58 protein-coding genes (2 of these 58 only partly in view) are annotated in these 57,215 nt (G+C 55.1%); 24 read left to right on the forward strand and 34 right to left on the reverse strand.

The features are described 5' to 3' along the window. The 11 genes from AAC599_RS07815 to folK all read right to left on the reverse strand — a co-directional run. Positions 1-254, reverse strand: the 5' portion of a protein-coding gene (locus AAC599_RS07815) for a hypothetical protein (RefSeq protein ID WP_340149844.1). 16 nt of this gene lie to the left of the window's left edge; 254 of the gene's 270 nt are visible here — the first part of the coding sequence; its start codon is at positions 252-254; its stop codon lies beyond the left edge, outside the window. Positions 255-482: 228 nt separating this feature from the next. Then, positions 483-1,409 (reverse strand): GTPase Era, encoded by a 927-nt coding sequence (gene era / locus AAC599_RS07820; RefSeq protein WP_340149845.1) that lies wholly within the window; start codon positions 1,407-1,409, stop codon positions 483-485. Further along, the gene (rnc, locus tag AAC599_RS07825) at positions 1,402-2,103 is read right to left on the reverse strand and encodes a ribonuclease III (protein WP_340149846.1); all 702 of its coding nucleotides are present in this window, start codon (positions 2,101-2,103) and stop codon (positions 1,402-1,404) included. Before rnc ends, era begins: the two co-directional genes overlap by 8 nt. Continuing rightward, positions 2,103-2,858: a signal peptidase I gene (gene lepB, locus AAC599_RS07830; RefSeq protein ID WP_340149847.1), complete on the reverse strand. Its 756-nt coding sequence runs from the start codon at positions 2,856-2,858 to the stop codon at positions 2,103-2,105. Before lepB ends, rnc begins: the two co-directional genes overlap by 1 nt. A 97-nt stretch (positions 2,859-2,955) precedes the next feature. Further along, positions 2,956-3,366, reverse strand: coding sequence for a holo-ACP synthase (gene acpS / locus AAC599_RS07835; RefSeq protein ID WP_340149848.1), 411 nt, complete (start codon positions 3,364-3,366; stop codon positions 2,956-2,958). A gap of 18 nt (positions 3,367-3,384) precedes the next feature. Further along, positions 3,385-4,125 carry a pyridoxine 5'-phosphate synthase gene (locus AAC599_RS07840; protein WP_340149849.1) on the reverse strand — a complete coding sequence of 247 codons (741 nt, stop codon included), beginning with the start codon at positions 4,123-4,125 and terminating at the stop codon, positions 3,385-3,387. Continuing rightward, on the reverse strand, positions 4,122-4,742 hold the full coding sequence (locus AAC599_RS07845) for a DUF2062 domain-containing protein (RefSeq protein WP_340149850.1): 621 nt from the start codon (positions 4,740-4,742) through the stop codon (positions 4,122-4,124). The genes AAC599_RS07840 and AAC599_RS07845 overlap by 4 nt, the downstream gene beginning before the upstream one ends. Before the next feature lie 27 nt (positions 4,743-4,769). After that, a complete protein-coding gene (pyrE, locus tag AAC599_RS07850) occupies positions 4,770-5,357 on the reverse strand; it encodes an orotate phosphoribosyltransferase (RefSeq protein ID WP_340149851.1) in 588 nt (195 codons plus the stop codon). 29 nt (positions 5,358-5,386) lie between these two features. Further along, complete coding sequence (locus AAC599_RS07855; RefSeq protein ID WP_340149852.1) at positions 5,387-7,537, reverse strand: bifunctional (p)ppGpp synthetase/guanosine-3',5'-bis(diphosphate) 3'-pyrophosphohydrolase; 2,151 nt, start codon at positions 7,535-7,537, stop codon at positions 5,387-5,389. A gap of 153 nt (positions 7,538-7,690) precedes the next feature. Further along, entirely contained in the window at positions 7,691-8,098 is a 408-nt protein-coding gene (rpoZ, locus tag AAC599_RS07860) for a DNA-directed RNA polymerase subunit omega (RefSeq protein ID WP_340149853.1), read from the reverse strand. Positions 8,099-8,226: 128 nt separating this feature from the next. Then, a complete protein-coding gene (folK, locus tag AAC599_RS07865; protein ID WP_340149854.1) occupies positions 8,227-8,745 on the reverse strand; it encodes a 2-amino-4-hydroxy-6-hydroxymethyldihydropteridine diphosphokinase in 519 nt (172 codons plus the stop codon). A gap of 181 nt (positions 8,746-8,926) precedes the next feature. Between folK and AAC599_RS07870 the strand changes: the two genes are divergently transcribed. Beyond that, positions 8,927-9,532, forward strand: coding sequence for an NYN domain-containing protein (locus AAC599_RS07870; protein ID WP_340149855.1), 606 nt, complete (start codon positions 8,927-8,929; stop codon positions 9,530-9,532). 26 nt (positions 9,533-9,558) lie between these two features. Here AAC599_RS07870 and AAC599_RS07875 read toward each other — a convergent pair whose 3' ends face one another. Continuing rightward, positions 9,559-10,218: a hypothetical protein gene (locus tag AAC599_RS07875; protein WP_340149856.1), complete on the reverse strand. Its 660-nt coding sequence runs from the start codon at positions 10,216-10,218 to the stop codon at positions 9,559-9,561. 314 nt (positions 10,219-10,532) lie between these two features. Here AAC599_RS07875 and AAC599_RS07880 point away from each other — a divergent pair, with 314 nt between their 5' ends. Next, the gene (locus tag AAC599_RS07880; protein WP_340149857.1) at positions 10,533-11,891 is read left to right on the forward strand and encodes a DUF2235 domain-containing protein; all 1,359 of its coding nucleotides are present in this window, start codon (positions 10,533-10,535) and stop codon (positions 11,889-11,891) included. Positions 11,892-11,895: 4 nt separating this feature from the next. Here AAC599_RS07880 and smpB read toward each other — a convergent pair whose 3' ends face one another. Together smpB and dapA are read right to left on the reverse strand one after the other, a co-directional pair. Continuing rightward, positions 11,896-12,348 (reverse strand): SsrA-binding protein SmpB, encoded by a 453-nt coding sequence (smpB, locus tag AAC599_RS07885; protein WP_340149858.1) that lies wholly within the window; start codon positions 12,346-12,348, stop codon positions 11,896-11,898. 20 nt (positions 12,349-12,368) lie between these two features. Then, on the reverse strand, positions 12,369-13,247 hold the full coding sequence (gene dapA / locus AAC599_RS07890) for a 4-hydroxy-tetrahydrodipicolinate synthase (protein WP_340149859.1): 879 nt from the start codon (positions 13,245-13,247) through the stop codon (positions 12,369-12,371). Positions 13,248-13,516: 269 nt separating this feature from the next. Here dapA and pepN point away from each other — a divergent pair, with 269 nt between their 5' ends. The 5 genes from pepN to AAC599_RS07915 all read left to right on the forward strand — a co-directional run bounded on the left by pepN (position 13,517) and on the right by AAC599_RS07915 (position 21,037). Continuing rightward, positions 13,517-16,153: an aminopeptidase N gene (pepN, locus tag AAC599_RS07895; protein ID WP_340149860.1), complete on the forward strand. Its 2,637-nt coding sequence runs from the start codon at positions 13,517-13,519 to the stop codon at positions 16,151-16,153. Positions 16,154-16,246: 93 nt separating this feature from the next. After that, complete coding sequence (locus AAC599_RS07900; protein ID WP_340149861.1) at positions 16,247-18,406, forward strand: transglycosylase SLT domain-containing protein; 2,160 nt, start codon at positions 16,247-16,249, stop codon at positions 18,404-18,406. Positions 18,407-18,440: 34 nt separating this feature from the next. Further along, positions 18,441-19,175, forward strand: coding sequence for a haloacid dehalogenase type II (locus AAC599_RS07905; protein ID WP_340149862.1), 735 nt, complete (start codon positions 18,441-18,443; stop codon positions 19,173-19,175). A gap of 22 nt (positions 19,176-19,197) precedes the next feature. Next, positions 19,198-20,058, forward strand: coding sequence for an alpha/beta hydrolase (locus tag AAC599_RS07910; RefSeq protein WP_340149863.1), 861 nt, complete (start codon positions 19,198-19,200; stop codon positions 20,056-20,058). Next, entirely contained in the window at positions 20,042-21,037 is a 996-nt protein-coding gene (locus tag AAC599_RS07915) for a threonine/serine dehydratase (protein WP_340149864.1), read from the forward strand. Before AAC599_RS07910 ends, AAC599_RS07915 begins: the two co-directional genes overlap by 17 nt. On the opposite strand, the gene AAC599_RS07920 is transcribed toward AAC599_RS07915, so the two are convergent. The 7 genes from AAC599_RS07920 to AAC599_RS07950 all read right to left on the reverse strand — a co-directional run bounded on the left by AAC599_RS07920 (position 21,031) and on the right by AAC599_RS07950 (position 29,172). Further along, complete coding sequence (locus AAC599_RS07920) at positions 21,031-24,720, reverse strand: hypothetical protein (protein WP_340149865.1); 3,690 nt, start codon at positions 24,718-24,720, stop codon at positions 21,031-21,033. The two genes, AAC599_RS07915 and AAC599_RS07920, sit on opposite strands and share 7 nt — an antisense overlap. Before the next feature lies 1 nt (position 24,721). After that, entirely contained in the window at positions 24,722-25,444 is a 723-nt protein-coding gene (locus tag AAC599_RS07925; RefSeq protein ID WP_340149866.1) for a flagellar motor protein MotB, read from the reverse strand. Next, positions 25,441-26,157, reverse strand: a complete 717-nt coding sequence (locus AAC599_RS07930; RefSeq protein WP_340149867.1) for a hypothetical protein — start codon at positions 26,155-26,157, stop codon at positions 25,441-25,443. Before AAC599_RS07930 ends, AAC599_RS07925 begins: the two co-directional genes overlap by 4 nt. Before the next feature lie 140 nt (positions 26,158-26,297). Beyond that, positions 26,298-26,993, reverse strand: a complete 696-nt coding sequence (locus AAC599_RS07935) for a hypothetical protein (RefSeq protein ID WP_340149868.1) — start codon at positions 26,991-26,993, stop codon at positions 26,298-26,300. Positions 26,994-27,006: 13 nt separating this feature from the next. Further along, the gene (locus tag AAC599_RS07940; RefSeq protein ID WP_340149869.1) at positions 27,007-27,495 is read right to left on the reverse strand and encodes a DUF6468 domain-containing protein; all 489 of its coding nucleotides are present in this window, start codon (positions 27,493-27,495) and stop codon (positions 27,007-27,009) included. A gap of 4 nt (positions 27,496-27,499) precedes the next feature. Further along, positions 27,500-28,636 carry a flagellar motor switch protein FliM gene (gene fliM, locus AAC599_RS07945; RefSeq protein ID WP_340149870.1) on the reverse strand — a complete coding sequence of 379 codons (1,137 nt, stop codon included), beginning with the start codon at positions 28,634-28,636 and terminating at the stop codon, positions 27,500-27,502. 8 nt (positions 28,637-28,644) lie between these two features. Further along, positions 28,645-29,172, reverse strand: a complete 528-nt coding sequence (locus AAC599_RS07950; protein WP_293959907.1) for a flagellar basal body-associated FliL family protein — start codon at positions 29,170-29,172, stop codon at positions 28,645-28,647. A 311-nt stretch (positions 29,173-29,483) separates the two neighbouring features. On the opposite strand from AAC599_RS07950, the gene flgF reads away from it, so the two are divergent. The 4 genes from flgF to flgH are packed head-to-tail and all read left to right on the forward strand — an operon-like array spanning position 29,484 to position 32,779. Beyond that, positions 29,484-30,206, forward strand: coding sequence for a flagellar basal-body rod protein FlgF (gene flgF / locus AAC599_RS07955; protein WP_340149871.1), 723 nt, complete (start codon positions 29,484-29,486; stop codon positions 30,204-30,206). Between the two features lie 15 nt (positions 30,207-30,221). Continuing rightward, positions 30,222-31,010: a flagellar basal-body rod protein FlgG gene (gene flgG / locus AAC599_RS07960; protein WP_340149872.1), complete on the forward strand. Its 789-nt coding sequence runs from the start codon at positions 30,222-30,224 to the stop codon at positions 31,008-31,010. A gap of 27 nt (positions 31,011-31,037) precedes the next feature. Beyond that, entirely contained in the window at positions 31,038-32,009 is a 972-nt protein-coding gene (flgA, locus tag AAC599_RS07965) for a flagellar basal body P-ring formation chaperone FlgA (RefSeq protein WP_340149873.1), read from the forward strand. Positions 32,010-32,023: 14 nt separating this feature from the next. Beyond that, entirely contained in the window at positions 32,024-32,779 is a 756-nt protein-coding gene (gene flgH / locus AAC599_RS07970) for a flagellar basal body L-ring protein FlgH (RefSeq protein ID WP_340149874.1), read from the forward strand. A gap of 76 nt (positions 32,780-32,855) precedes the next feature. Here the strand turns inward: flgH and dksA are convergent, their stop codons facing one another. Beyond that, on the reverse strand, positions 32,856-33,272 hold the full coding sequence (dksA, locus tag AAC599_RS07975) for an RNA polymerase-binding protein DksA (RefSeq protein WP_293961937.1): 417 nt from the start codon (positions 33,270-33,272) through the stop codon (positions 32,856-32,858). A gap of 187 nt (positions 33,273-33,459) precedes the next feature. Further along, entirely contained in the window at positions 33,460-33,879 is a 420-nt protein-coding gene (locus AAC599_RS07980; RefSeq protein ID WP_340149875.1) for a flagellar assembly protein FliX, read from the reverse strand. A gap of 237 nt (positions 33,880-34,116) precedes the next feature. Here AAC599_RS07980 and AAC599_RS07985 point away from each other — a divergent pair, with 237 nt between their 5' ends. The 3 genes from AAC599_RS07985 to AAC599_RS07995 are packed head-to-tail and all read left to right on the forward strand — an operon-like array spanning position 34,117 to position 36,062. Next, positions 34,117-35,277 carry a flagellar basal body P-ring protein FlgI gene (locus tag AAC599_RS07985; protein WP_340149876.1) on the forward strand — a complete coding sequence of 387 codons (1,161 nt, stop codon included), beginning with the start codon at positions 34,117-34,119 and terminating at the stop codon, positions 35,275-35,277. Continuing rightward, complete coding sequence (locus tag AAC599_RS07990; RefSeq protein ID WP_340149877.1) at positions 35,277-35,588, forward strand: rod-binding protein; 312 nt, start codon at positions 35,277-35,279, stop codon at positions 35,586-35,588. Before AAC599_RS07985 ends, AAC599_RS07990 begins: the two co-directional genes overlap by 1 nt. Next, positions 35,589-36,062 carry a hypothetical protein gene (locus AAC599_RS07995; protein ID WP_340149878.1) on the forward strand — a complete coding sequence of 158 codons (474 nt, stop codon included), beginning with the start codon at positions 35,589-35,591 and terminating at the stop codon, positions 36,060-36,062. 14 nt (positions 36,063-36,076) lie between these two features. Here AAC599_RS07995 and AAC599_RS08000 read toward each other — a convergent pair whose 3' ends face one another. Continuing rightward, entirely contained in the window at positions 36,077-36,433 is a 357-nt protein-coding gene (locus tag AAC599_RS08000; RefSeq protein ID WP_340149879.1) for a flagellar protein FlaG, read from the reverse strand. Between the two features lie 173 nt (positions 36,434-36,606). Then, entirely contained in the window at positions 36,607-37,059 is a 453-nt protein-coding gene (locus AAC599_RS08005) for a winged helix DNA-binding protein (RefSeq protein ID WP_340149880.1), read from the reverse strand. Positions 37,060-37,523: 464 nt separating this feature from the next. Between AAC599_RS08005 and AAC599_RS08010 the strand changes: the two genes are divergently transcribed. From AAC599_RS08010 to AAC599_RS08045, 8 genes are all read left to right on the forward strand, one after another. Next, entirely contained in the window at positions 37,524-38,678 is a 1,155-nt protein-coding gene (locus AAC599_RS08010; RefSeq protein ID WP_340149881.1) for a DUF2336 domain-containing protein, read from the forward strand. An 84-nt stretch (positions 38,679-38,762) separates the two neighbouring features. Continuing rightward, on the forward strand, positions 38,763-40,352 hold the full coding sequence (locus tag AAC599_RS08015; RefSeq protein ID WP_340149882.1) for an ATP-binding protein: 1,590 nt from the start codon (positions 38,763-38,765) through the stop codon (positions 40,350-40,352). Positions 40,353-40,463: 111 nt separating this feature from the next. After that, a complete protein-coding gene (locus AAC599_RS08020) occupies positions 40,464-41,576 on the forward strand; it encodes a DUF2336 domain-containing protein (protein WP_340149883.1) in 1,113 nt (370 codons plus the stop codon). 98 nt (positions 41,577-41,674) lie between these two features. Next, on the forward strand, positions 41,675-42,667 hold the full coding sequence (gene moaA / locus AAC599_RS08025) for a GTP 3',8-cyclase MoaA (protein WP_340149884.1): 993 nt from the start codon (positions 41,675-41,677) through the stop codon (positions 42,665-42,667). A 6-nt stretch (positions 42,668-42,673) separates the two neighbouring features. Beyond that, entirely contained in the window at positions 42,674-43,432 is a 759-nt protein-coding gene (locus AAC599_RS08030) for an NAD kinase (RefSeq protein ID WP_340149885.1), read from the forward strand. 190 nt (positions 43,433-43,622) lie between these two features. Next, a complete protein-coding gene (locus tag AAC599_RS08035) occupies positions 43,623-44,318 on the forward strand; it encodes a ParA family protein (RefSeq protein WP_340149886.1) in 696 nt (231 codons plus the stop codon). Between the two features lie 33 nt (positions 44,319-44,351). Beyond that, positions 44,352-44,999, forward strand: a complete 648-nt coding sequence (locus AAC599_RS08040; RefSeq protein ID WP_340149887.1) for a hypothetical protein — start codon at positions 44,352-44,354, stop codon at positions 44,997-44,999. Positions 45,000-45,015: 16 nt separating this feature from the next. Next, positions 45,016-45,822 (forward strand): hypothetical protein, encoded by an 807-nt coding sequence (locus tag AAC599_RS08045; protein ID WP_340149888.1) that lies wholly within the window; start codon positions 45,016-45,018, stop codon positions 45,820-45,822. Between the two features lie 9 nt (positions 45,823-45,831). On the opposite strand, the gene AAC599_RS08050 is transcribed toward AAC599_RS08045, so the two are convergent. After that, on the reverse strand, positions 45,832-46,182 hold the full coding sequence (locus AAC599_RS08050) for a Spx/MgsR family RNA polymerase-binding regulatory protein (RefSeq protein WP_340149889.1): 351 nt from the start codon (positions 46,180-46,182) through the stop codon (positions 45,832-45,834). Positions 46,183-46,336: 154 nt separating this feature from the next. On the opposite strand from AAC599_RS08050, the gene AAC599_RS08055 reads away from it, so the two are divergent. Next, positions 46,337-47,635 carry a hypothetical protein gene (locus AAC599_RS08055; RefSeq protein WP_340149890.1) on the forward strand — a complete coding sequence of 433 codons (1,299 nt, stop codon included), beginning with the start codon at positions 46,337-46,339 and terminating at the stop codon, positions 47,633-47,635. 300 nt (positions 47,636-47,935) lie between these two features. On the opposite strand, the gene tgt is transcribed toward AAC599_RS08055, so the two are convergent. From tgt to AAC599_RS08085, 6 genes are all read right to left on the reverse strand, one after another. After that, entirely contained in the window at positions 47,936-49,066 is a 1,131-nt protein-coding gene (tgt, locus tag AAC599_RS08060) for a tRNA guanosine(34) transglycosylase Tgt (protein ID WP_340149891.1), read from the reverse strand. Further along, positions 49,063-50,094 (reverse strand): tRNA preQ1(34) S-adenosylmethionine ribosyltransferase-isomerase QueA, encoded by a 1,032-nt coding sequence (gene queA / locus AAC599_RS08065; RefSeq protein ID WP_340149892.1) that lies wholly within the window; start codon positions 50,092-50,094, stop codon positions 49,063-49,065. The genes tgt and queA overlap by 4 nt, the downstream gene beginning before the upstream one ends. Positions 50,095-50,158: 64 nt before the next feature. Next, positions 50,159-50,641, reverse strand: a complete 483-nt coding sequence (locus tag AAC599_RS08070) for a peptidylprolyl isomerase (protein ID WP_293961974.1) — start codon at positions 50,639-50,641, stop codon at positions 50,159-50,161. A 43-nt stretch (positions 50,642-50,684) separates the two neighbouring features. Further along, entirely contained in the window at positions 50,685-51,200 is a 516-nt protein-coding gene (gene coaD / locus AAC599_RS08075) for a pantetheine-phosphate adenylyltransferase (RefSeq protein WP_293961976.1), read from the reverse strand. A 62-nt stretch (positions 51,201-51,262) separates the two neighbouring features. Beyond that, entirely contained in the window at positions 51,263-53,974 is a 2,712-nt protein-coding gene (gene gyrA, locus AAC599_RS08080; protein ID WP_340149893.1) for a DNA gyrase subunit A, read from the reverse strand. A 174-nt stretch (positions 53,975-54,148) separates the two neighbouring features. After that, positions 54,149-54,412, reverse strand: a complete 264-nt coding sequence (locus tag AAC599_RS08085) for a DUF6356 family protein (protein WP_340149894.1) — start codon at positions 54,410-54,412, stop codon at positions 54,149-54,151. A 153-nt stretch (positions 54,413-54,565) separates the two neighbouring features. On the opposite strand from AAC599_RS08085, the gene AAC599_RS08090 reads away from it, so the two are divergent. Continuing rightward, positions 54,566-55,024: an Lrp/AsnC family transcriptional regulator gene (locus AAC599_RS08090; RefSeq protein ID WP_340149895.1), complete on the forward strand. Its 459-nt coding sequence runs from the start codon at positions 54,566-54,568 to the stop codon at positions 55,022-55,024. 9 nt (positions 55,025-55,033) lie between these two features. On the opposite strand, the gene AAC599_RS08095 is transcribed toward AAC599_RS08090, so the two are convergent. Further along, positions 55,034-57,028 carry a hydantoinase/oxoprolinase family protein gene (locus AAC599_RS08095; RefSeq protein ID WP_340149896.1) on the reverse strand — a complete coding sequence of 665 codons (1,995 nt, stop codon included), beginning with the start codon at positions 57,026-57,028 and terminating at the stop codon, positions 55,034-55,036. Between the two features lie 15 nt (positions 57,029-57,043). Beyond that, positions 57,044-57,215, reverse strand: the final stretch of a protein-coding gene (locus AAC599_RS08100; protein WP_340149897.1) for a VOC family protein. Its footprint extends 212 nt past the window's final position; only the last 172 of its 384 coding nucleotides appear in the window; the start codon falls outside the window, past its right edge; it ends in the stop codon at positions 57,044-57,046.

The raw sequence follows: 57,215 nt of genomic DNA on the forward strand, positions 1-57,215 counted from the left end.
CACTCGCGCGCCATTTTCTGGGCTTTGGCAATTTCCTGTGCGGACATATCGAGAGAAATCTCCGCCCGGTTCTCCCGCGCTTCCTCAATACCGTTCATTGCCGCAAGATTGAACCACTTATGTGCTGTCACCAGATCCTGTGAAACCCCGTCTCCGGTTGAAAACAGCAGGCCTGCCCTGAACTGATCATCGGCAACACCTTCATCCGCACTTTGCAGATACTTATTGACATATTTCATATCGAGCTCAGCCATCATTCCATTCCCCAAAATACAATCGACTACCCAAATAAAAAACATTCAGAAAAAGGAAAAACTTCCTTTGTTGGGGATATGATGGAAGGGATTTAGTTAATTTTTTGTTTCACCGATTATTTTTTTAACTATGTTTGTCAATCCTTTAGGGCCGGAAGAACACAAAACCGCAAAAAACAGCGGTTTTCGTCATTAAATCCGGCAAGAAAAAGGGGTTGAGAACAGTGCTCAGGCACTGTCTTTCGGGAAATCCAGGCCCATTTCGCGGTAACGTTCCGGATCATCCAGCCATTTTTCCCGAACCTTTACAAACAGGAACAGATGGACGCGACATCCGAGACTCTCCTCCAGATCCGCACGGGCAAGCTCTCCAACCTTCTTGATCGTCTGGCCGCCCTTGCCAAGGACAATCGGCTTGTGGTTGGCGCGCGAGACATAAACCACCTGCTGGATCTTTACCGATCCGTCTTTGCGCTCTTCCCAGCTTTCCGTCTCGACGGTGAGCGAATAGGGCAGTTCCTGATTAAGCCGCATGAACAGCTTCTCGCGTGTCACCTCGGCCGCCAGTTGCCGCATGGGCGCGAGCGCGAGCTGGTCTTCGGGGTACAACCACGGTCCTTCCGGCATTTCTCTCGCAAGCGCTGTGCGAAGATCATTGACCCCATCACCGGTAAGCGCAGAGATCATATATATCTCGTCAAATATACCTCGCTCCGAAAGAGCTTGCGCAAGGCCTAGCAGACTGTCGCGTTTGACGATATCCACCTTGTTGAGGATCACATGGGCGCGGCGGTGGTTTTTCTCAAGCCCGGCTATAATCCGCTCCACATCCGCCGTAATACCTTTCACGGCATCAATAATGAGAACAATACGGTCCGCATCCTCCGCCCCGCTCCAGGCGGCATCGACCATGGCTTTCTCCAGCCGGCGCGACGGTTTGAAAATGCCGGGCGTGTCGACAAAGATAATCTGGCTGTCGCCTTCGATGGCAATGGCGGTGACGCGGGCGCGGGTCGTCTGCACTTTCGGCGTAACGATTGCGATTTTCGCGCCGACAAGCTGATTGAGCAACGTCGATTTACCGGCATTGGGTGCCCCGACCAGGGCGACATAGCCACAGCGTGTTGGAGATATTTCCGTCTCTTGTTCAGCCAACCTGCAGTTCCTTCAGCAATTTCGCAGCCGCTTTTTGCTCTGCCGCGCGTTTTGACGACCCTGAGCCGGTCGCCGGGGCACAATCGAAAACTTCCACCTTGACCTTGAAATAGCGGTCATGATCGGGGCCCGTCTCCTCAATCACCGAATAGACGGGCAACGGCCTGCCGATCTTGGCCAGCCATTCCTGAAGTGCGGACTTTGCATCTTTTCGGGAGGCATCCTTGTGATCGAACCGCGGCCACCATTTTGACTTGATAAACTTCTTGGCGGCCTTGATACCACCATCCAGATAAATGGCCGCGATCACCGCTTCCATCACGTCCGATAGAATGGCCGGATTGTCGCGCCCCCCTGCCGCCGCCAGATCCGCAGCCATGCGAATATATTCCTGAAGGCCCATTTCCGCGCCAATCTCGGCCAAGGTCTCGCGCCGGACCTGGGCATTGTAGCGCCGCGACAACTGCCCTGCCTCCGCCTCTTCAAACCGGCGAAAAAGTTCCTCACTGATGATAAGGCCGAGAACCCGATCGCCGAGAAATTCCAGGCGATCATAGTCCTCCTGTGCCACTTTGCGTCCCTTGCCCTTGATCAGGGACGAATGGGTCACTGCGGCCGTCAATAGTGAAAGGTCCTTGAATTCATGCCCGATGAGATCCGGCAGGTCCTCAAGGTTTTTTGATGGTGCGGTCATCAGCTTAATGAATCAAAAATCCGGTTCCAACGAATGGCGGTTGGATATTTCCAGATTTCGTACCATTCGGCAGAGCCGTCAAGCGACATGAAAATAACCTCGGCCCGGCCCACCAGATTTTCCACCGGAACATAGCCTACATGACTCAGAAAACGGCTATCCGTAGAATTGTCACGGTTATCCCCCATGGCAAAAACATGTCCTTCAGGCACCGTATAGACGTCCGTATTGTCCATGATCCCCTGCACCTCTTCATCGAGAGTCAGGTAGCTTCGTCCATTCGGCAGCGTCTCGCGATATTGCGCAATGCGCCGCGCATTCCCGAAACGGTCCCTGTCGACAAAATCCTCGACTCGTTCGCGCTTGACCGGCGTGCCATTGATATTGAGCACCCCGTTGATCATCTGCATCCTGTCGCCCGGCAAACCGACAATGCGCTTGATATAGTCGACAGACTCGCCGATTGGCTTCTTGAAGACGGCTACGTCCCCACGCTCGGGCAGATCACCGAACACGCGCCCAGATATGGGCGCCAGGCTGAAGGGAAAGGAATGGCGGCTGTAACCGTAGGAATATTTGGAGACAAACAGGTAATCGCCAATCATCAGGGTCGGCAGCATTGACTCAGACGGAATCTTGAACGGCTCATAAGCAAATGTCCGGATCACGACGGCAATCAGCACAGCATAGATTATTGTGCGGATTGTCTCCCCCACTCCGCCCTTGGCTTTCGCTTTCACCGCTTCTTCCTTCATAAAACTCTTCCAAAAATATATTTAAAAACAATAGACATTCAATTGCACGAACGCGCCCGTCAGGCAAATGTTTTCCCGGTCATATGCCTGTAACTTCCTAATCATCTTCCGGGATGGCCGTAATCAGGACGATCGCCTGCGCCTGCGGTGGCTCATCCGTAATGGTCAGATGAATTTCCGTCCGCATGCCCGGCGGCGTTATTCGTTCAAGCTGCGCCAGTGCCCCGCCCGTCAGCGCGATCGTCGGTTTTCCGGACGGCAGGTTGACCACGCCCATGTCCTTCCAGAACACGCCCCGGCGAAACCCTGTACCCAGCGCCTTGGAACAGGCTTCCTTTGCCGCATATCTCTTGGCGTAGGATTCAACACGGTTCAGCCGCCGCTCCGATTTCGCAATCTCGATTTCCGTATAGATACGCTTGACAAACCGCTCCCCGAAACGATCCAGGGTTTTTTCGATGCGCCGGATATCGATGATATCGTTACCAATGCCGATAATACGAGACATGCTCTGCCCTTTGCTGCCCTACGCCACCGCCTGACGGGCTTCATCCATCAACCGCCGCATCTTGCCGATGGCTGTTTCCAGTCCGGTAAAAATCGCTTCGCCAATCAGAAAATGGCCAATATTGAGTTCGACAATCGTCGGGATCGCCGCAATGGGACCGACGGTGCCGAAAGTCAGGCCATGGCCGGCATGGCATTCAAGGCCGAGATCCTCCGCCATGGCCGCCGCCTTCTGTATTCGATCAAACTCACTTTGCCGTTTCGCCGGATCCTCCGCATCGCAATAGGCACCGGTGTGAATTTCAACGATATCCGCGCCGATTTTCTTTGCCGCTTCAAGCTGGAACGGGTCCGCTTCGATAAACAGTGACACCCGGATGCCCGCATTCTTCAGGCTATCGACATAATGCTTCAGCATATTATGGCCTCCGGCGACATCAAGACCGCCTTCCGTCGTGCGCTCCTCGCGTTTTTCCGGGACGAGACAGCTCGCATGCGGTTTGTGGTCAAGCGCAATCGCGAGCATTTCTTCCGTTGCCGCCATCTCGAAATTGAGCGGAATGGTGAGTTCCCGGGCGAGGCGGGTGATATCGCCATCACTTATATGGCGGCGGTCTTCACGCAAATGGGCCGTAATGCCGTCCGCCCCCGCCGCCTCGGCGATCCGTGCGGCACGTAGCGGATCCGGATGGACCCCGCCACGCGCATTGCGGATGGTTGCTACATGGTCGATATTGACACCCAGTCTCAGCTTTTTCATTTTTCTATGACTCCGATTTTCTTCCCGCGTTTGAACCCCCGGTTTGACTTGCGCTCCATTGCCTTGAGGATCAATTGTGCCCTTTTCTCCTGGAATCTACGGATCAATGCCCGCAATGGGTAGAAAAAAATGATCCAGACAAGGATGGAGATCGGCAGGCTGGCGAGCAACATCGGGTGAATAACCTCGAAAAAGATATGGGACACATTGCTCCAGTTACCCGCCCACAGCCCTTCGAAGAAGGTGGTCAGGCTGGCATCCGGAAAGGCTTTGTGATGCGGATCGTCGCCCAGCATCAAACGCCCGACCTTATAAAGCATCGTCCAGATAAACGGGAAGGTCCATGGATTGCCGACCGCCGTTCCGAGGGCGGATGCCAATATACTCGCCCGGAACATCCAGGCGAACAAAGCAGCCAAAACGAAATGGAATCCAATCAATGGCGTAAAGGAAACCGCCGCGCCAAAGGCAAAACCGGCCGCCAGGCTATAGGGAGAGCCTTTCAGCCGCGCAAGACGGTATCCAACATATTTTGACGATCGCCGAAACCCGGCGGTCGGCCAGAAAAATTCCGACAGCTGGTTTATTCTTGTTGCTTTTTTTCGACGACGAAACATTCCGGCGGCACTTCACTTAAGAAAGGATCACTTCAGGTTACGGCTTCCGGGTTTGATGGCCTCTGTACCGGCAAGTTCAGGTGGCAGCTTGTCCGGTTCATAGACATTAACCTCCAGTTCCATCAGCGAGATCAGGGGCACACCAACATCCGCCTCACCGTTGGACCGGTCAATCAGGCAGGTTGCACAAACAACATCGCCACCGGCCGCCCGGATCGTATCAATGCATTCCCGGCTGGACTTTCCGGTTGTAACAATATCCTCCGACATGATGACGCGCGCGCCCGGTTTCAGAGAGAATCCGCGCCGGAATGTAAACACTCCGTTTTCACGTTCCGTAAAGATGCCCGGCACCCCGAGCTGACGCGCCAGTTCATATCCGACAATGACACCGCCCATCGCCGGGCCAACGACAATATCAACGGCATTCTCGCCAAGGGTGGCCTTCACCTTGTCGGCAAGCGCCCGGCAGAGCGCAGCGGCACGATCCGGATACATCAAAACTTTGGCCGATTGGAGATAACGGTCAGAGTGCAATCCAGAACTTAATAAAAAATGCCCTTCCAGCAATGCGTTTGTCTCCCGGTAATGGGCCAGGATTTCTTCCTCTGTCATACTTACCCTTTCTCTCAAAACCCGCCTGTTTAGCCTGCCGATCTTTCAACGGAACTGATGACTGGATCGGCCCGCAGCGCTGCAATTATATTCGTCAAGTGCCGGACATCCTTTACCTGAATATCGATCAGCATCTCGAAAAAATCCTGACTGCGATTGACGATAGCCAGATTATTTATATTGCCGTTATTGGAGGCAATAGTCGAGGTGACACCTGACAGCGCGCCCGGTTCATTTGCCATGATGATGGAGACCCGGCCCACGGGGTGGGCCGCCTGCTGATTATCCTCATCCCACGAGACATCAAGCCAGCGTTCAGGAACCTCGGCAAACTGTTCAAGTGTGTCACAGTCAATGGTATGGATTGTCACCCCGCGCCCGGTGCTGACGATCCCCACAATCCGATCCCCGGGCAGCGGATGGCAGCATCCGGCAAGATGCATGGCCATGCCGGGAATGAGCCCGCGAATCGGTACGGCATGCGAACTCCTGTTATCGGATTTCGACTTCGCCCTTTTCAGCGAGACAACATTTTCGGCCTCGGCCTGGCGCTTTTCGCCGGGGAAAATAACCTCGATTAACTGCCGTCCGGTGCGGGTGCCGTCTCCCAGCATGGAATAGACATCGTCGATATTTTCCTGATTCCAGACTTTAACAGCTGTCTGTAACGCTTTTTCAGCAAACTGCTTTCCCTCAACCCGAAAGGCTTTCTCGGCAATCGCCCTGCCAAGCTCGATATACTGACCGCGTTGTTTCAAACGGGTGAAGCGGCGAATGGCCGACCGCGCCTTGCCGCTGACAACGAAACTCTCCCAGGTCGGCGACGGCGTCTGGTTTTTCGAACGGAGTATTTCCACCTGATCGCCGTTGCGAAGCGGCGTGCGGAGCGGCACCAGCCGACTATTTATCTTGGCGCCAACGCAGGTGTTGCCGACATCCGTATGGACGGCATAGGCAAAATCAACGGGGCTGCTACCCTGCGGCAGGGAAATCAGGTCACCCTTGGGCGTGAAGCAGAACACCTGATCCTGAAACATGCTGAGTTTCGTATGTTCCAGAAACTCATCCGGATCGACCGTATTTTCAAGGATTTCGAGCAGTTCGCGAAGCCAGCGATACTGCTCGCCCTCTTTCACATTTTCGAGATTTTCCTTGTACTGCCAATGGGCAGCAACACCATATTCATTTGTCTGGTGCATTTCCCTGGTGCGGATCTGAACCTCGATACGCTGCTTTTCGGGGCCGATGATCGTCGTGTGAATGGAGCGGTAATTGTTCCGTTTCGGGATCGAGATATAATCCTTGAACCGCCCCGGCACCATAGAGTATTTCGCATGCAGAACGCCGAGGGCGTGATAGCATTCTTCCACTGAATCGACGATGACGCGGAAGGCGATAATGTCTGCGAGTTGCTCGAAAGAGACGTTGTTCTTCTCCATCTTGCGCCAGATTGAATAGAAACGCTTCTCCCGTCCGTATATTTCGGCCTCAATTCCGGCTTCGGACGCATCTTTCCGCAACTGCTCGACAATCCGTTCGACCAGGTCCTCCCCTTCCGCGCGCAGATATTCCAGTCGGCGCTTGATCGAATTGCGGGCTTCATTGTTCAATTCGATAAAGGCAAGATCCTCCAGATCGTCACGAAAGCCCTGCATTCCGATACGCTCGGCCAGCGGCGCATAAATCTCCATCGTCTCCGTGGCGATGCGTTTGCGTTTCTCCGGGTTTTTTATGAAATGAAGCGTGCGCATGTTATGCAGCCGGTCGGCCAGCTTGACGAGCAGCACGCGGATATCGTTTGACATCGCCAACAGCAGCTTGCGGAAATTCTCCCCCTGCTTGGTCCTGTCCGATTGCAGTTCGATCTGTGAGAGCTTAGTGACCCCGTCGACAAGTGCCGCGATCTCGCTCCCGAATATCTCTTCTATCTGCTCTTTGGTGGCGACGGTATCCTCAATCGTGTCATGGAGGAGCGCCGTCACGATCGTCGCCGTATCCAGTTTGAGCTCGGTCAGGATACCGGCGACTTCAATAGGGTGGGAAAAGTAAGGGTCACCGGAGGCGCGCACCTGGCTACCATGGGCCTTGATCGTAAAGATATAGGCCCGGTTTAGGAGATCCTCGTCAGCCTGAGGGTCATAGCTTAGAACACGATCAACAAGTTCAACCTGGCGCAGCATCAGCAATTACAGGACCGGCGGCCACCAATCCCCTCCCGCTGAAATGATAAATCCGGGTAGAAACAAATACAGGCACTGAAACTCAAACTCGCCGCTCCCGGCATTTCCCTATGTGATATGGGGCTCAAATGCCGGGTTTTACATCCGTTCCGGTCAATTGTCGGCGAACGGGTCATCGGCATCGGTTTCTTCTGCCGCAGTATCCGTTGCTTCAGTGACGCCGATTTCATCGGCGGAAAAAGTCTCAACCTCTGTGTTTTCCTGGATGACACCGGCCCATTCGTTGCTGGCGCTCATCAGGGCGGCCATATTGTCCTCTTCAGGCTCATCAACCTCGACACGGCGTTGTAGTGAATGCACAAGATTGTTCTTGAGTTCATCCAGCTCGATCGTGCCGTCGCCAATCTCACGCAGGGAAACAACGGGGTTCTTGTCGTTGTCGCGATCCACGGTCAACATGGAACCGGCAGCGATTTCCCGTGACCGCCGGGCGGCGAGCAAAACAATCTCGAAACGGTTAGGAACTCTTTCAACGCAATCTTCAACGGTGACGCGTGCCATTTAAAATAACTCCAATTGTCTGTGATTTAGAGTATTACATATAAGTTTGCGCAACGGATAGCAAGTCAAAGTAACATAAAAAGTCCTTGAAAAGGGGCACTTTTCCGGCGTCGCGTCGCATTTCGGCATCAAGTGGGTATATCCTCCGTGTCGATAGTATCAAAAGCCTGTTCTGATGGCAGCCGGGAAAGCAATTCCTGCGCAGTCAAATTGCTGACGGGATGACGCCATTCAGGGGCAATTTCCGCGATTGGCGCCAGCACAAAGGCGCGTTCCTGCATCTGCGGATGCGGAAGGACAATCCCCGCCCCCTGTTCCCTGTTTTCCGTCACCAGATCATGAAAGACGAGCAGGTCGAGATCGAGCACGCGGGCCTCCCATTTCTGGCGGCGGACCCGTCCGAAATCTTCCTCAATTCCGTGTAATGTCGCCAGCAGGTCATCGGGCTGCATATCCGTCTCCACCGAGATGACCGCATTGGCAAACCAGGTCTGGTCGGATGCCGGCACCGGTGCGGTCCGGTACCAGCTTGATTGTCCCGTAAGGGAGACGGTATTCACAATGTCACGCACCGCCGCCGCCAGTGTATTCACCGGATCACCATGTTCCGGATGTGGCATATTTGCCCCTAATGCAATCAATATCACTTATAAAACTTTCCGAAAAACACTAAAAATCCCCGATTTCTCCACTTTTCTAACATATTCACAGAGACCGCATGCAATTCTTGTCTAGAGAAGTGTAAATTATTTTGCTATTGATTGATAATTAGGGAGCGAAAGCAAACAAACTAAATAATTATTTGTAATATTGAATGCGGAAACGGTAATGCCTTTTTACTCCGAGGAACGTATAGCTTTATTCATTGATGGCTCAAATTTATACGCTGCCGCAAGGGCCCTTGGTTTTGACATCGATTACAAAAGACTGTTGAGCGAATTCGCCTCGCAAGGAAGACTTGTCCGGGCATTCTATTACACCGCTCTCATCGAAGATCAGGAATATTCCCCGATCCGCCCGCTCGTCGACTGGCTCGACTATAACGGTTATACGATGGTCACGAAACCGACCAAGGAGTTTACCGACTCAACCGGACGGCGGAAATACAAAGGCAATATGGATATCGAGCTTGCTATCGACATGATGGAACTCGCAAAACATATCGATCATGCGGTGCTGTTCTCCGGCGATGGTGATTTCCGCCGCCTCGTTGAATCTATCCAGCGTCAGGGTGTGCGTGTAACGGTCGTCAGCACAGTAAAATCCCAGCCCCCCATGATTGCCGACGAACTCCGCCGGCAGGCCGATTTCTTCATTGAGCTCAAGGACATGGAAAATAAGGTCGGACGTGCTGTCAGTCAGAAAAGCGACGAGGATTTCGACGACTATCCCGGGGAGTTCGACTCCTATGAGGATGCCGAGGAAATCGCCTGAACCACGGCTATCCCCGGCATTACCCTTTATTGCTTGCTCTTCAGCTCCCCAGTTACTTTCACTGTCAACTCCCTAATTCCAGTGACCGCACTCTTTTGCCAGTCGCTGTCAAAAACAGCTGCGTGTTTTCCGACTGTTTCATTAAAAACAGTCAATCCTTCTGCCAACGGCCCTTCTGAAGACGATATCGATACTTCCGCCTTGTTATGAAGCCCCAGCTCCCAGAATCCCCAATCAATCCACGACCAGAACTGCAGGACCTTCACATCTATCGGCATAGCATTGTCAAATGCGGGGTCGCCGGGCTCAAGAACCCGGTATCCCGCAGCACGAAACGCATTTTCAAGAGCGGGCTTCATGATTCCGGCAACGGTCTGATTTTCCGGCAGAACCACATCACCCAAGGCCTTGCCGTATGAATTTCGCTTTCTGGCAAAGGCTCGTGCTTTTATGGAATCATTGTTAATCTCATCTTCTGAAAGAGAGGGAATATCGGGCGTTGCCGGTCTGAACTCGAACAGTCGGTTATCAGTAACGGATACCAGCTTGACATCCACTCCATTTACGGGATTTGCGATACTCTCCAGCGGATCAACGGAGACTGTGCTGCGATCTACCGCGCAAGCAGACAACCCCGCTAAAAAAGTAAGCACCAGAAGTATTTTTACGCCTCGAATAAAAGTCATCCGCTATTCACCTCATTTACTTTAATGTGAAACAGATCAGTTAATTTCTCGCAAAGGATGTTATAAATCTCTCAGAAAGGCCTTTAGAACAAGTAAAAAGCCCTCATAATCATATTGACCTGACAAATTCCAAAAATTATTACGAATTTTTCATAAGACGGCGCGACCTAAAGGCGCTACAATAATTTTGGTGCTCTTGCTAAGAATGCTCCCAACAGATCAAAAAAGTCCCTTGTTTCGTATAAAATTTCAGTTTCGTTGATGTCTTCTGTACTCGGCTTACTATAATAGCCAGAATTGAAGAGGGGGAAGTTATGACCCGAAGACTTGTGGTCCTGAGTGACGGCAGCTGGATTGCCCCGCAGTTCAGAAGCAAGAACAGACGCGTTCCAGGAAACGCCACGCTCGCCTATCATTGTATCGGCGAGCAGGATTCAAATGGTCTGGCCCAGCTCCGCTACCAGCATGATATTGCGGCGAAACCGTCCCTTTACCGGCGTTTGATGCAACGCACTTTCGGTCTCGGCATGAGAACGGAGATATTCGAGTGTTATTCTTTCCTGTCAGAGAACTACCGTGATGATAAGGACGAGATTTTTATGTTTGGCGCAGGCCTCGGCGCCTTCAACATCCGGCGCCTTGCGGATCTGATCGACAAGGTCGGACTGCTTCCCCCGGAGAAGCTGAACCTTTTGCCGGAAGCCTATGAATACAGTCAGATTCCGGTAGAGGCCCTTGAGACACCGGGTGCGAAAAGCCTCGCCGATCATCTCCCGGCCCGGTCTGTCCGTATCCGGTTTCTCGGCTGCTGGGACACCGTTGGCAGTCACGGTCTGCCGCTGCCCGGCCTGAACCGCATCTCGCAAAGCTGGATGATGTATCATGACCATAAGGTCAACGCGAACGTCGAAGCTGCCTATCAGGCCCTCGCTCTTGATGAGCGCCGCAGCCGGTTCAAGCCTGGCCTCTGGACAGGTGTCCATTCGCAAGAATTAAAAGCTATCGAACAGGTTTGGTTTCCCGGATCCCATGAAAATGTCGTCGGTGGGCGCCGCGACAGCCGCCTGTCCGATATTGCCCTCCGCTGGATGCTGGACCGCGCCGCAGAACATGGGCTCAGCATCGATTCCGAGCGGCTGGAGGAATTATCAGCGCCTGATATTCTTGGAAAAATTGCCATGAACCGGCGCAAGCTGCTTGGGGTTCCCTTGCCCTTCAAGAAACTCTTCAACCGTCCTGTCGGGCAATCCATACGGAATTTTCCGCCGGAAATGGGACTGGAGCCAGAGAAGCTTCATGAATCCGTCCTGCAACGGCGGGAACTGGACCCGAAATATCGGCCGCGCCAGCTCGCCAGCCTGAACGACGGCGAATTTCCCCTGTATCGCGAACGCATGGACGAGGCCCAGAACAAGCGCCGCCATCCGCGTCAGAAAATAGACTGGCCGGGATTCATTATCACCAATGATTCCAGAATGAATGTGAGCCTGGTGGATTACAGCCGGACAGGCGCAAAGGTCTGGTTTCAGGGAAAGCTGCCCGCCGGAACGTCGCTCGTCCTGCAGTCATCCCGCGCCTTTTCGGATGGCCTGAAAAGCCGGGTTGTCTGGGCCAAGGACAATTTCCTCGGTCTGGAATTCATCAGCCCGCTACCGCAGGAGGCCGTGAGCTAACGTCTCAGGCGTGATCTTTCAACAGCCGCTGCTTTTCGCGGTTCCAGTCGCGTTCGCGCTCTGTCGCCCGCTTGTCATGCTGCTTCTTGCCCGACGCCAGCCCCACCTTGACTTTGACGATACCGCGGTCATTGAAATACATCGACAGCGGCACAAGGGTCTTGCCGGCCTTCTGTATCTGCCCGGCAATCTTCTTGATTTCCTTTTTATGCATCAGAAGCTGCCGCGGGCGCAGAGGTTCATGGTTATTGCGGTTGCCATGACCATATTCGGCGATATGGGCGTTGATCAGATACAGGCCATCGTTTTCAAAAGACGCATAGGCGTCCTGAATGTTCGCCCGACCGGCCCGCAGGCTTTTCACCTCCGTGCCGAGCAGGATCAGGCCCGCCTCGAACTCCTCATGAATGAAGTAGTTGTAGCGGGCCTTCCGGTTTTCCGCAATATTCCGGCCCATTACCTTATCCGTCCCGATCTTTAGTTTAGCAGGCCCGCATAGCGCATAGCTTCCTTGATCTCCCGCCGGGATTCTTCCTTGAAGACGGGAATGATCGGCATGCGGACATCCGGCTTGCATTTACCCAAGAGTGATAAGGCATATTTAGTCGGTGCCGGGCTGGATTCAACAAACAATGCCTTATGCAGCCAGATCAGCCGGTCCTGAATCTCGATAGCCGTTTTATAATCACCGGCAAGGCTGGCCTCCTGCATCTTGGACACCATTTCCGGCGCGACATTCGATGTCACGGATATACAGCCATTGCCGCCTTGCGCATTGTAGCCAAGGGCGATGGGATCATCCCCGCAAAGCTGATTGAAATCATGCCCGCAATGCAGACGCTGCAAAGCCGCACGGCCGACATCACCGGTTGCATCCTTGACCCCAACGATATTTTCAAGCTTGGCGAGACGGCCCATGGTCTCTGGCGTCATATCAACGATGGATCGGCCCGGAATATTATAGATATAGATCGGGATATCGACGGCATCATTGATCGCCTTGTAATGGACATACATGCCTTCCTGCGTCGGCTTGTTGTAATAGGGCATGGCAACCAGAACCGCATCGGCCCCGGCCTCCTTCGCATGCTTGGACAGCCGAATGGCCTCCACCGTATTGTTCGACCCTGTGCCTGCCATGACCGGCACCCGGCCTTTCGCCACTTCGACACAGAGCTCCACCACACGGTCATGCTCGGGATGGCTGAGGGTCGGGGATTCGCCTGTGGTCCCGACAGGGACAAGCGCCTTCGTTCCGGATTTTATTTGCCAGTCACAGAGGGATTGAAACGATTTTTCATCCACGCGCTCTCCATCGAAGGGAGTGACAAGCGCTGTGATCGATCCTCTAAACATGACAATGTCCTTAAATTCTGTTGTTGTTTTCTATGCTATATTCGTGAACGGGAGAGCTTTTTCTGCTTCTGGTCTTCGCTTCCCGGTCTCCGAACGCCTGATTTATAGGCATGATGCCCGGCAAGGCAAGAGGTAACTGCGATTTCCGCCCGTTATCGTTGCAATTTAGGGCTTTTTTGCAGAAATATTCATTTTCAGCAGGCCTTGATCGCGGCAACAATCCGGTTATCTTTAGAGGAATTGTTCCTTCTTCAGTAAAGGTATGCCCCTTGTCAACGACCACAGCCCAGCCCGCAACCATTCACCTGAAAGACTATAAAGAGCCCGATTTCCGGATCGAGACGGTTCATCTGACCGTTGAACTGGGGGAAGAAACAACCCTCATTACTTCCCGGCTGACGCTCAAGAGAAACAATGCACAGGCGGAAAAGCTGACTCTGAACGGGGAGCATCTGAAGCTCCTCTCCGTTGCGATGAATGACAAGCCACTCACACCCGATAAATATGAGCTTTCGGACAAGCTGCTCAGCCTCCCCGTGCCGCCAAGCCAGAAAGAGCTGACCCTCGATATCGTCACGGAAACCCGCCCGCAGGATAACACCGCGCTTGAGGGGCTTTACAAATCGAGCGGAAACTTCTGCACCCAATGCGAGGCGCAGGGATTCCGGCGGATTACCTATTTCCTCGACCGACCCGATGTCATGGCTGTCTATACGACCATAATCATCGGTGATGGATCGCGCTATCCGGTCATGCTCTCAAACGGCAACCTGACGGAGAAGGTAACGCTGGATGACGGGCGCCAATCGGTGACATGGCATGATCCGCATCCGAAACCCGCCTATCTCTTCGCCCTTGTCGCCGGCGACCTCGCCTGTGTCGAGGACAGCTTCAAAACCCGGTCCGGCCGGGATGTCAAACTGCAGATCTTCGTTGAAAAAGGAAATGAAGATAAATGCGAACACGCCATGCTCTCCCTCAAGAAGGCGATGAAATGGGACGAAGAGAAGTATGGCCGGGAATATGATCTCGATATTTTCATGATCGTCGCCGTCAGCGATTTCAACATGGGCGCAATGGAAAACAAGGGCCTCAACGTCTTCAACTCCAAATATGTTCTGGCGTCGCCCGAGACCGCGACAGATGCGGATTTCGACGGTATCGAGAGTGTCATCGCCCATGAGTATTTCCATAACTGGACGGGCAACCGCATCACTTGCCGCGACTGGTTCCAGCTCACATTGAAGGAAGGATTGACGGTCTTTCGCGATCAGCAGTTCTCCGCCGACATGAACTCAGCCGCCGTGCAGCGCATCGGCGATGTCCAGCGCCTACGGGCCGCCCAGTTCCCGGAGGATGCCGGCCCCCTCGCCCATCCGATCCAGCCACAAAGCTATGTCGAGATCAACAACTTCTATACCGCCACCGTTTATGAGAAGGGCGCGGAAGTCATCCGCATGATCCACACCCTGCTCGGCGAAGAGAAGTTCCGCAAGGGAATGGACCTTTATTTCGAGAGGCATGACGGACAGGCCGTCACCACGGAGGAATTTGTCTCGGCGCTTGAAGACGGCTCCGGCGTTAATCTCACCCAGTTCCGGCGCTGGTATATTACCCCCGGCACTCCCGAGATTACAGTGAGCGAGAGTTTTGACGAAAAAAGAAATACTTACAGTCTTTCTTTCACGCAAAAAAACACCAAGGCAGGCGATGATTTCAAGCCTCTGCATATTCCCCTGAAGCTCGGCCTTCTGGATGATGAAGGAAAATCCATCGCCTTTCCCGATGGCCCCTTCAAGGGCGAGACCGAAGCTGTTTTCAGCCTGACGGAAGAGACCCAGGATATTACCTTCTCCGGCCTTGCCAGCCGCCCGCAAAGCTCGCTCTTTCGCGGCTTTTCCGCGCCTGTCAAAATCAGGCAGGAAATGGATGACGGCGGCCTCGCCTTCCTGTTCGCAAAAGACGAGGATCTTTTCAACCGCTGGGACGCCGGACAGCGTCTTGCCAGCAACATTCTACTCAAACAGATCGAGAACGGCACGACAGCCGAGGACGCCGACCTGCCGTCCCCTTTCCTTAGCGCTTTCACGAATATACTGGACGACAAGAACCTCGATCGCGCGTTCACGGCCTCGGCGCTCACCCTGCCGGGCGAACAGGATATTGCGCAGAAAATGCAAGTCGTCGAGGTGGACGCCATCCATGCGGCAAGAGACGCCGCCCGACGAAAACTCGGCCTTACCTTTGAGGAGAAATGGCGTCAGGTCTATGAAGATTGCGCCAACGCCCCCTCTCCCAACAACCAGCCGGAAAGCAGCAGCCGCAGGCTTAAGAACACGGCGCTGCATTACCTGATCGCAACGGGCCGGGAGGATTATTATACGCTCGCCAAAACGCAGTATCTGGGGAGTGATAATATGACGGACCGGGTCGCCGCGCTATCGGGCTTAAGCGACATTACCCACGCCATCCGCGATGAAATGTTTGCCGATTATTATCAGAAATGGCAGCAAGACCCGCTGATCGTCGATAAATGGTTCTCGCTTCAGGCGATGGCAACGCGGCCAACGGCTATTGCCGATGTGAAGGCCCTGATGCAGCATCCGGCGTTCACCCTGAAGAATCCGAACCGTCTGCGGTCCCTGATCGGGGCCTTTGCGTCCGGCAATCCGGTCTATTTCCACGACAAGAGCGGTGACGGCTATCGTATCCTGTCGGATGTGATTGCGGAGCTGAACAAGACGAACCCGCAAATTGCCGCCCGTCTTGTCGCGCCGCTCGGGCAATGGCGCCGCTATGACACCGATCGGCAGGAGCTGATGAAAGGCGAGCTCGAAAAAATCCTGAATTTGTCCGAATTGTCTGACCATGTTTACGAAATGGCAAACAAAAGTCTGCATAATTAACGAAATTAACCATGTGATCTGATATTATGCATAATCTGCGACAACAGAATGGGAGCAGTTTTAACATCGTCGTTTAAAAGATCGGTTTGAGTAATGGTAAAAGAGTCCGCCTTTGTGGCGCTGATAACCTGTATATTGCTGAACGCAACGCCGCTTCTGGCGGCCGGAAATGCCCGCCTGGACAATCACCGACCTGCGCCGAACGGAACCACGATCACTGAGGATGTGCCGCTGCCAAAGGCCAAGCCGGAAGTCGGCGCGCTCGCCTTTTTGCATGCGGATTTGCCGCCGCTCCCGCTGAAACGCCCGATTGGCATTCAATTACCCCCGCATCCCCTGGCGACAGGCCTGATGGATGCCCGGGACCTCAAGATTTACAAGGAAGCCTTCGCCGCCGCTGACCTTCGGCAATGGAACAAAGCGCGGGAAATAGCCGCGCGGGCGAAATACAGACTCCCGGCGAAAATCATCGACTGGCGCTATATGTCCGCCTATCGCAATTTTGCGACATTCGATCAGATCGCCGCCTTTATCGACAGCAATCCCGACTGGCCACTTCAGCAGACCCTGCGCCGCCGGGCCGAAGAAGCTCTGGGCGAGCCGATCAGCACCCGGCGTACCCTTGACTGGTTCAGCGATCATACGCCGCTGACCGGAATCGGCATGTATCGTTATGGTGAAGCGCTGCTGGCCTCCGGCAGGACGGAGGAAGCGATCGCCTGGATCCGCCAGGCCTGGCATATCGGGGACCTGCCCGCCGCGCTTGAAAAGCAGATTGTCAGGCGTCACAGCGATATCTTGCGCAAAACCGATCACGAACAACGTCTCGATCATCTGCTCTGGGAGCGCGAAGCAACCGCCGCCAAGCGCATGTTCCCTTATGTCAGTGACGGGATGAAAAAGCTTGCGATTGCCCGGATCAGCCTGATGCGAAGAACGGGAAATGTCGATAAGGCGGTACGGGAGGTACCGGCGGAACTAAGCAATCATCCGGGACTGGTGTTCGAGCGGACGAAATGGCGCCGCCGCAAGGCGCTGGACGAGGAATCCCGCGAGCTCCTGCTGGATGTGGACGAGAGCGCCCCGCGCGCCGACATCTGGTGGCAGGAACGTCATATACAGGCCCGCAACCTGCTGTCAAAAGGCCATATTACCGAAGCTTACAACCTCGCCAGCCAGCACGGTCTTCAGGATGGCGCAGATTTCGCCGCCGCCGAGTTTCTGGCAGGCTGGATTTCCCTTCGCTTCCTTGGAGATGGCGAGGTCGCGCTTCAGCATTTCATCAAGCTTTACGAGAATGTCAGCTACCCCATCAGCCGGTCGCGCGGCGCCTACTGGATCGGCCGCGCCAAGGCATCGCTCGGCGATACGGTCATGGCGAAATACTGGTATGATGTCGCTGCCAGAAACTACACAACCTATTACGGCCAGATGGCCCTGCATGAGCTGGGACAGCGCAAACTGCCACCGATTCCTGTCATCGCGCCTGTGCAAATCCCGGCGAATCCCGCCAATGGCGAGGATGAGCAGATCCTGATCGTCCATCACCTAGCCGAGCTTGGCATGCCGCAATGGGCACGCCCCTTCCTGCTCGAAATGGCGGAAAAAGCGAAGAACGAGGAAGAATATGTGACAGTCGCATCCCTTGCAGAGAGGATCGGCCGCCCCGATTTCGCCATTGCCATTGCCAAGCGCGCGTCCCAGCTCGGCACGGAGCTGACCGAGATTAACTGGCCCACACCGCAGCTTGCGATCAGCAATCCGCCGATCGAGCCCGCGCTAATGCTGGCGATCACCCGACAGGAGAGCGCCTTTGCCTCAGATGCCATATCCTGGGCCGGCGCGCGCGGCCTGATGCAGCTGATGCCCGGCACCGCGAGAGCCGTTTCCCGACAGTTGAAAGTCAACTATTCCGAGCCGCGCCTGACCGCCGATCCCACCTATAACGCCTTGCTCGGCAGTTCCTATCTTGCAGGGCTGATAGAGGATTTCAACGGCTCCTACGTGCTGGCGATCGCCGCCTATAATGCGGGCCCATCCAATGTGCGGCGCTGGCTGAAGGAATGGGGTGACCCGCGCGCCGGCGATATCGATATGGTCGACTGGATCGAATTTATTCCCTTCTCGGAAACCCGTAACTACGTCCAACGGGTCATCGAGAACCTTCAGGTATATCGCGAGCGGCTGGCCCGCGACGAAGGCAGCATCCTCAGAATCAGCGAAGACATCAACCGCGGCATTGCCTCGCATTAGTCCTGCTCATTCTTCTCTTGCATTGGCGGGCTAATTGTCCAACATTCAGGATGGCGCGCTGCTGACAGAAAGCCGGTTCATCATGCCCCTGAAACTCGATCATATCAAAGCCTGCGTCTTCGATGCCTATGGCACATTGTTTGATGTCAATGCCGCCGCCCGCGCGGAGCAGGCAGCCCTCGGTGACAAATGGCAGGAAATCGCCGATATCTGGCGTCTGAAACAGCTTCAGTATAGCTGGCTTCGCAGCCTGCAACAGCGTCATACGGATTTCTGGGAGGTAACGGGCGATGCCCTTGATTTTGCCCTCGCCAGCGTAAAACTCGACGATTCTGCCCTTCGCAACCGACTGATGAACCTCTACCTCACCCTCTCGGCCTATCCGGAAGTGCAGGAGACGTTGCAAAAGCTTCAGGCGGCCGGGATCAGATGCGCCATTCTCTCGAACGGCTCTCCGAAGATGTTGGCTGCGGCGGTTGAAAACGCCGGCATCGGCCCGTTCCTGGATGGGATTTATTCAATTGAGGAGGTCGGCGTCTACAAGCCCGATCCACGAACATATCAGTTGGCCGTGGACAGGTTGGGCATCGGGCCTTCGGAAATATGCTTTCAATCTTCCAACGGATGGGACGCCTATGGCGCGAAGGCATTCGGTTTCAATGTGCTCTGGTGTAACCGCTTCGATCAGGCGGCGGAAAGGCTGCCCGGCACCCCGGATGGACAAATAAAATCCCTCGCTGAATTACCCGCGATCATCGGCGTCGAATAGAGACAAGGAAGAATTATAATTGATGTCTTTTGCAGAAAAATATTATCAGTCCCAGGATGGCCTTAATTTATATTACAGGGAATATGGTTCAGAAGGAGACGCCTGTCCCCTCCTCTGCCTGTCCGGCCTGACCCGCAATTCCGCCGATTTCCATAATTTCGCGGAGCGATACTCAAAAAACCGCAAGGTATATGCGCTTGACTATCGCGGGCGTGGAAAGTCGGACCGCGATACCGATTACAAAAACTATAACCCGCAAGTTTATCTGGGCGACATACACGGCTTTCTGACAACCCTCGGAATAGAGCGGGCTTTGTTCGTCGGCACCTCTCTCGGCGGTCTTATGACCATGGTCATGGCCGGATTCGCGAAGAATTTTGTTGCCGGCGCCATCCTCAATGACGTGGGCCCGGAAGTGGATAAGTCAGGCGGCGCCCGCATTCTTGGCTATGTCGGCAAGGACGTGCGCTATGCAAGCCTGGAGGAAGCGGCAAAAAAGCAGAAGGAACAATATGTCGGGGCCTATCCGGACCTCTCCGATGAGGATTGGCTCGGACAGGCGAATACGACCTTCACCTACGACGAGGCGGCAAAGAATTACTGCCTGAATTACGACCTCAATCTTAGCAAGGCTCTGGCGGACCAGCTGAATTCGGACGAGCCGGTCGATCTCTGGCCGTTCTTCAAGGCCCTCGGCGATATCCCGACACTCGCCATTCGGGGCGCGCTGTCCGATGTACTGAGCGACACGGTGTTTATGCGCATGAAATCCGAAAACCCGAACATGGAGACGGTGGTCTTGAAAAACCGGGGGCATGTTCCCCTGCTCAACGAGCCCGAACTCCTGCCTGTACTGGATAAGTTCATTGATCGAATTCGATAAAACCCCGTCCTATCAATCGGTGCGCGATGCGGCAACGCGGCTTCGCGGCATTGCCCTTCGCACTCCGCTTCTGGAATCCCGCGCCCTCAATGAAAAACTGGGCGGGCGCCTGTTCCTGAAATGCGAAACCCTGCAACATACTGGATCGTTCAAGTTTCGCGGGGCCTATAACACATTAAGCCGGCTGAACGCCGCACAGAAAGCCGCCGGTGTGATTGCCTATTCCAGCGGGAACCACGCCCAAGGGGTTGCCTTGTCCGCGAAAATGCTCGGTATTCCGGCAACCATTCTCATGCCCGCGGATTCCCCAAAGATCAAGCTGGCGAACACCCGCGAATATGGCGCGACTGTTGTCACCTACGACCGCACGGGTGAGTCACGAGAGGAAATCGGCGAGAAAATAGCCCGGGATCAGAATCTGACTCTGATCAAACCCTATGACAATTATTTCGTTATCTCGGGACAGGGAACCGTCGGGGTCGAGATCGCGGAGCAACTTGAGGCAAGGAAACTCCACGCCGATATCTGCGTCGCTCCGGCGGGCGGCGGCGGCCTTATCGCGGGCACATCCCTCGCCCTCCGGGAATTGAGCCGGACAACGAAGGCTTACTCGGCTGAGCCCGCATTCTTTGACGATACGGCCAGGTCGCTGACACTTGGCAAACCCGTCTCCAACGATGCGGGACATAAGAGCATCTGCGATGCGATCGTGACACCGACTCCCGGCAAGATCACCTTCGGGATTAATCGCCTGACGCTTTCTGGCGGCCTTGTGGTGAGTGATGAGGAAACGAAGGCGGCCATGCGCGCCGCCTTTCACTATTTCAAATGCGTGATAGAGCCGGGCGGCGCAGTCGCCCTTGCCGCACTTCTCTCCGGCAAGCTGGATGTCCAGGGGAAAATCGCAGTTGCCGTCGCTTCCGGGGGCAATGTCGATCCGTCACTGTACAGCGACATCCTGAAGGAAGGCGATCAGTAGGTCGCCCAGAACTGACCGTTCTCAAGCTTTTCCCGATACCCGGCCATGAAGGATTCAAGCTGTCCGACCTGCGCAATGACGGTCGCCCGCTCGCGGAAATCCGTCTCGGTAGGATCATTCTGCTCCGTAATCAGGTCAAAGGCCGCCTGATCCGGCGTTCCTTCCATCCGGCCCAGATATTTTGCCCGCATTCTCTGGATGCCCGGCCGGTCATCTGACAGGTTGCGGGCAACGGCAAGCTGCATGATCCGTTGCCGGTCCAGCCGCTCAAAATCAGTCTGCGTGCTGCTGCCACCATTGCCGATTAGTTTCTCGATAGCCGGAATAGCCGCCGCCCAGTTTTTCGATTTCCAGTAGATTTCGGCGCGCAATTCGTCGGCCTCAAGGCTGCGATCCGATGCGATCAGTGCCAGGGCTTCCTTATAATGCTGCAATCCGGCCTGTGCCCGCGCCTCGATATAAAGGCGTTCCTTCTTGGCTGCCGGGGAAAGCTGGCGCCAGCGGGTATCATAGAGAACGCGCAGGGCCTCTTCGGGCATATTGTTCCAGAGGTGGACGATGGCGAGCTTGGTGCCCGCATTGGCTTTTTCCAGTCCTTTCAGGCGGAAATTGACCTGATGCTCCAGAAGCTGGGCCGCCTGTTCCAGCAGATCGACGCGGGTAAGCCGGTCCGCCAGTATCTGGATCATCTGATCGCCGCGATCACCGACAGGCGTCAATTCACGATACTGGTAATAGATCGCCAGCGCCTGAATGGGCGGCAGTTCATCCGCCCCGCCATCGAGGAAGAGATCCGCAAAAAGTTCATTCATCTTCCGTCCCAGATCCCGCGAATAGGGCGATTCCGGGAAATGACGGACAATGCGTTTGTAAGTTTCCAGCCCGTTGCCAATCTGGCCGGTCGCCACATAGAGATCGCCAAGACGTTTCTGAATATCGACTTCAAGATCATTCCCGCGCCAGGCGAAATCGAGCTTTTCAAGCTCCGCAATGGCCTGTTCCGGCGTGATCAGCTTCGCCACCAGCTCGACATTGATTTTTTCAAACCGGGCCTTCTCGGTAATCGGGCGATATCCGGCTTTCATAGCGTCACTAAATTTGGCAGCGGCTGTCGGAAAATCGCTAATCTGAAAGGCAAGAACCCCTTCAAGATAAGCCTTTTCCGCTTTCTGTTCCTTCAATTTCGGCTCCTTCACCTGCTGAAGGACCTGCTTTCCAAGGTTTACATCGACATTTTCGAGCGCGACACGGGCCCGCAGCAGCCGAAAGTGGTCGACCCACTCTTTTTCGAACACGTCAAAGGCCGGCGCGGAGTAATTCAGCTCCTGTGCGGCGCGCTCCCAATTCCCAAGACCGACGGAAACTGCACCGCGCCACGGCGCGACCTCCACATCGCCCTCGAAATCATCATGATACAGGTTGATGGACGCCGCGTCATAGCGATGCAGCCCAAGCTCAGCTAGCCCGTGCAGCAGGCGATACTCCCGGTCTTTCTCTATCTTCGGGTAATGGCGATAAAGTTCCGCAAGGACACCAAGCGCTTCGGCATAGTATTTATGGCCGATGAAATATTTGGCGAGCGTCATGTTCGCATCGCGCTTTTCTTTTTTCTCGGCCGTTGCTGCCGCAATCTGCAGTTCCTGCTTGCGCTTGTTGAACAGCAACGGATTGACCTGTTTCCATTCCGTCAGTTTCACGAATTGCGCCTTTTCAATCTCCGGGGTCGGGTAGATTTCCTCGCCGGGCTTTTTCGAAACGTCGCGCGGTTCATTCTTCGCGGCCGCGAACTCATTGGAGATTGCCGTGATGGCGAGGCCGTTCTGCTCCTGCCCGATGCGGATATCCGCAGCGGTCGATTTGAGCGCAACGCCCTGCATTGTTGGCAGGATCGTGATGCTGTTGAAAACCCGAGCCGACGGTATGCCCCAGCCCGCCGCATTCAGCGGCATCGCCACGAGGTCATCCCCGGAGGTCGGGTCGGTAAAGCGAATTTCCCGGCCATTGTCCACGGCGGGAATGAAGGCCCTGAATTCCGAAGCGGAAATTCCCTGGGTCTGGATGCTGAGCGGATGTGTCACGCTGGATTGCGTATCCAGCTGAAAGTCCACCTGCCATTCGTCATTGGCCTTGTTGACAATCGGCTCATAGCCCTCGCGGAAATTAAAGCGGAGAAGCGTCGCCGTTTCCTCTTCCATCTGCCGGGCACTGGTGACAAGGAATTTATACGGGCCGGAGAGATTTCTGAAATCCACCTCGATCGGCTGGTCAAAAATCACCCAATGCGCCCCGCCGCTTTCAAACATGGCCATGGCCGTCGGTGTCTCCCACGGGAAGATCAGCCGGAAGCCATCTTTCAGATTGGCAATCTCGACCTTGAGCCTGGGTTTCTGCACCGCCTGTGCAGGCTTGGTGACGACTGGCTCCACCTCGATTACCTTGGGCTCGCTCGTCATTTCCGGACGAACCGCCGTCTCTTCCTTTGGCGGCTCCGCCACAACTGGCTTTTCCTTCGCCGGAGGGTCCAGAACCACGGTCGGGCCAATCGGCGCAATGGCCGATCCGGACGCCAGCGAGGTAAACGTCCGAGGCTGGGCCTCAATCTCTACTGAGGCTTTTACCACACCTGTGCTCTGAATAGGCTGGGGCGCAGCAAGTTCGGTAGTGCGGGTATCAACTGGCGCCGGTTTCGGCTCTGACAGCGGCGCCATTGCGACCGTTTCTTTTTCTGGCGCGCGCTCGATGACGGGTTGCGGCTGCGCCTTCGGCTTATCCAATGTCATCGCATTGGCACTGGTCGTCGTTTTCTCCTCGACCACTTCTTCGGACACGATCTCCGGCTTTTCCTCAACCGGCTTTTCTACCTCTTTCTCAGCTTTCGGCGTCGCGGCAGGTTCAGCCGGTTTCACCTCTACGGTCTGGACCGGCACAGGCTCTTTCACGGCCGGAGAGGCGACTTCTTTCCCTTTTCGAATATCGAAGACAATGCTTTTTTCGTTGCGGAAGCTGCTTGCGCTGCTATTCGGCGGTAGATCAATCGTGATCTCTGTCTTGCCGCCGGAAGTCGTCATTATGGCCGCTTTAGCGAAGGCCAGCGGATCATTATTGAGGACACCGAGATTAATCTTTGCGAGACCATCGAAGGTGATCATCAGCTTGTCGCCCGCCGTCCGGCTGCTGTAACCGACATTGGCGCTTGGCCAGTCAAACACAATCCGGCTGAAATCCGGATGATCGCCCGCTCTCAGGCGCACGGATACTGCATTCGGCGCAGAAGCTTCGGATTTATAGGCTCCCGTTTTCCGGAGTTCAAGTATGACTGCCGTACCCTTTTTTTGCGATGCAAAAATGATATCGCCCTTCAGGGGAAAACGGACGGACTGCATGCCTTCCAGAAACTCGCCCGGGCCGACAAATCGTTCCAGCGCGCTCGAGGCCGCCGTGAGATCGGTATCGAACGGCGTCGTGAAGCGGATATAGAGATAGCCGTCCTCAACCTCGACGCTGAATTCCGGCGCGCTTTCCCAGTTGAAGACGAGCCGCCCGATGCCGTCCTTATCCACCGCTGTCACCGTAACCGGCGCTGCGGCCAAGGCCTCGCCCACCAGGAACGTCAACACCAGAGCGCAGAGCAGGATAAACTGCCGCACGGATTTCCCGACCATATATGTTGATGCAATACTCATCTTACTGTCCTCGACCCTCTGCTTCCTGCACGACGATGTCCACGCGCCGTGCCAGCACATATTTTCTGTCCTTATCGTCCACCAGCGCCAGTTCGCTGAAACGGGAATCCGCCATTCCATAAACCCGGATCGGATAGCTGTATCCGGCATACTCAAGCTCCTTCGCGACGGAGAGAGCCCGGGCCAGGGAAAGCGCCCAGTTATTCGGATATTTTGCTGTTGGCGAAGTGATGGGATCCGGGTCCGTATGTCCGTAAACCTCAATCCGGTTGTTGATGTGACGAAGCGTGCCCCCGATCATGTCAATGACCTCGGCGACGCTGTTGCTTTCCTTCTCGGTCCCCGGCTGGAAGAAATCCTGACCGGCCAGCGAGATCACCAGCCGTTCACTGGCCCGGAATATCTCGACATTGGCGAGCAGCGTGTTTTGCTGCATCTTGCCGTTAAGAATATGTTCCAGATAGGAAAGATCGATGGCTTTTGGCTCATTGATCATCGCCATATTCTTTTCTGCTTCCCCCGTCTTGGTGACAAGGTCGGTGATATCGCTCATCTTGTTGCCGAAGGTCTCCGTCAGGGTCTGCCATCTGTCGACCTTGATCTCGCTCATGGAGAACAACAGCACGAAAAACGCGAGCAATAATGCCAGCAGATCGGCAAGCGAGGTCATCCAGGCGTTGCTGTAGTCACGATCCTTGTTATTCCCCGGAAAAAGAAAATTCATTTCTTCGATACCTCCGGACGGAACTGATATTCAAGCGACGGCCGCAGGAAGAAACTGAAATGCACTAGACCGGCATCACCCGCTGCCATACCGATTGACAGATTTCGCGACGGTACGCCCCTCTCCATCAGGGTTGCCGCAAGATAGCTTGCGCGGAGTGCCGCAATATCGTCGGCCACATCCTCAACCGACGGCAAGGCCATTCCGGTACCGATCAGGATTTCGAGGTCCGTTGCCGCGTTGCCGTTGCGGGAAATGAGAGTGGCGGCGACTTCATTCATAAAACTGTCAAGGGTCTCGCGAAGCTCCAGGCTGCGATAGGCAAATAGCTGCCGCAAGGGCACGGAGAACTGAAGCCGCGTGCCATCCCGGCTCGTATGCGCCTCGACAAGCGGCACAGCCGTCTCGAAAACATTCTTGAGTTTGGCATAAAATTCCTGGGTCCCCTGTTCTTCACCGGAGAGTTTTCTCTGCCGGTCGGCAGGCGTGTCCCGGGACAGTCCGTTAAAGGCGACCTGCACACTGCCGAGAACTGTCCGCATGCGGTCTTCCTGGATAACGGATATGGAATGCAGGAAAATGAAGAACGCCAGCAGCAAAAGGTAAAGCGAGACGAAAATGACGGAATTGGCGGGTTTCACCGCCGCCGGATCCGTCATTGGCTCGATCATGTCGATCACTGCCGATTCTTTATTGCTCGCCTCAGTATTCAAGCTCTTCGCCCATCTTTTCATCCGCGCCATATGTCGGCGCTTCGAGATAGGCAAATTTTACCTGCCAATGGTTAATCAGCCGTAAAAGGAGCTTGTTAAAAACACAATATCGGCAAAAGATTTAACGCTTGCGGGCGGCCTTATCCCTTCTCGTCTTCCGTCCCCGGAAGCTGCCGCCGTGTGGCCAGTTCAACAGTCAGTTTATTGGCGCGGTCGCTGCTCATTGAAGCAAGGATCGGAGCCATCTTGGATTCCTTGATGTTACTTGCCACATCGATCAGGATATCCATTTCAAGATTATTGAAAATCCGCGCGGCGTCCTTGGGTTTCATCTTCTCGTATATCTTGACGAGACTTTCCATCTGCGCCTTTTCCTGATCGTCATGCAGTTTCAGAAGGTCTTTGAGAGTGCCTTCCATTTCCTTCAGTTTCGCGATCTTTTCGTCAATACGTGTTTCCGTAGCCTTGAGCAGGTTATCCCGCATTTCCAGCTCTTCCTGCTGGCGGTCAAGTTCCGCGCGGCGATCAACCAGACGTTCAAGAACCGCAACCTCGGCCTGAGAGAACTGCCGCGTTCCCGTCGCATCAACGGCGGCAATGGTGGTTTCAGACGCTTCCTTTACGTCGGAGACGGCGCCATCCTTGGTTTCTGTGACCTTGGCTTGCTCCGCGCTTTCCGGTTCGGCTTCTTCCGATGGCTCGCTCGCCTGCACTTCGGCGACCTTCACATCGAAGAAAACGCCTTGGGCATCCGTCCAGACGGCGCTCAGCTTAAGACCAAAGATCAGGATGAGCGCAACAACAGTTACGGGTAAAATACGAATATGTTTCATCATGGACTGCTCTGCCTCACGTCGACTTGGTCAACATGTCTAAAAGTTCTTTTTCCGCATCCGTGCGGAATTTTCTCGGTTCTTCCTGCGCGGCGCCGAGGACGACTTCCTCCTCTTCATCATCGAACAGGCCGGCGGGATCATCAACATAGGCCCCTGTATTCTCGCGCTTTGACGTTGCCGCGACATTCACCTGCAGCCGGTCCGCAATACGGGTGCTGGAGGCGTTGATCAGTTGCAGCTCCTCAATCAGTTCCTTTGCCTGGTTGATCTCCTCACGAAACTGCTTGCCGGTTGTCTGGGCCAGTGTTTTGAGTTCATCCACCCCGACTTTCGATCGAACGAGCGCCTTGTCGAATTCTTCCGTCAGGCGGCGCAATTCCGCATGGGCGTCGCGCATGTTCGTAAGGCGCTTGTTCAGCATTGCGCAATAGCCGATGGTTGCCAGCAGCAGGGCAATGAGAAACAGATTCAGTAAGAAATCGAGCGGTAAAGCATCCAGCATCATTCTAACCCAATGTTCGTAGTAATTTATCGACCTTCACGGCGATATTCTGGCCCGATCGGCCCATTTTGCCTGACACCATGGAAATCCCTCCACAGCGTAGTGTCGTCGGGCTCTGCGGGGAGGCGTTAAACATCACGGTATCCCCTATTCCAAGCTTCAGAACGTCATTCAGGGACATCTGCTTTTCATCCAGAACCGCCTGAATATCAACTTCCGTCGACCACAGTTCGGTCGCCAGATGGTTTTCCCAGATGCTGTCACGGCCGAATTTCTCACCCATGAACATCTGCAGGAGCAGTTCCCGGACAGGTTCCAGTGTCGCATAGGGCAGCAGCATTTCAATGCGACCGCCCCGGTCTTCCATATCGATCCGCAGCTTGATCAGGATCGCCGCGTTCGCCGGACGGGCAATCGTCGCGAACCGCGGATTTGTCTCGATACGCTCATGGCGGAAGTTGACCGGGCTCAACGGTTCGAAGGCGCCGGTCATGTCGTTTAGGATAACGGACACCATGCGTTCCACCAGATTGCGCTCGATCGTCGTGTAAGGACGCCCCTCAATGCGCATCGCAGCCGTTCCCCGGCGTCCGCCGAGCAGGACATCGACGATGGAATAAATCAGGGAGCTTTCGACCATGATCAGGCCATAGTTGTCCCATTCCTCCGCCCGGAACACGCTGAGGATCGCCGGTAGCGGAATTGAATTCAGATAATCGCCGAAGCGGATCGAGGTGATATTATCGAGACTGACTTCCACATTGTCCGATGTGAAATTACGCAGCGATGTCGTCATCATCCGGACCAGCCGGTCAAAGACAACTTCCAGCATGGGAAGCCGCTCATAATTGACCAGCGCGGAATTGATAATCGCCTTGATGCCGGAATTTTCGCTGTCCCCGTTTCCGTCCATGTCGAAACCGAGAAGGCTGTCGATTTCATCCTGGTTCAGGACCCGGGTGCTATGGCCGCTCATCGAGGCCGCGGAGGCGCCTTCCTCATCGCCATCGCCCGCCATTGCCGCAGCCATATCGTCATCACCGCCATCCTCGGCAGCCATGGCGGCGGCCATGTCCATCTCGTCGTCGCCTTCGGCCGCCATCGCAGCGGCCATGTCCATTTCATCGTCCTGATCAGACATCAAATTTCCTACTGTACCAGCAATTCTTTAAACAAAACGTCGCTCACCTTCACCGGGCTTGCGGAGTTATTGATCCGCATCAGCAACTCTTCCTTGAGCCGGTAAACCCCTTGCGAGCCGTTCAAATCTTCTTTACGGAGTTCACGTAAATATACTTGGAAGTTGTCCATGATCCGGGGGATCAGCAGTTCCAGGTCCGCAACAACGGATTCATCTTCCAGTTCCAGCGAAACGCCAAGCTTCAGGAAGCTGCTCGACGAAGTTGTCGAGTTGAGATTGACCAGCATTTCAGGCAGGTCATAAAACACGACCTTCTTGTTCATCTCCGCCGCCTCTGCCGCGATTTCCTCTTCCGTAGGCTCCGGCGCGTCAAACACCCCGGCGAAATAAGCACCGCCAGCGCCACCCCCTATTATGAGCATCGGCAGCAGGATAAAAAGAACCAGAACCTTACCGCTCAGCTTCTTCTTTTTCTTCGGTCCGCCGTCTTCACCTTCGTCGGCGTCCAGCGCCTCTTCATCTGTCTCGTCAACCATTGTTTCTTTCGTACCTTCGACGATCTCGATCTGGATAATGCCTTACAGAGTAGGCGGCTTTGGTTAACAAGAGGTTGAGATTGTTAAGAACTTTGGCATAAATGAGCGTTTTTTTCCGACCATCCTTTCCGGGCCGACAAATCGCGGTGGATTGATGGGAAAAAATTGCCGGACGCGGCGATATTTTCGCCCCGTTATCTTCCGTGTTCATCCCTCAGATATTTATAAGATATTGTTTTTATTGATATTTTTTTCTGGCATGGGGCCTGCATATAAAAGGGCAGGTTACTTTGTGCCAGAAAGGCAGAAAAATGGAAAACGCAGTATTTATTGGTTTATCGCAACAGATGGCGCTGAAACGGCGCATGGATATTACCGCGAACAACCTTGCAAACGTCAATACAACCGCCTTCAAGGCCGAGCACCCGCTATTTGAGGAGTTTCTGGTGAAACGCCTGAATGAGGACGATGTCTCATTCGTGCAGGATTACGGCAGCTATCGCGATTTGCGCGAGGGCGAGTTCACCCATACCGGTCGGCCACTTGACATTGCGATCAGTGGCGACGGCTATTTCTCGATAGAAGCAGCGGAAGGCGTTCGCTACACGCGGAACGGCAGCTTCCGTCTTGACACAGACGGAACCATCGTGACCATCAACAATCAGCCGTTGCTCGATGAGAACGGCCGGACCATCGTGATCGACATGCAGTTTCAGGACGTTACCATTGCCCCGGACGGCACGATAACGACAGGCCCCGGCCAGACACAGAAAATTGATATCGTCAATTTTGCCAACCCGCAGATCCTGAAACAGGTCGGCAACGGCCTTTATGACGCGGAAGAGTATGCGCCCATCCCGGTCAGCAACGTCCAGATCATGCAGCGCACTCTGGAAAAGTCGAACGTCCAGCCCATCCTCGAGATGACGGCGATGATCGACATCATGCGCGCTTATCACTCGGCTCAGAAACTGCTGGATTCAGAACATGACATGCAGATGAAAGCCATCGAAGAAATGCCAACGGTACAGTAGAGAAGGAATTAGACTATGCGAGCACTCGGTATTGCCGCCACAGGTATGTTGGCCCAGCAGCTTAACGTTGATGTTATCTCCAACAACATCGCAAATATGACGACCACCGGCTTCAAGCGCCAGCGTGCGGAATTTCAGGACCTGCTCTATCAGGATATGGAACGCGCCGGTGCGGCCTCATCCGATGCGGGAACAATCGTTCCGGCCGGTATCCAGATCGGTGTCGGTGTGAAGACCGCCTCCGTCTACCGGATCACGGAACAGGGTGGCCTGGAATCCACAGGCAACACATATGACATGGCCATTCAGGGCGATGGCTACTTCCGGGTCCTTCTGCCAAGCGGGGAAGAAGCCTATACCCGCGCGGGCTCCATGCAGCTCAGCCCGACCGGGGAAATCGTGACACAGGACGGCTTTACGGTCATTCCGAGCATCACCATCCCGCAGGACGCCACCAGTGTGACGATCAACCCGAGCGGGGAAGTCGAAGTTCAGATCGACGGTCAGGTCAGCCTTCAGACGGTGGGCCAGCTTGATCTCGCTATCTTCTTCAACGAAGGCGGATTGCAGCCTCTCGGTGAAAGTCTTTACAAGGAGAGTACCGCCTCCGGCGCACCGACAATCGGGGTTCCCGGATCCACGGGCTTCGGCACCCTGCGTCAAGGCTATCTTGAAATGTCCAACGTGAACGCGGTGCAGGAAATCACCCAGTTGATCAGCGCCCAGCGGGCTTATGAGATGAACTCCAAAACCATCACGGCCGCAGATGAAATGATGTCCGTCACCAACCAGCTCGGACGATAAAACCTTTCTAGAAAGAAAGAGATTGCTATGAAATATATTGCACTCGTTATAACCCTGATGGTCGCCGTTAGCGCGCCTACCATCGCCTTTGCCAACGACAGCATCACCCTGCGCCGCGACATTACCGTCGAAGGCGAGCAGATCACCCTCGGGGATATCTTCTCCGGCGCCGGTGACAAGGCAGGCAATGTAATCGCGCCATCACCTGCTCCCGGCAAATCGACTGTCTTCAAGGCGATTTCCGTTGCCCGCTATGTGCAGTCCCAAGGGCTGGATTGGCGTCCGGCTACACCGGTTCGGCGCATTACCGTGCGCCGTCTGGGCGCGAATATCTCGCAGCAGGTTGTCGTTGACCAGCTTCGCGCCGCGCTGGAATATGAGACGGACCTAGACCTGTTTGAAATGAGCCTGTCGACGCAGAACCTGAATATCAAGGTTGCCGCCGACGAGCCACAGACGGTTTCCGTCGAAAACCTCTATTACAACGAGAACAACGGCCAGTTCTTCGCGGAAATTCTCGCCCCGGCGAATGCAGAGAATGGACAGCGGATCCGGCTTTCCGGCCAGATTCATGAACAGGTTCTGGTCCCTGTTCTGCGTCAGTTCAAATCCGCCGGGCAGGAAATCCGTGAGAGCGATATCGATTACAAGCCGGAACGGGCCAGCAAGGTCAGCCACCGGGTTATCACCGATGCTTCCATGTTGATCGGCAAAAGCCCGCGCCGGGGTGTTCGTTCAGGCGTTCCGATCAATATGAGCAATCTCGGCGATCCGGTGATGATCGAAAAAGGCAAGCTGGTCGCTGTTATTCTGGAGCAGGGTGGCATGTATCTGTCGATTACCGGACGTACGTTGGAACCTGGCGGAGAGGATGATATAATCCGCGTTGAGAACGTCAACAGCCGCAAGGTTATCCAGGCTCAGGTGATCAGCGAACAGGAAGTCCGCATCATCACCCGTCAGCCCCAGCTGGCCTCCGCCAGCGTCACTGCAAACTAAAGGAGCAGCGAAAGATGACCCAGTTTAAATCCATGTATCGGCTGCTTCTGATTGTCGGTCTTGCCGTTGGCCTGTCGGGCTGTAACTTCTTTACCCGTCTTGCCAATATCGGATCGGAACCACCGCTCTCGAAAATCGAGAATCCGGTCGCCCAGCAAGGGTACCAGCCCGTCTCCATGCCGATGCCGCGCCCGGAACCCGTGCTGCAGCAGGCCAATTCCCTCTGGCGGCCCGGCTCGAAGGCCTTCTTCAAGGATCAGCGCGCCAACCAGGTTGGCGATATCGTGACGGTCATGGTGGAGATCGAGGACAAGGCGACCCTCAACAATTCGACCGATACGACGCGGGCAAGCTCGGAATCTGCCGGATTTGCCGGACTGTTCGGTCTTGAAACGCAGGTCACAAAAGTGCTGCCGGAAGGCACTTCCTCCGCGGATCTTATCGATCTTGGCAGTGACCATAGCGTTAGCGGGTCCGGCGCCGTCAACCGCAACGAAACCATTAATATGGAAATTGCGGCCATCGTCACCCAGATTCTGCCGAACGGGAATATGGTGATTGTCGGACGTCAGGAAGTCCGGGTCAATTTCGAAAGCCGGGACCTGTCGGTCACCGGTGTCGTCCGGCCCGAGGATATTACCTCCGCCAACACCATTGAATCCTCGAAGATCGCCGAAGCCCGCATCGCCTATGGCGGCCGGGGTCACCTGACCGATGTCCAGCAGGGACGCTATGGTCAGCAGCTCTTCGACATCATCTTCCCCTTCTAAGGGCAAGCAACAACCAAAGAAAAAGCCGGTCCCTCTGGGCCGGCTTTTTTATGATCTCAATCGCTGTCTTTCACGCTCAGTCGTCGCGATAGCTGCGTTCGCGCCGTTCGTGGCGTTCCTGAGCTTCCAGGCTGAGGGTGGCCACCGGACGCGCTTCAAGCCGTTTGAGTGAAATCGGCTCTCCGGTCTCGACGCAATAGCCATACTGACCTTCATCAATCCGGCGAAGCGCCGCATCAATCTTGCCGATAAGCTTGCGCTGACGGTCGCGGGTCCGCAGCTCCAATGTCCGCTCTGACTCCGTTGACGCCCGATCAGCAATATCCGGCTCTTTCACCGTTTCTTCCTGCAGGCTCAAAATTGTCTGACTGGCATCCGCCAGGATTTCATTCCGCCATTTTTTCAATTTGGCCCGGAAATATTCCTGCTGCCGCGAATTCATAAATGGCTCGTCTTCGGACGGCACATAATCTTCAGGAATTTGAACGTTCATTTAAGCAACTCCAGTTCCCACATCTCAAGTACACCGGTAATGGCACTCAAAAAATTAACGGCCATAATTATAAGATCGTGCGGTGTTTAGCAACAATCTATTCGATGATGACGTGATATTTATGAAGGCTGAATGAAATTCAACGGCTTACGCTAAAAAAACAAACCGGAAAAACAGCTTTATCCGATCAGTAACCGAATTTCGCCAGCTCGACAGCCGCGCGGACTTCAATTTCGTCGATAATCTGCTTGAGTTCCGGGTCCGCCCCGTCCGTCTTATAGCTGGACAGCGTCTCCTGAAGCTGCTTGAGCTTGTCCGCCGTCAGGTTTCCGCTGAGCATTCCGTCACGCAGCGTTTCGAGCTTGGTGAGGAGGTCCTCTCCCTTCGCAATCGCACGTTTGTTGCTCCGGGGTTCGTCCCCGTCAATCCCCTGCAACGCGACCAGAGCCTCGATCGAGCTGATGGGAGAAGAGGACGCGACACCACCCGCAGATGCCGTTTCTACCGGTTCGCTCTCGACTGAAAATTTTGCGCCGGACTTCTGCGCAGCCTTGCCACCCTTGCTGCTCGCTGTCGAACTTGCCCGACCTGGTCCGCCTACTTTCATGTTGATAACAGTTACCCCGTTTCAAATTTTCGTTGGCATTTTTTGCCACTCCCCATTCTCAAGGGACATTCTTTCCCGGTCAAGGGGGAAGATATTGCCGCTTTTTCAAAGAGAATCAGGCGAAAATCAGTATTTTCATTACAAAACAATACCTTACACTACCCCGAACTTGGCACGCTTTTCGCTTATCTAATATCGAAATTAGAAAATTTTGGATTCTAGGAACGGAATTGACAGATGGCTTTTAAGTTAGTCCAGCAAATCGCAACCTTCATGCAGGCGAAATCCCGCCCGTTGATGGCGTTGTTCGTTGCGCTCAGCTGCTTTTTCTGGTCGTTCGATGCGGCAAATGCCGCCTCGCGCGTCAAGGATATTGCGGAGTTTGAAGGTATTCGCGACAACATTCTCGTCGGCTATGGCCTGGTTGTCGGGCTGAACGGCACGGGCGACTCGCTGGCGAACTCCCCCTTTACCGAGCAGAGCCTCACCTCGATGCTGGAACGCCTCGGCGTGAACACCAGCGGGGAAACGCTGAAGACAAAGAATGTCGCCGCTGTCGTCGTCACCGCCACCCTGCCCCCGTTTCAACGCCAGGGCACCAAGATTGACATCGTTGTCAGTTCCCTCGGGGACGCCACCAACCTGATGGGCGGTACTCTTGTTGTCACCCCTCTGATGGCGGCAGACGGTGAGGTCTATGCTGTCGCGCAAGGAACGCTGACCGTTGCTGGCTTTGCCGTCGGCGGCGCGGCCGAATCCATTACGCGCGGTGTGCCGACAACCGCCCGGATCGTCAACGGTGCAATTGTCGAGCGCGAACTGGGCTTCGACCTCGCCACCCTGACCAGCCTCCGTATTTCCCTGCGCAATCCAGACCTGACGACATCCCGCCGCATCGCCGCGGCGATCAATGACTATATCGGCAAAGGCGTTGCCGAACCGACCGACCCGTCAACCGTTGTCCTTAATCTTGAAGGCAGCGACCGGGCGAACATGGTCGATCTGCTCGCAGATATCGAACAGCTTCAGGTCAATCCCGATCAGACGGCCCGCGTCGTCATCGACGAACAATCCGGCATTATCGTGATCGGGAGCGAGGTCAAGGTGGACACGGTAGCCATTGCCCAGGGAAATCTGACCGTCCGGATTACCGAGACACCCCAGGTTTCCCAGCCCGCCCCCTTCTCGGAAAACGGCGAAACCGTTGTTGTCCCGCGCACCGACGTTCAGGTCGATGATGACAGCGACAAGAAGCTGACCATCCTGAAAGAAGGGGTTCGACTCCAGGACCTGGTAGACGGGCTCAACGCCCTTGGTATCGGGCCACGGGACATGATTTCCATCCTTCAGGCAATCAAGGCCGCAGGCGCACTGCAGGCAGACATAGAGTTAATGTAATGACTGATATTCAAACAGCTGCCCCCAAATTCCTGGTCGAACAGGGCGCGACCAACAAAAAAGATGCGATCCGCGACGATGAGCAGATCCGGCAGACTGCCCGGGAGTTCGAAGCCTTCTTCCTGAGCCAGGTGCTGAATTCCATGTCATCCGGACTGGAAACCGACAGCATGTTCGGCGGCGGTGAGTCCGAGAAGATGTTCCGCGGCATGCTCAACGACGAATATTCCAAAGCCATGAGCCGGAATAACAGCGTCGGGATCGCCGACGCCGTGTACCGCGAAATGCTGGCACTGCAGGAGGTGAAGTAGATGAACGCGCAAACTCAGAGTAACGGTCCGAAGCTGATGAGCCCGGACACCCTGACAAAAATGATCGCGCGTCTCGGCGACATACTGGAAGAAGAAAACCGGTTGCTGGAAAGCCATAAACCCGACGGGTTCAAGGCAACACTGGATGAAAAGACGCGTTTGGTTGCCACCTATAACCAGCAGATGTCACTGATTAAAGCCGACCCGAAGGTCTATAAGGCATTCCCCAAAGCGGATATCGACCGTCTGAAGCAGACCAGCGAGGCGTTCTACACGGTTTTGGACAAGCATTTCAGGAAACTGTCAACCGCCCGCACCGTGACGGAAGGGCTGGTCAAGTCAGTGGCGGATGAAATTGCGAAAAAGAAAGCACCGCCCAGCGCCTACACCTCGCGGGCATCGGTTGCAGATCCCCTGTCCAACCGGAACACCCGCGCCGTCAATGGCGCGATTGCGATCAACCAGGTTATCTAGTTTGAAATGTGATGTCAGACTTCGTTGTTGACAGCCAGGCCCTGCAATTCGCGGTAAAAAGCGACACGGCGCAGAACATAGTCACCGGGAAACTGCTTCAACACCTCGTCGGTTTCCCGATCGACCAGCCGATAGACATAGCGGCCGCTGTCCTCATCCTGATCGATGGAAAATCGCCCAGAAGGAAAACGCTCATCTTCGAAAAAGGCACCGATGGCCGCCTCTGCCCGCTTGATTGGATCTCCAGCGACGGGACCTGCATCGGCAGCAGTATCATTCGCAACCTTGTCCATATCATCACGCTCCTCACGCGCGCCGGATTTCGGCGTGGACATCATGGGGTTAAATTTTGAAAACGGGGTCACGTTCATAACGCAACTCCTCTCCTTCGTCACAAAGATCGAACCAAAAACAACGTGCGGAATTCCGCGATTGAAAAGGTTATAAAAAAATCATTAACAAAGCGTTAACGCGCGCGGCAGGGAACATCACCGGCCCGTTCAAGTGATGACTAAGAGGGGTTTTAAGGTGAGAAAGCCGGGTCTTACTGTGTTCCGTACTGGATATAATCCGTCCAGATTCGCTCGATCTGACGGAGATGCTTGCGGGTTTCCGCAACGTCCGGCGCCGGGTTTGAGCGGGCCAGCAGGTCTGCCTGCTTTTCCTCCAATGCCGTCAGCTTTTCAACCATATCCAGCCCCTTCTCGGAAAGACGAATCATGGTTGCGCGGCGATCCCGTTCGGATTTTTCCTGCAACAGATATCCCATCTCGACAAGTTTCTTGAGGTTATAGGACGCATTGGACCCCTGGTAATATCCCCGGGACATCAATTCGCGGACATTGATCTCTTCCTCGCCGATATTCGCAAGCAGCAAAGCCTGCACAGCGTTGATATCCGTGATCTCCATCAGCGTAAGTTCTGTTCTCAAAACATCCAGAAAGCGACGGTGAAGTCGCTCGATCAGTCTGGTCAGTTCATGATAATCTTCAGTCACAGCTATTCCCCAACGTTACCGGTTACCCACGCTACTTGAAAAAATAATATCCATGGCAATTCGGTCCATTTTGACCGGACAGTATTAACGAATTGTAAAATGTTGAAAATTCTTCACGAAGATAATGCGATATCGTCTTAAATCCTCTGAAAACTGTCTGCTTTTTTCGATAAAGCCCGATTTTACGGCTTTCATCTCAGTCTTATCCTAGTAAAATGCGGCGTTATTTTAACAACTGCAGAGTAAAGCGCGTAATTTCGCGGCAGTAATCTGGCGGTCCGGCAAGTTAATTAAAGCGTATCGCCGGACAATTAACCGGAATTTAATGTCAAGGTTTCATGGTAGGGCGTTAGGATTAACTTGCGCCGGTAAGAGTTATTGTCTGGACCGGTCCCCTCAGGCCTGCCTGAAGGGATAACGATCCGCGCAAAGACCGGCCGGGATATGGCAGGAACGGATAGGGTATGACAGAAGGTCAGGATGAAGAGCTTGCGCGGTTGATTGCGCTGTCGAAAGACAGCAGCAAGCGCGGCCGCCGTCAGCTTTTTACCAATATCAGCGAACTGTTCCTGCACGACAAGGAGCGGCTGAGCGAACAGGAGCAGGCCCTCATTATCGGCATCATGACAAAGCTGCTGACCGAGATCGAGACAACAATCCGTCAGAACCTCGCCGAAGAACTTGCCGACCTGGAAGATGTCCCGCATGGCCTGATCACCTTGCTTGCCAATGATGAAATTGACGTGGCGCGGCCGATCCTGTTCAAGAGTCACCTGCTTGCCGAGCCCGATCTCGTTGAAATCATTCAGAACCGCAGCAAGGAGCATCTGCTGGCGATTGCCGACCGCGACGACCTCAATGCCGCGGTCAGCGAGCTTCTGATCAGCCATGGCGACGAAGACGTGATCTCGCATCTGATTGAAAATGGCGATGCCAAGATTTCCCGCCAGAGCATGGAGTATCTGGTAGAGGAGTCTCGCCGTATTGATCGCTTTCAGGAACCTCTCATCGCCCGTCACGATATCCCTGCCGATCTTGCGCATAAGATGTTCTGGTGGGTTTCGGCCGCCCTGCGGCGGCATATCCTCGAACATTTCGAGATCGACGAGCTGGAGCTGAACGAGAAAATGGTGGCAGCGGCCAAGACGGAATACCGCTTCGACGTCGCCGACAACAGTTCGAACGCAGACAAACTGGTGGCGGAACTTTCCAAACGCAAGGAGCTGAACGAAAAATTCCTGGTTCAGGCGCTGCGCGGCCGACAAATCCGCCTTTTCCTGATCGGCCTTGCCGAGCTTTCCGGGCTCGGCTACCGGAAAATCAGCCGCTTTATCTATGATCCCAATGCAGAAGCGCTGATTGTCGTGCTCAAGGCGCTGGAATTCAGCCGTAGCGGGTTTTCAACTGTTTACCTACTGACCCGTAACATTTCCGTCAGCGCAAAAGCGCAAAATACGACAAAACCGGAAGAAGTAGAGATTATTATGAAATTTTATGATAAACTTTCTACAAAGAATGCGCAGTTGACCTTGCGCTTCTGGCAGTTGGAACGTGATTATCTGGAAGTCATTGATAAGCTCGACGAGGATCTTGACGACGATGACCGGATATATCTCTGATTTCCGCGGTGGCTTAAAATAGTACCAGGGGACATGTTTGTTGCATGTTATGAGTAAATGACGGAACGGGGGCAAGGAAGCGTGGTGTCGCTTCATTCGGATATGAAGAAACCCGACGGATCGGATTTCCCGGTCATGCAGGGTGTCATCAGCCGTGAATTTTTCGACGCCGTGTTTGAGCAGGCCCCGCCGATGTATATGGCCCGCCCGGACGGTACCGTCATCTATGCCAACCAGGGATATAAGGAACATTTCCGCCCCGGCGCCGCCCAGCGGGTGGAAGACCAAATCCTCCCGACCCTACCCCAGGATCACCTCGACATCGTCAAGCGCATTGCGGAAACGGCCGAAACGGAGACCCGTCAGCTTTCGCTCCGCAATGGCAAGGATGTGCAATATTTCCTCTCCCGCCATTTTCCGATTTTCGATGATGACGAACAGCTTATTGCCATCTGCGGCAGTTTCATCAATTCAACACGGCAGGTGAATGCGGAAGCCAAGCTGAAGGAAGAGAAGCGGCGGTTTCTGGATATTACCCGCGCCGCATCCGATTGGATCTGGGAAACCGATGCAGACGGTCGGCTGACATTTGTCTCTGACCGGGTTGTTCAGGCGGTCGGCCTGCCGCCAATGCTGCTGAAGAACAAGAAGCTCGCCGACCTCGGTGTTTTCAAACCGGAAGCGGACGGTGGCAACAAGGCGGAAGATGCCATGGAAAAGCATGTTCCCTTCCGCTCTGTCCCGCTCGAAATTCAGGACACCAGCGGCGAATACAAGATTTTCAATATGTCCGGCGTTCCCGTTTTCAATGAAAAGGGCCGCTATATCGGATATCGCGGCACCAGCGATGACATCACGGCGCGGCTGCTCGCGGAAGACGAGGCCCTGTCCTCGAAAGCCGATCTGGAACGGGCCATCAATGAAATCACCAAGAAGAACATCCAGCTTGAAATTACTGCGAAGAAAGCACTGGAATCGGCAAAGGCGAAGGATAACTTCCTCGCGAATATGAGCCATGAACTGCGCACGCCTCTTAATGCCGTCATTGGTTTCGCCGAGATAATCGGACTCGAAACCTTCGGCCCTATCAACGACAAATACCGCGAATATGTCGGCGATATCCTGAATTCCGGCAAACATCTCTTAAGCCTGATCGAGGATATTCTCGATATCGCCCGGATCGAGAGTGATAAAATCCCGATCGAGATTGTCAGTACCCCCCTCGCCGGAATGGTCGGGGATGCCTATGTGCTGGTGCAAAACCATGCGCGGGAGAAGAACCTCGAGATCATTGGCGCCCGGATTACGGATGACATCAATCTGGCCGTTGATCCGACAAGATGCCTGCAAATTCTCGTCAATATCCTTGGCAACGCGGTCAAGTTCACCCCGCGCGGCGGAACGATCGGCATTGAGTATGAAATCATTGACGATACCTTCGTCGACATCACGGTTTGGGATACCGGACCCGGCATCGCCGAAGAGGATCAGGAGAAAATTTTCGAGGCCTTCAAGCAGGCCCATGAGGGTGTGTACAATCGTGGCACGGACGGCGTCGGGCTGGGCCTCACCCTCTCCCTGAAGCTCGCAAAGCTGATGGGCGGTAATATCACGGTGAAGAGCAGCCTGTCGGATGGCAGCCGGTTCAAGATCCGCCTGCCGCTTGCGAATTGAGGTTGCCCGCGCGTTTTGAAGTATGGCGCATTGGCTCCCCGTTTAAGCTTTCCTTAACAATAAACCACTACGCTGCCCAAAAGACATGAAAATTCCTTGGGCATCTCGGTAATGAAAACGGCCAGTCGCGACAATATAGATGAAATAAAGGTCCTCGTCGGTCTCGCCGAATCCAAAACTTCTGAACAACGGGAGTTCCTGTACGAGCGGATCGGCGAATTTCTGATCGCGGACCATACGACCTTTTCCGATTCCGAAAAGGAAATCATGGCGGATATCATCTACCGGATTACCGCCGATGTGGAAAAATCAATCCGCGCGAATTTTGCCAAAAAACTGGCCCAAAAACAGGATATTCCCAAAAACCTGATGGTCTTCCTCGCCAATGATGAAATCGAAGTGGCGCTGCCGATCCTGCGGGATTGCGGCCTGCTGGCGGAGAATGATCTTCTGGAAATCATCATGCACCGCTCGAAACAACATCGCCTCGCGGTTGCCGCGCGGGATAACATCAGCGAGCAGGTCTGCGCCGCCCTTTGCAATCTGAACGACCCCGAAATTACGGTCACGGTGATACAGAACGAAACGGCACAGGTTTCCACCGATCTTCTAACCCAGATTTGCGCGCAATCCGAATTCATGACCGAATACCAGCGCCCGCTTCTCGAGCGTCCGTTTCTGCCTAAACCCATTGCCGAGAAAATGTACCGCTGGGTCTCCATGTCGCTCCGCCAGTATATCTGCGAAAATTTTGATGTTGATCCCCGTCTGCTCGAAGTCGATATACAGGACCGCGAGCAAACGATTGACCGCATTTCGGATGACAGCGACCCCTCCTTCCGCCTGGTCGAAAAACTTCATAAATCCGGTGAACTATCCACCCGCTTCCTGATCAAATCCCTCAATCAGGGGGAGATCGACCTGTTCGAATTTGCCTTTGCAAAGCTACTGGACATGGATATCGAAAAGGTACGTTATTTTATCTATGCGGAAAACCCGGAGATTATCGCCGTCGCCTGCCGCAGCCTGAATATCGACCGGGTTATCTTCAAGTCGATTTACGACCTGACATCCTCCATACGGGATAAAAATGCCTCCATCCTGTCGCCTGCTGTTTCCGCACCAATGGACCTCTATGACCTCCTGACCGAAGAGTCGGCGATATCTGCCCTTCGCAATGATGATTTCACAACCGGAAAGGTCAGATACGCGGCCGCTTGCTAGACATCCGCCATTCATTTCCGTCATTGCTTGCAAATCACGTTCAACAATATACTTTTAAAGGAGAAGTATGGTCGTTCCTCTTTTCTGGAATAAAAGTCGTGATTGATCCATTTGGCAGAACAATTGATTACCTCAGGGTATCCGTAACGGACCGGTGTGATTTCCGCTGCAAATACTGCATGTCGGAAAATATGACCTTCCTGCCCAAAAAGGACGTTCTCAGCCTGGAAGAGCTTGAAATGGTGTCGGCGGCCTTTATCCGCAAAGGCGTCCGCAAGATCCGCGTCACCGGCGGCGAACCGCTGGTCCGCAAGGGCATCATGGAGCTCTTCCGGAACCTTGGCCTCTATATCAAGAGCGGGGAACTGGACGAGCTGACCCTGACCACGAACGGCAGCCAGCTCGGTAAATATGCGCATGAGCTGTATGACGCGGGTGTGCGGCGGCTCAATGTCTCGCTCGATACACTCAACCCCTATCAGTTTCAGGATATCACCCGCTGGGGCAATTTCGAGAAAGTCATGGCCAGCCTGAAGACGGCGAAAGAGGCTGGGCTCAGGATCAAGATAAACACGGTCGCGCTCAAAGGCTTTAATGACCATGAATTCAATGACTTGATACAATGGACCGGCGATGAAGGCATGGATATCACCTTCATCGAAACCATGCCCATGGGCCTGATCGACGGGCAGCGTTCGGACCAGTATCTACCGCTATCCGAGGTCAAGGCGCAGCTTGCCCAGCGCTGGACCTTGACGCCTTCTGCCTACCGGACCGGCGGACCGTCGGACTATTTCGATGTGGCCGAGACCCGCGGACGGATCGGCTTTATCACCCCCCTCACCCATAACTTCTGCGAAAGCTGTAACCGCGTGCGGTTGACCTGCACGGGCATGCTCTATATGTGCCTGGGCCAGGAAGACAAGGCCGACCTCAAATCCGTCTTGCGGGGCGAAAATGGTCTTGCTGCCCTCGATACTGCGATTGATGAGGCCATTGGCCGCAAGCCCAAGGGTCATGATTTTGTCATCGACCGGAATTCCGATGACAGGCCGGCGGTCCCCCGCCATATGAGCGTGACGGGCGGTTAGCGGCGGATGAAGATTTATTTTACGGCCAGCGAATCGGAAGATGCGCAAGCGGCAAAAGAAACCCTGATCGCACGCTATGGCCATGTTCCCGCAGAAGAAGCTGATGTGATTGTCGCTCTTGGTGGCGATGGATTTATGCTGGAAACCATGCATTCCTTCATGAGTTCCCGCACGCCCATCTATGGTATGAACAAGGGCACGATCGGATTCCTGCTCAACAAATATGAGGAAGCCAACCTGATTGAACGGCTGGAGGCCGGCCAGACTACCGAGCTTCACCCGCTCAGCATGGTAGCGGTGGACATGCATGGACAAAAGGTCGAAGCCCTTGCCATTAATGAGGTTTCCCTGCTTCGCGAAAGTCGACAGACGGCAAAGATACAGATATCGATCGATGGGCATGTCAAGGTCGCAGAGCTCACATGTGATGGCGTTCTGGTCGCGACCCCCGCTGGCAGCACCGCCTATAACTATTCCGCCCACGGTCCGATCCTGCCGGTAAACGCCGGTGTTCTTGCCCTGACACCCATCAGTGCCTTTCGTCCCCGGCGTTGGCGTGGCGCCATTCTGCCGCGCGAGGCGCGGATAGAACTGACCGTGCGCGAAGCCGCCAAGCGGCCGGTCAGCGCCGTTGCCGACGCGGTCGAGGTCCGGGATGTGTCAACCGTGACAATCGAGGAAAAGCGGGACATTACGATCCGGCTGCTATTCGATCCGGAGCATAATCTGGAAAAACGCATCCTTGATGAGCAATTCATGCTCTAGGATTTTGATAATGCAGAATAAACGCCGGTAAAATTTTACTAATTTTTGGCTAATATTCGACTTAATTCGTAATTCTCTTTTAAGTTTTCATCGCTAATTTTGCTCCATGGAACAATAGCTGGAGTGATCAGACCTGCCCGAATTAGGGTTTGTCGGCTCCGGCGCCAGAGTACCGAGCAGGAGAGTTCTGATGAAGGTTATCGCAGTTGCATCACAAAAGGGTGGTTCGGGCAAGACGACGCTTGCCGGGCATCTTGCCGTGCAGGCCGAAATGGCCGGACAGGGGCCAGTGGCGCTTGTCGATACGGACCCGCAGGGCAGCCTGTCCGAATGGTGGAACGAACGCGAGGCGGAAACGCCGTTGTTTGCGCGCACGACGGTTGAGCGGCTAGAGGCCGATATCGGGCGTATGGAGAAGATGGGCATCAAGCTGCTCTTCGTCGATACGCCTCCGGCCATCACCTCGACGATCGCGAATGTCATCAACCTTGCCGACCTGCTGATCATTCCGACCCGGCCCAGCCCGCACGACTTGCGCGCCGTCGGGGCGACGGTGGAACTTGCGGAAGGCCTCAACACGTCGCTCATCTTTGTCGTCAATGGCGCAACGCCACGCGCCCGGATCACCAGCGAGGCCGCTATCGCGCTGTCGCAGCACGGGACTCTCGCCCCGGCGATCATCCATCAGCGCGTCGATTTCGCCTCCAGCATGATCGACGGCCGCACGACAATGGAACTGAACCCCTCCTCCCGCTCCAGTGACGAGATCAGCAAGCTCTGGTCCTATATCGAAGAGAGACTCGCCAGGTTGACCTCCAACCATCCGATGCCGCCGTCGCATCACCTGAGCGCAACACCGGCCAGCAATGGTGCAGCGTATAACTAAGTTCTGACGTCCTTTACAAAAAGAAGATTTGTCATGAAAGCAGCATTCCTAACCAGTTCATTGATTGCCTCCAAAGGCAAAGCCGAACCGGCATCCACCCGGCTGGCGCCCAGCAATCTTCTCGACAAGAGTGCGAACGGCAGCAAGCCCCAGGTCTCCCGTATTTATGATCGGGTGCGCGAATATGCAGAGCCGCACCATGACTCCCATGATATGGAGGAAGCCGCTCTCAAGGCCGCTGAACGGTCGGAATTTGCAAGGATGGCCGAGGAAGAAGACCGTCCGGAGCCCAGCCATATTGACGAGATCAACACAACCGATACAACGGAAGAAGTTGCCCATGGACTTGCAGAATCACTCGATGAGTCTGCCGTAAGTCCGCGGGAATATGCTCCGTCCGTCCATTCCGCGCCCGCGCGCGAACTCCCGCCGCTTGCCGAGGCAAAAGCCAGGGAAATCGCCCATGAAGTCGCCAAGCTCAAGAAAGACGGCCTCGGGCGTATTCGTATTTCCGTTCGCATGTCGCCGAAGGACCACCTTCAACTCAAGTTGATCGCCGCGCATACGCAAATGTCCGCGCAATCCATATTCGAGACCGCACTGGAAGAATATGTCATCAATCACGGCTCAGAGATTCTGCCGCAATCCTGTAATTGTGTCCTGGACAAGTCGTCCCTTTGAGTGGAAGTGACCGAACATGCGTGAAACTGTTGAAGAACATAACGAAATGGACGGCGGTCTCGACGCCGCATCGCTTTCCCGAATCAAGGTAAGGCGCAGTAAAGAAGACAGCAAATCCCTGCGCAAGGTAAAATCAGGAGACATCACCGACCGGCTTCAGGCCCTTGCGGACGAGCTTGAAGCAAGCAAGCCCGCACAGAAAGTCGCGGAACCCACATTCAAGAAAGCGACCGAGGCCCCTGCACCGGCCGCGGCAAAGCCGAAAGCCGTTGCACGACCGGTGAAGAAACCCGCAAGACCCAAGAAGGCGATCGATCCGGCAACGCAGACAGTTTCCGCTGTCCCGCCCCGCCGCTCCAACTGGGCGCGTCCGGCGGCAAAGGCCGGATGGCAGAAAAAGACCGTCGCGCCGGATATCCTCTCCTACTGGCTGGAGATCAGGGGCGGCAAGCGCTATCCCACATGGCAGGATCTGGATACGGCGAAAATCGGCAGATTCTGGCCGAACTGCGCGCTGGTGCATTGTGATCACGCCGTTGGCCGCCTGCAATTGGAGAACGGCTTTGCCAGCGAGCTTCGACAGGCGACGCAGCACGAAAGCCAGCAATCCGGCCACACGGCAGGGATTGACTTCTCACCCATGGTTGTTGACTGGGTCCTCAGCCTTGCCCGGGATGTTGCCAATACCGGCAAACCCACCCATGGAACGGAATATTTTCCGTCAACTTTCGATGAGATTCCGCTTCGGGTCATCGCCCTGCCGCTCAGCGAGAACCAGGTCGATATCGATCATGTCCTCTGCTATGTGCAGAAGCTGGACTAAGTCAGGATCTTAAACCGCCCATTCCCGGAGTGTCGCTTTCTCCGGCTCCTTGAACCCGACCAGATACTGGCCGTCCTTGGCAAATATCGGCCGTTTCAAGAGCGTCGGCGCGGCAAGGAGCTGCTTTGCCGGATTAGCGCCCCCCAGCTCGGCTTTCGCCGCATCGTCCAGTTGGCGATAGGTGGTCCCACGCTTGTTGATCAGGATGTCGCTGTCGATGGCGGCAAGCCAGCGCGCAAGCTCCTCCTCTGATAGACCGTCAGCGCGCAGGTCATGGAACTGACAGTCGATCCCCTCGTCTTTTAGCCACTTGATCGCTTTTTTGCATGTATCACAGTTCTTGATTCCATAGATTTTCAACCGGCTTATCCCTTCTAACTGGACCTGATTTCCCGGCCTTTTTAGCGCGAGCCGGGAACCGACGGCAACCCTTCGCATGTGATTTGGCGGAGAACCGCGAAATATTGATCACAGCTCCGCCTTTTTCCACGTCCCTGAGGAAAAGGAGTGATAAATGGGCATTTTCAGCAGGCAGTCGACATCCGAGACATCCGCCTCCGACGGCAAGGAAACGACGGGGCTCGGAGAAACGATCCTCAGGGCGTCTCTCGCCGACGCGAATCTGCTCATAATGACGGCGGCGGAACGCGGTATCCCGCTGGACGAGGATGTGACGCGCGCCATCTTCGATACCGAAGATGCCATGAACAAAAACATGATGACACCGGCCATCACCAATGGATTCTGGCAGGCCTATGAGAGACTTTCCCATTCCCTGAGCCCGATTACAGTCTCCAGCATCCGCGCCACCCGTGACCTTCGGCAATTAAAGTCAGGGGTATGGGGATATGTGCAAGGCAAGATGCATATTCCCTTTTCCAGAAAATGCGCGTTTCGCTATCAACTGCTGTCGATTCTGACATTGCTGTCGTTGATCACGTTGCAGGTCTTCTGGGCCATCGGCAATACTCTTGTTGCCGATATCCGGGAGCAGTCAAACCGCATTATTGTTTTGAAAACCCAGATCAACAACGCCGACAGCGCATCACACCGAACACCAACGGACGGCTTGCCGCAACGGACGGTAACAGGAACAGAAACCGATGATACCACCACCGACACAAGCAATAATATCCCGGTAACCACTTCTGCCGCACTCTCTGATACGCAAGAATTAAACCGTCAGATTGACGAATATATTTCATGGCGGGAAGCCGAATTTATTGAGCTCAGGAACTGGAACCACCAGTGGGGTACCGTTCTATTCTTTACCGCGCAAACATGGGAAAAACCCGATTATTCAGATCTCACGGACGAAGAAAAAATACATGTCCATTATGTATCCGCGCAATATGTCCTCTACGCCATCTCCGCCTATTTCCTGCCGATCCTGTATGGCCTGCTGGGAGCCTCCTTTTTTGTACTAAGGCAGCTTCCCAAGGACATCGAGGGTCTGACATTTTCGATGAACTCTCATATCGATTACAGCCTCCGGATTACCCAGGGGCCACTCGCCGGAATTATGGCGAGTTTTTTCTTCACGACCACGCCGGCAACCCTTCATACCCTGACGACACAATCTTCTGCCATCGCCACGATCAAGATTGGATCCTCCAGCCTTAGCGATTTCAGCCCTCTCGCCATAGCTTTCCTTGCCGGCTACAGTGTCGAGCTGATTTTCTACGTCATTGACAAGATAATCTCCGCCATCACCACGCGTGCTGCGAGCACGAGCACAAAACTCGCCTCCCAGCCTCAACCCCAGACGAAGGTAGTCACTGCTGCAAAAGCAGGTACGAAACCGGACATGTGACGGCGGATAGCCAGATCAAAGATTCGCCATGCAGCGGTGAAAACCGGAGGGATTTTTGCGCCGTACAGTGAAATAAGCTTCAGAAAGCCGGTGAAACGCCTTCAAACTGCATAAAATTCAGGCAGATAAAACGGCGGCGTCCTCAATTTGCCGGAACACCTAAACATTAACGCAATCTTAAGACTATTCGGCGGATGATAAATTGTCCAAGGTTGATCGAAGCTGTTTTTGCCAATTCTACCCCCTCCCCTCTACGGCAAAGATGGCTTCGATTACCCCTATTTCCCAAAAGAATATTTGTCAGGCAGGCTCGATATCGCCCTGCTCCTGCGCCGCATAGAAGTCGAGTGCAAAGTCGGCAAGGCGTCCGTTTTCAATCGCCTCGCGCATGGCCGCCATGATTTCCTGATAATACTGCAGGTTATGCCAGGTCAGCAGCATGGACCCCAGCATCTCCTTCGCCTTGAACAGGTGATGCAGATAACCGCGGGAATAGTGGCGGCAGGCCGGACAGCCGCACCGCTCATCCAGTGGGCGCTGATCCTCCGCATGGCGAGCATTGCGGATATTCACGGTACCGAAGCGGGTAAAGGCCTGCGCATTGCGTCCCGAGCGTGTCGGCAGCACGCAGTCGAACATATCGACGCCCCGCATCACCCCGCCGACCAGATCATCGGGCTTGCCCACCCCCATCAGGTAGCGTGGTTTGTCGGCCGGGAGCGCGGGTGTCGTGAACTCCAGCGTGCGGAACATTTCCTCTTGCCCTTCACCGACCGCCAGCCCGCCGACCGCGTAACCGTCAAAACCGATGTCGGTCAGCGCCGAGACTGATTCGAGGCGCAACTCCTCAAAAGTCGAACCCTGAACGATGCCGAACAGGCCATATCCGTCCCGCCTCTCATAAGCGTCACAGGACCGCTCAGCCCAGCGCATGGAACGCCGCATGGAGCTTGCCGCCACCTCTTCCGTCGCCGGATAGGGCGTGCATTCATCGAACGCCATGGTAATGGTGGCATCGAGATCGTTCTGGATTTGCATGGACCGTTCCGGCGTCAATTCGAACCGCTTCCCGTCGATATGGGATTTGAAGATCACCCCGTTCTCGTCAATCTTGCGCAGCTCGTTCAGCGACATCACCTGAAAGCCGCCGCTGTCCGTCAGGATCGGTCGCTCCCAGTTCATGAATTTATGTAATCCGCCAAGTTTCTTCACCCGCTCCGATCCCGGCCGCAACATCAGATGGTAGGTGTTGCCGAGCAGGATATCGGCGCCGGTCTCCCGCACCGCCTCCGGCGTCATGCCCTTCACCGTCGCCGCGGTGCCTACGGGCATGAAGGCGGGCGTGCGGATCTCCCCATGGGCAGTTTTGAGTGTTCCGCGCCGTGCCGCGCCGTCGGTCGCCGAGATGCTGAATTCAAATGCGTTTGTCATTGTTTCGGATATAGCAGCGAACAGTCGCCATAGGAATAGAAACGGTATTTTTCCGCGATCGCATGGGCATAGGCCGCCTTCATGGTTTCCAGCCCGGAAAAGGCCGATACAAGCATGAAAAGCGTCGATTTCGGCAGATGGAAATTCGTAATCAGCAGATCGATCGCCTTGAACTTGTATCCCGGTGTGATGAAGATATCCGTCTCGCCGTTGAACGGGTGAATTGTCCCCGAGGCATCCGCTGCGCTTTCCAGAAGACGCAAACTGGTGGTCCCGACGGACACAATACGGCCACCCTTCGCCCGTGCCTCATTAATCGCGTCGGCCGTCGCCTGCGTCAGGATACCGACTTCCGCATGCATGCGGTGATCTTCGGTATCCTCCACTTTCACCGGCAGAAAGGTCCCCGCCCCGACATGAAGGGTGGTCGTCACCATCCCGATGCCCCGCGCCCGGAACTGATCCAGCAACTCCTCCGTGAAATGCAGGCCCGCCGTCGGTGCCGCCACTGCCCCTTCATCTTTCGCGAAGATGGTCTGATAATCGTGGCGATCCTGTTCATCGACGGCACGCAAGCTGCTGATATAGGGCGGCAGAGGAATCTCCCCATAGGTCATCAGCTTTTCCATAAGCTCCGGGCCAGAGGCGGAGAAGGATAGCGCGACTTCTCCACCGTCGAATTTTTCCGTAACCAAAGCTGTAAAATCATCGGAGAAGCGTATGATATCACTGGGTTTCAGCTTTTTGGCAGGTTTCGCAAACGCGTGCCAGCCATCGGCAGAAACATTCTTGTGCAGCGTCACTTCGATCTTTGCGCTCCTCCGTGTACCGCGCAATCGGGCCGGAATGACTTTCGTATCATTGAAGACAAGCAGGTCACCCTCGCGCAGCAGTCCCGGCAGATCGGCAACCGTATGGTCCTCCAGCTTCTCCCCGACCAACAGCAACTTCGCCGCCTCCCGCGGGACCGCCGGCCGGTCGGCGATCAATTCCGGCGGCAGGGTGAAATCGAATGCGTCTACTTTCATGATCTAAAACGCAAACGAACGACTTGGGGGTCCAAGCCGTTCGTTCCCAAAAATATGCAAAACGCTAGTCGACGTCCGCCGCGACCTTCAGGCTGACGATTTTGTCCGGGTCCGTTACGGCGCCGTTGTTCATGGCGCTGCCCTTCTTGATGGCATGCACATGTTCCATGCCGTCAACGACCTGCCCCCAGATCGAATACTGGCTGTCGAGATGGGGGGAGCGTTCAAACATGATGAAGAACTGGCTGTCGGCGCTGTCCGGATGACCAGCGCGGGCCATGGAGCAAGTGCCTTCCAGATGCTGTTCGCCTGAGAACTCCGCCGTCAGGTTTTTCCCTGAACCGCCAGTGCCCGTCCCCTGCGGACAGCCGGTCTGGGCCATGAAGCCATCGATCACCCGGTGGAACACGATCCCGTCATAAAAGCCGTCGCGCGCAAGCTCCTTGATCCGGGCGACATGATTTGGCGCCAGGTCCGGGCGCATTTCGATCGTGACGCGGCCGTCTTTAAGTTCCAGGTAAAGGGTATTTTCTAAATCGCGGGACATAAATCGCTCCTGTCGGGTCCGGATCCTGCCCGGACATTAAATGTTAGTCTGTCGTGTTGTTCTTGATAAGCTTCACACGCTCGATAATTTTCTTCGCTGTCGTCGCCGAGACGAACTTCGTAATATCGCCGTTCAGCAAGGCAATTTCCTTCACCAGGCTGGAGGCAATGAACTGGTGCTGGTCGGACGCCATCAGGAAAACGGTCTCGATCTCGGAATTGAGGCGGCGGTTCATGCCGACCATCTGGAATTCATACTCAAAGTCTGACACCGCACGCAAGCCGCGAATAATGATCGCAGCGCCCACCTGCTCCGCGAAATGCATGAGCAGGTTGTTGAACGGTTTTACCTGGAAATTGGTGCCGGGGAATTCCTCGGTCATTTTGGTCACCATCTCCACCCGTTCTTCCACCGTAAACAGGGGGTTCTTGCCGGGGTTCATGGCGACGCCGATCACCAGCGTATCTACGAGCTTGGAGGCCCGCCGGATAATGTCATAATGCCCGACCGTGATCGGATCAAATGTTCCCGGATAAAGCCCTACGCGATTCTTCACCATGAATAGTCCCTTTCTTCTCTCGCTACTTCTATGTGTTAGCTTGATAATTCAGATTTGCCGTCTTAGCCGTTTTCGTCGTCTCCGGCAAGGTTGTCGCCTTCCGCGCCATCATCGTCGGATTTTTCATCGGCCAGCGCCGTCACCGAGACGACCTGCTCGTCCTTCGCGGTTTTGAACAGGGTTACGCCCTGCGTGTTCCGCCCGGCGATCCGGATATCCGTCACCGGCGTGCGGATCAGCTTGCCACCATTGGTGACCAGCATGATCTGCTCATCATCCGTGATCGGGAAGGTTGCGACCACGTCGCCGTTACGGTTGGAGGTTTCAATATTGATAATGCCTTGACCGCCGCGATTGGTGACGCGGTATTCATAGGCATTCGTCCGCTTGCCATAGCCGTTTTCGGTGATCGCCAGCAGAACTTCTTCCTGCTTGTTCAGACCCTCATACAGCTCCGGCGTAATGCCCTCTGCATATTCCGTGACGCTCCCATTGTCATCGACGGAGCGGCGGGTTTTCAGATAGGCATCCCGCGTCTCGGTATCGACTTCCACATGGTTGAGGATCGACATGCCGATAACGCTGTCGCCCTTGGCAAGCTTCATGCCGCGAACGCCGCTGGAATCCCGGCCCTTGAACAGGCGGACATCCGTCGCCCGGAAGCGAATGCATTTACCGCCCTTCGCAACCAGCAGTACATCGGATGCCTCCGTGCAGATTTTCACGCCGATAAGCTGGTCATCATCATCCAGCTTCATGGCGATCTTGCCGTTGGCCTTCACATTGGAGAAATCGCTGAGCTGATTGCGCCGGACATTGCCCTTCGCGGTGGAGAACATCACTTCCAGCTCTGACCAGCTTTCCTCTTCCTCCGGCAGCGGCATCAGGGTGTAGATCACTTCCCCTTCCTCCAACGGGAGGAGATTGATGATAGCCTTGCCGAGGCTCTGTGGTGATCCGACCGGCAGGCGGTATACCTTCAGCTTGTAGACCCGCCCGAAAGACGAGAAGAACAGAACCGGCGTGTGGGTGTTCACGACGAAGACCTGGGTGACGAAATCCTCATCGCGGGTCTGCATCCCCGCCCGGCCCTTGCCGCCGCGCCGCTGCGGCTTGTAGGTGGAGAGCGGCACGCGCTTGATATAGCCCTTGTGGCTGACTGTCAGAACCATATCCTCACGCTGGATCAGGTCCTCGATATCATGCTCGAACTCGCTTTCCTCGATCTGGGTGCGCCGCGGAACCGCGTATTTTTCCTTCATTTCCAGAAGTTCATCACGAATGATGCCAATTAAGCGCGGACGGCTCGACAGGATATCGAGATAATCGAGGATCTTTGCGCCCAAATCCTTAAGCTCATCGCCGATTTCATTCTGCCCGAGCGCTGTCAACCGTTGCAGGCGCAAATCGAGAATAGCTCGGGCCTGGGCTTCCGACAGACGATAGGAGCCGTCGTCATTAATTGTATATTCCGGATCATCGACCAGCCGGATCAGGGCCTCGACAGAGCTTGCGGGCCAGTCTTTACCCATCAATTCGGCGCGTGCCGTCGCCGGATCGGGCGCTGCCCGGATAAGCTTGATCACCTCGTCGATATTGGCAACCGCAATCGCAAGGCCGATCAAGACATGCGCCCGCTCCCGCGCCTTGCCGAGCAGGAATTTCGTCCGCCGGGAGATAACCTCCTCCCGAAAATCGAGGAAGGCTTCCAGCAGTTCCTTGACGTTGAGAAGTTCGGGCTTGCCGCGATTGAGCGCCAGCATGTTCACGCCGAACGATGTCTGCAGGGAGGTAAAGCGGAACAGCTGGTTCAGCACCACTTCCGGCATGGCGTCGCGTTTGATCTCGATGACGACGCGGACGCCGTGGCGGTCGGATTCATCACGCAGGTCACCAATCCCCTCAACCTTCTTCGCCCGCACAAGATCAGCAATCTGCTCAACCAACCGCGCTTTGTTCACTTGATAGGGAATTTCCGTCACGATTAGGGCCTGACGGTCCTTGCGAATTTCCTCGATATCGACCTTCGCCCGCATGATCACGGAACCGCGCCCGGTTGTCAGACCGCTGATGGAGCCGCTGCGGCCGAGAATGGTACCGCCCGTCGGGAAATCCGGCCCCGGAATATAATCGACCAGCTCTTCCACGGACATTTCCGGTTTTTCGAGCAGTGCCAGGGCGCCGTCGACCACTTCACCGAGGTTATGTGGCGGTATATTCGTCGCCATACCGACGGCAATACCGCCTGCGCCATTGACGAGAAGGTTGGGATAGCGCGCCGGCAAGACCGAGGGTTCCCGCTCGCTATCGTCATAGTTATTGACGAAATCGACAGTTTCCTTGTCGATATCATCGATCAGGCTTTCAGCCGCCTTCTGCAGGCGGGCTTCCGTATACCGCATGGCGGCGGCCTTATCGCCGTCCATGGACCCGAAGTTGCCTTGCCCTTCCACGAGTTTCAGGCTCATGGAGAAATCCTGCGCGAGGCGGACCATGGCGTCATAAATTGCGCTGTCGCCATGGGGATGGTAGCGGCCCATCACGTCACCGACCACACGGGCGGATTTGCGGAACGCCTTGTCCGATGTATAGCCATTTTCATACATGGCATAGATAATACGGCGGTGAACCGGCTTGAGACCGTCGCGCGCATCCGGAAGGGCCCGCGAGACAATCACGCTCATGGCATAGTCGAGGTACGACTTGCGCATTTCGTCTTCAATTGTGATCGGAACGATATGATCGTCAGAGGGCGGTATTGTTACATCATTCAAGGCAGGATTCCTGAAGAAACTTGGGGATGCCGGCCATCATTCCGGCATCTTAAAAACGATAAACTCCCCTCCCCATGACGGGCATCGGAAGGGTTGCCTTGTTCTACAGGATATCCGGGGGGCGTGCAACCTTTAGCGGGCCGGAAAACGCCCTTTCGGCGGGAAATTACCGGCCTAGAGAGCGGCGCTGTCGAGGGCCTGATGCGGGCCCGAAATAGGGGCGGCGTTCCGGATGCGGTTCGTGACCATGCGGTCATGCAGTTTGGTTATGATACGGCTGCCTGTTTTCTCAAAAAGGAATGGAAATACCGCATGCACCAACGCACATAAACCCGCCACCAGCAGCCAGAACGCGAAGGTACCGGACATCTCCATATGCTCGACATAGCTCTCATTTACGGCAGCAGGATGGTCTGTGAAAAGTTTTACGATCGTCATCGGGTCTCTCCGTTTTTTCAGGTACAGCTTCTTGCCTTACCCTTGAAAAACATAGTAACTGAATTTCCGGAAATATTTATCCTTTCTTGACGTTTAAATGCAAAAATGTGAAATATATGTTTCGATATATAATAATAATCGGATTTTTTACCCATGGATAATATTGATCGCAAGATTCTGGCCCGGCTCCAGCAGGACAATTCAATTGCCGTTGCCGATCTCGCCGCCGAGGCCGGTTGTTCCCGTACGGCCTGCTGGCGGCGGGTCAAGTCACTGGAGGAAACCGGCGTCATCCGGGCGCAGGTCAGCCTGCTCGATCGCGGCAAGCTCAATCTCTCGGTCACCGTTTTTGTTGCCATCAAGACCAGCCGCCATGATGTGGAGTGGCTCCGGAAATTCGCCGAAACCGTCGATAACTTCCCGGAAATAATGGAGTTCTACCGGATGAGCGGCGATATCGATTATCTGCTGAAAGTGGTTGTCCCGGATGTGTCCGCCTACGACCGGTTCTATCACCGCCTGATCCAGCGGATCGATCTCTCCGATGTCAGCTCGAACTTCGCGATGGAGGAGATCAAATTCACCACGGCCCTGCCCCTGCAGGGAAATTAGGATCAACCCCTAGCGCGCCACCCGCGGGCGCCCGAAGGCCACAACCTCCACCGTGCTTTCGACGAAGACCTCCAGCCCGGCGATATGAGCGATGTTGTCCTGCCGCTTAAAGCGGGTGCGTACATCCCCGGCGCCAGCCTCGATCGCCTGCGCGCGGGCCTCTGCCGTCAGCAATTTTTCCGCCTCAGAAACAGCCGCGTCCAGCGTTTGAAAATCCAGCGGCTCTCCCATATGGAAAAGCCGGAAGCCATCATTCTCGGTCGGGGAAATACTGGCGCTTACTGTCAGACGGACCTGTCCCACCACCGCGCCGACCGCATTTGCCACCCCCGCGAAATCGGGGATAACGGCTATCGTGCCGAGCTTCTTTGCGACCTCGGGGTAATAAAGATGCGCTGATGCGCCGAGCCCGATCACCGGCAAACGCAGGGCGACCTCCATATTCACGTACGGATGATGACCGGATACCGCCGCGGCCTTCAGAAGTGTTCCGGCATCCCGGCCCGGCAGCGGATCTTTCGCGAGCGCGGCCTCCAGCAATGTCTCGCTCGACCTCATGACCACCGCCTCCATGATGAGGCCGGCGAGGTCCCGCGCGGAGGCGGCAATCGCATGCCCCTTCACGTCGCGGTTTCGCGTAAACAAGGTTGCCGCCTTCTCCGCGGCCTCCCTGTCCCAGGCATCATGAAGGCCAAGAATATGCGCGGCGTCAGACGGTGTCAGCCCGGAGATCATGACAAGCCCCGAAGACACCAGCCGCTCCAGCGCATTATGTTGACGACGGCGCAGAAGCAGTTTTTCAAGCGGCTGCGGACCGTCCTTCAGGGCGTCAAGAAGCTGCTGCTCCATCTCGCCGAAGGTTTCCAGATGCGTGCTGTCCCGCCCGACAGCAAGCGCGAAACAGCCGTAATTTTCCTGCTGCCGGTCTCTGCCGAGTTGCGAATCCAGCACCGAATGCACCAGATCGGGATAATCGGTTGCCAGCAGGCTGACCGGCACCAGGCGCCGCGGCCCAAGTGAGAGCGCCAGCTCCATCCCGCTCTTGACGGCGGCAACCTCGCTATCCCCGCCGAGACCAACGGTATATATGGCGACCGCCTCCACCATCGTCCGCCAGCCGCCGACCGTCGCCCCATCGGGATCGAGGCGCGGGCTGCCGTCTTCCAGAATGGCGACATCGGTCGTCGTGCCGCCGATATCCGAGATAATGGCGCTTTGCTCCCTGCTCAGATAGGCGGCCCCGACAAGACTGGCCGCCGGTCCAGACAGGATCGTCTCGATCGGCTTGATCTTGGCCACCTCCGCCGCGATCAGCGCACCGTCCCCCTGCACCACCATCAGCGGCGCCTCAATCCCCATTTCGCCGAACAACGCCTCGGAGGAGGTGATCAGATGATGAATCATATTGATCAGCCGCGCATTGAGAACAGACGTCAGTGCCCGGCGTGGCCCGTCCAGCTTGCTTGAAAGCTCATGGCTGCAAGTCACACTGTTGGCGGAATGGGAGAGGATGATATCCCGCGCCCTTAGTTCATGCTCCGGGTTGCGAATGGCAAAGAGCCCGGCAATGGCAAAAGCCGACACCCTCTCGCCCAGCGCATCGAGTTCCGCTGTCAGCTTCTCCTCCGCCAGCGGGCAGAGTGCCTCTCCCTGACCGTTATGCCCGCCCGCAAGGAAAATGACGGGATCGCCCTTCAGCGCATCGCGCAATCCGTTCCGGTTGAGCGCGTCTTCATCGAAGCCAATTAGCACCAGACAAATACGGCCGCCCTGCCCTTCCACCAGCGCATTCGTCGCCAGCGTGGTGGACAGCGAGACAAGCCCGATATCGGAAGCGAGTGCCTTGGCATCCTCGATCACGCGGGCGACGGAACGGCCGATGCCGATGGAAAAATCCTGTCGTGTCGTCAGGGATTTGGCGCTGGCAATAATCCCCTCATCCTCATCCAGAAGCACCGCATCGGTATAGGTTCCGCCGGTATCTATGCCGAGCAACAGCGCCATGTCACCCCGTCGCGGTCAGGCAGGCTGCGGAAAGGTCAGAATCTCGACCTTGTTGCCATCCGGGTCCGTAAAGAAAGCCCCGAAATAGGTAGTGAGGGCCGCAGGACGCATGCCCGGCGCACCGGCATCGGCACCGCCATTGGCAAGCGCCGCCACATAACAGGCACTCACCAGTTCCTCGCTCCGG

Origin of the sequence: uncultured Sneathiella sp. (genome assembly GCF_963976355.1) — a bacterium.
Lineage (GTDB): Bacteria > Pseudomonadota > Alphaproteobacteria > Sneathiellales > Sneathiellaceae > Sneathiella.

Excerpts from the sequence above, each read along its gene's own strand:
- AAC599_RS08045 (WP_340149888.1), top strand. The coding sequence starts at position 45,016 with ATGCGTGAAACTGTTGAAGAACATAACGAAATGGACGGCGGTCTCGAC.
- AAC599_RS08020 (WP_340149883.1), top strand. The coding sequence starts at position 40,464 with ATGAAAACGGCCAGTCGCGACAATATAGATGAAATAAAGGTCCTCGTC.
- AAC599_RS08000 (WP_340149879.1), bottom strand. The coding sequence starts at position 36,433 with ATGAACGTGACCCCGTTTTCAAAATTTAACCCCATGATGTCCACGCCG.
- flgG (WP_340149872.1), top strand. The coding sequence starts at position 30,222 with ATGCGAGCACTCGGTATTGCCGCCACAGGTATGTTGGCCCAGCAGCTT.
- flgH (WP_340149874.1), top strand. The coding sequence starts at position 32,024 with ATGACCCAGTTTAAATCCATGTATCGGCTGCTTCTGATTGTCGGTCTT.
- tgt (WP_340149891.1), bottom strand. The coding sequence starts at position 49,066 with ATGACAAACGCATTTGAATTCAGCATCTCGGCGACCGACGGCGCGGCA.
- acpS (WP_340149848.1), bottom strand. The coding sequence starts at position 3,366 with ATGTCTCGTATTATCGGCATTGGTAACGATATCATCGATATCCGGCGC.
- AAC599_RS08090 (WP_340149895.1), top strand. The coding sequence starts at position 54,566 with ATGGATAATATTGATCGCAAGATTCTGGCCCGGCTCCAGCAGGACAAT.
- lepB (WP_340149847.1), bottom strand. The coding sequence starts at position 2,858 with ATGAAGGAAGAAGCGGTGAAAGCGAAAGCCAAGGGCGGAGTGGGGGAG.
- AAC599_RS08070 (WP_293961974.1), bottom strand. The coding sequence starts at position 50,641 with ATGTCCCGCGATTTAGAAAATACCCTTTACCTGGAACTTAAAGACGGC.
- AAC599_RS08030 (WP_340149885.1), top strand. The coding sequence starts at position 42,674 with ATGAAGATTTATTTTACGGCCAGCGAATCGGAAGATGCGCAAGCGGCA.
- AAC599_RS07875 (WP_340149856.1), bottom strand. The coding sequence starts at position 10,218 with ATGACTTTTATTCGAGGCGTAAAAATACTTCTGGTGCTTACTTTTTTA.
- rpoZ (WP_340149853.1), bottom strand. The coding sequence starts at position 8,098 with ATGGCACGCGTCACCGTTGAAGATTGCGTTGAAAGAGTTCCTAACCGT.
- AAC599_RS07980 (WP_340149875.1), bottom strand. The coding sequence starts at position 33,879 with ATGAAAGTAGGCGGACCAGGTCGGGCAAGTTCGACAGCGAGCAGCAAG.
- rnc (WP_340149846.1), bottom strand. The coding sequence starts at position 2,103 with ATGACCGCACCATCAAAAAACCTTGAGGACCTGCCGGATCTCATCGGG.
- AAC599_RS08010 (WP_340149881.1), top strand. The coding sequence starts at position 37,524 with ATGACAGAAGGTCAGGATGAAGAGCTTGCGCGGTTGATTGCGCTGTCG.
- flgF (WP_340149871.1), top strand. The coding sequence starts at position 29,484 with ATGGAAAACGCAGTATTTATTGGTTTATCGCAACAGATGGCGCTGAAA.
- AAC599_RS07995 (WP_340149878.1), top strand. The coding sequence starts at position 35,589 with ATGAACGCGCAAACTCAGAGTAACGGTCCGAAGCTGATGAGCCCGGAC.
- AAC599_RS07990 (WP_340149877.1), top strand. The coding sequence starts at position 35,277 with ATGACTGATATTCAAACAGCTGCCCCCAAATTCCTGGTCGAACAGGGC.
- AAC599_RS07920 (WP_340149865.1), bottom strand. The coding sequence starts at position 24,720 with ATGAGTATTGCATCAACATATATGGTCGGGAAATCCGTGCGGCAGTTT.
- queA (WP_340149892.1), bottom strand. The coding sequence starts at position 50,094 with ATGAAAGTAGACGCATTCGATTTCACCCTGCCGCCGGAATTGATCGCC.
- AAC599_RS08085 (WP_340149894.1), bottom strand. The coding sequence starts at position 54,412 with ATGACGATCGTAAAACTTTTCACAGACCATCCTGCTGCCGTAAATGAG.
- AAC599_RS07985 (WP_340149876.1), top strand. The coding sequence starts at position 34,117 with ATGGCTTTTAAGTTAGTCCAGCAAATCGCAACCTTCATGCAGGCGAAA.
- AAC599_RS07870 (WP_340149855.1), top strand. The coding sequence starts at position 8,927 with ATGCCTTTTTACTCCGAGGAACGTATAGCTTTATTCATTGATGGCTCA.
- pyrE (WP_340149851.1), bottom strand. The coding sequence starts at position 5,357 with ATGACAGAGGAAGAAATCCTGGCCCATTACCGGGAGACAAACGCATTG.
- smpB (WP_340149858.1), bottom strand. The coding sequence starts at position 12,348 with ATGGGCCGGAATATTGCGGAAAACCGGAAGGCCCGCTACAACTACTTC.
- dksA (WP_293961937.1), bottom strand. The coding sequence starts at position 33,272 with ATGAACGTTCAAATTCCTGAAGATTATGTGCCGTCCGAAGACGAGCCA.
- AAC599_RS08095 (WP_340149896.1), bottom strand. The coding sequence starts at position 57,028 with ATGGCGCTGTTGCTCGGCATAGATACCGGCGGAACCTATACCGATGCG.
- AAC599_RS08035 (WP_340149886.1), top strand. The coding sequence starts at position 43,623 with ATGAAGGTTATCGCAGTTGCATCACAAAAGGGTGGTTCGGGCAAGACG.
- AAC599_RS07925 (WP_340149866.1), bottom strand. The coding sequence starts at position 25,444 with ATGAATTTTCTTTTTCCGGGGAATAACAAGGATCGTGACTACAGCAAC.
- AAC599_RS07950 (WP_293959907.1), bottom strand. The coding sequence starts at position 29,172 with ATGGTTGACGAGACAGATGAAGAGGCGCTGGACGCCGACGAAGGTGAA.
- AAC599_RS07845 (WP_340149850.1), bottom strand. The coding sequence starts at position 4,742 with ATGTTTCGTCGTCGAAAAAAAGCAACAAGAATAAACCAGCTGTCGGAA.
- AAC599_RS07900 (WP_340149861.1), top strand. The coding sequence starts at position 16,247 with ATGGTAAAAGAGTCCGCCTTTGTGGCGCTGATAACCTGTATATTGCTG.
- fliM (WP_340149870.1), bottom strand. The coding sequence starts at position 28,636 with ATGTCTGATCAGGACGATGAAATGGACATGGCCGCTGCGATGGCGGCC.
- dapA (WP_340149859.1), bottom strand. The coding sequence starts at position 13,247 with ATGTTTAGAGGATCGATCACAGCGCTTGTCACTCCCTTCGATGGAGAG.
- AAC599_RS08040 (WP_340149887.1), top strand. The coding sequence starts at position 44,352 with ATGAAAGCAGCATTCCTAACCAGTTCATTGATTGCCTCCAAAGGCAAA.
- AAC599_RS07840 (WP_340149849.1), bottom strand. The coding sequence starts at position 4,125 with ATGAAAAAGCTGAGACTGGGTGTCAATATCGACCATGTAGCAACCATC.
- AAC599_RS07940 (WP_340149869.1), bottom strand. The coding sequence starts at position 27,495 with ATGCTGGATGCTTTACCGCTCGATTTCTTACTGAATCTGTTTCTCATT.
- AAC599_RS08055 (WP_340149890.1), top strand. The coding sequence starts at position 46,337 with ATGGGCATTTTCAGCAGGCAGTCGACATCCGAGACATCCGCCTCCGAC.
- AAC599_RS07910 (WP_340149863.1), top strand. The coding sequence starts at position 19,198 with ATGTCTTTTGCAGAAAAATATTATCAGTCCCAGGATGGCCTTAATTTA.
- AAC599_RS07880 (WP_340149857.1), top strand. The coding sequence starts at position 10,533 with ATGACCCGAAGACTTGTGGTCCTGAGTGACGGCAGCTGGATTGCCCCG.
- AAC599_RS07855 (WP_340149852.1), bottom strand. The coding sequence starts at position 7,537 with ATGCTGCGCCAGGTTGAACTTGTTGATCGTGTTCTAAGCTATGACCCT.
- coaD (WP_293961976.1), bottom strand. The coding sequence starts at position 51,200 with ATGGTGAAGAATCGCGTAGGGCTTTATCCGGGAACATTTGATCCGATC.
- AAC599_RS07935 (WP_340149868.1), bottom strand. The coding sequence starts at position 26,993 with ATGATGAAACATATTCGTATTTTACCCGTAACTGTTGTTGCGCTCATC.
- flgA (WP_340149873.1), top strand. The coding sequence starts at position 31,038 with ATGAAATATATTGCACTCGTTATAACCCTGATGGTCGCCGTTAGCGCG.